Genomic DNA, 44,691 nt, shown 5'->3' with positions numbered 1-44,691 from the left:
GAGTCCCGTGCAATACAGGACTCAGCCCTTGCAAGCCTAGTCTTCTCGAACCGTCCAACTTCTGGGGTTCAGTTCAGTGATGGCGGGCTTTGGCGCGTCCCCGGCGGCTTCAGTTCACCTGCCGGTTCATCCCCTCCCAGAACGGCTCGCGCAGCTTGCGGCGCAGCAGCTTGCCCGACGGGTTGCGCGGCAGCGCGTCGACGAACTCGATGCTCTTCGGCACCTTGAATCCCGCCACGCGCTGGCGCGTCCAGGCGAGGATGGCATCGCGGTCCGGCGCCTGCCCCGGCTTGAGCACGACGATGGCCTTGACCGCCTCGCCCCACTTCTCGTCCGGCACGCCGATCACGGCCACGTCGGCCACTTGCGGATGGCCGTAGATCGCGCTTTCGACCTCGGCGGGGTAGACGTTCTCGCCGCCGCTGATGATCATGTCCTTGACGCGGTCGTGGATGTACAGGTAGCCCTCGGCATCCATGTAGCCCGCGTCGCCGGTGCGCAGCCAGCCGTCGGCGTCGATGGTGCGCGCGGTCTCTTCGGGCTGCTTCCAGTAGCCGGCCATGTTGTGCTGCGCGCGCACCACCACTTCTCCCACCTCGCCTGGTGCCAGCTGGCGCCCCTCGTAATCCACCACCTTCAGCTCGACCCCCGGCAGCGGCTTGCCGGCGGCGCGCATGCGCGGCACTTCGTCGGTGGTGTGGTCCTCGGGCGGCAGCGCGACGATGGTGCCGGTGGTCTCGGTCATGCCGTACTGCTGCACGAAGCCACAGCCGAACACTTCGATGCCTTCTCGCAGCAGCGCCGCCGGGATCGGCGCCGCGCCGTACAGCAGATACTTCAGGCGCGAATAATCGACCTGGCGCGCGCGCGGGTCACGCAGCACGATCTGCATCGCGGCCGGCACCAGGAACAGCTTGCTGACGCGCTCCTTCTCGATGAAGTCGAGCACCGCGCGCGGATCGAACTCGCGCGCAACCACGCCCTTGGCGCCGGACAGCAGGTTGCGCAGGCCCCAGCCGGAGCCGCCGATATGCGCTACCGGCATCGCTACCAGCGAAATATCGTCGGCCACCCAATGCGACCAGGCCAGGTGTTCGCGCTCGCTGACCTCGGTGCCGATGGTCAGGTTGCGGTGCGTCAGCATCGCCCCCTTGGGCCGGCCGGTGGTCCCGGACGTGTACAGCTGCAGCACCACGTCGTGCGCGGCCGGCTCATGCGCGGGCGGCGTGGCCGGGTGCGCGTCGCGCCAGTCGGTGTAGCAGGGCCAGTCACCCTGCGCGTCGCACGGTTCCATGACCACCACCTTGCGCACCAGCGGCAGCGCCGGCAGCAGGTTGCGCACCATCGCCGTCGACTCGGCGCCAACAAACAGCACCACCGCATCGCAATGCGCGAGGATGAACTCGACCTCGGGCGGGGCCAGGCGCCAGCTGGCCGGCGCCATCACCGCGCCGGTCTTGCCCGCGCCCAGCAGCAGCTCAAAATAGTGGTCGCTGTTCTTGCCGATATAGCCGATGCGATCGCCCGCGCGCACGCCTTCGGCCAGCAAGGCCTGCGCCACGCGGTCCGTGTTGCGCTCGAACCCGGCGTAAGTGGTCTGCCGGCCTTCGAACGAATACGCCACGGCCTCGGGCCGCAGGCGCGCGAAATGGCGCACCGCGTGAGGCAGCGTCGTCAGGTAGCTGAAATCCATCCGCGTCTCCAGAAAATTTCATTGCCATGGCCGCCTCCGCCTGGCGCGGGTGCGGCCGTGGCGACAGGCCGGTGGGCTCAGCGCGGCGCCATGCGGATGGCGCCGTCCAGGCGCACCGACTCGCCGTTGAAATAGCCGTTGCGGCACATCTCGACGGCCAGCGAGGCAAACTCTTCCGGCTGCCCCAGGCGCTTCGGGAACGGCACCGAGGCGGCCAGCGCGGCCTTGACGTTCTCGGCCGCGCCCTGCAGCAGCGGCGTATTGAAGATGCCGGGCAGGATGGTGTTGACGCGGATGCCTTCGCCCGCCAGGTCGCGCGCAATCGGCAGCGTCATGCCGACCACGGCGGCCTTCGACGCCGAGTACGCCGCCTGCCCCATCTGGCCGTCCTGCGCCGCCACCGAGGCGGTGTTGATGATCACGCCGCGCTCGCCGCCGGCGGTGTCGAGCGTCAGCATGCCGGCGGCCGATCGCGCGATGCAGCGGAACGTGCCGATCAGGTTGATCTGGATGATGCGCTCGAAGGCATCAGACGGGAAATGCTTGATCTGATCCGGCGCTTCCTTGGCACGCGAGGCGGTCTTGATGGCGTTGCCCGTGCCGGCGCAGTTGACCAGGATGCGCTCCTGGCCGATGGCGGCGCGGGCCTTGGCAAAGCCGGCCTCGACCTCGGCCTCGGAGGTCACGTTGACCTGGCAGAACACCCCGCCGAGCTCACGCGCGAGCGCTTCGCCCTTTTCGGCGTTCAGGTCGAACAGTGCCACGCGCACGCCCTGTGCCGCCAGCGCGCGCGCCGTCGCCGCGCCCAGCCCCGAGGCGCCACCCGTCACTACTGCCGATACCGATGCATTGAGTTCCATGCCGTCTTTCCTTTTGTCTCTTGTTGCTGTGCGGCCGGCGCTGCGCGGCCGCGCTCTGGTTGAGGCCGGCAGGCCCAAAAATCGCCTGTACCGGAGTGGGTTCGAGATTCGGGGATCGGGGCCGCCGATGCATCGTCCGAAGCGACGAATGCGCCGAATGCGCCGAATGCGTGCCAAGGCGCCCGGGCGCACGCCGGCACACCGCGCGGCCGATGCGCTACAGTGGCGCGATCGACGGCCCTTCCGGCGCCGGCCCCCCCCCGGCAGACGATCCCCCTCCATGCGCAAACCCCAACCTCACGCCCTCGCCTGCCCGCCCTGTCGGCCTGCTGTCGTGGCTACGGCACTGGCCATGCTGGCCGGCCTGCTTGCGCTGCTGTGCGCCATGCCGGCGTACGCCGCCCCGGCCGGCCCGTTCGCCGCGCTGCTGGCGCCGGCGGCTAAACAGGGGGCGCCGGCCAGTGCCGCTGCCGCCGCCAGCACGCCGCTGGCGCAGTCACTGGACCAGGTCATCACCACGCTGCAGGACGACGCCGAGCGGCGCGCGCTGGTGAACCAGTTGCAAACCCTGCGACAGGGTCTGGCGGCTTCCGCCGGCGTGGCGGCGCCAGCCCCCGCGGCAGCCTCGGCGCCCGGCCTGATCGGTGCCATGGCGCAGGTGCTGGACGAAGTCGATTCGCACCTGCGCGAAGACCACGGCCCGTGGCAATACTGGGGCTGGCGCACGCGCTTCGCGGCCGAGGAATGGCGCGCCGCGCTGACGCGGGGCGGCACCCGCTCCGGACTGGACGCGCTGCGCGAATTCGCGCTGGTGCTTGCGGCTTGGGCGGTGTGCGGCTGGGCGCTGCAGCAGCTCGGCCATCGGCTGCGGCGACGGCACCAGGCCGGCGCCCCGCACGCGCCGCGCGGCAAGCTGCCCGAGCTGCCCTCGTGGGTCGACGTTGGCGTCTACATGCTCCGCCATATCGGGCCCTGGGTGGTGGCGTTCGGGCTGACGCTGATGCTGGCCCGGCAACTGTTCGCGCAGTCGCCGGCCAGCGTGGCCGCGGTGTTGCTGGCCTACGCCATCGTCGCCGGCGCGATCGCGGCGGCGGTGTGCCAGGTCATCTTCGCGCTGTTCCGCAGCGCGCACCGGCAACTGGCGGTGCGCCAACTGCTGGCGCGCTCGCCGTGGCTGCTGTTCTGCACCGGCGCGCTGGCGGCACTGGGTAACGGCGCTGCCGATGCCCGCATGGCCGCGGTGCTGGGCAGCAACCTGTCGGCCCTGGTCTCGACCCTGGCCAATATCGCCGCGGCGCTGGGCATCGGCGGGTTCGCGCTGGCTTTCCGCCGCCAGATCGGCCAGCTCATCAGCCAGCGGCCGCTGGCCTTCCGCCAGGCCCATCCCGCCGTGACCGACCTGTTGCGCCTGGCGGGCCAGGCCTGGCACCTGCCGGTGCTGGCCGTGGTGGTGGCCTCGGTGATCGGCACCGTGCTGGCCACCGGCCATGCTGATGTATTCCTGCGTCGCACGGTGGCCTCGGTGGCGCTGTTCGTCGCCGCGCTGCTGCTGACCATGGTGCTGGGTCGCTCGCCCAAGGCCGGCGCGCGTGCGCCGCGCATCCGCGACCGCCGCCGCTCGGCCTACCTGCAGCGCTTCGGACGCTTTGCGCTGGCGCTGGTGCGGGTGCTGGTCTGGGCCGCTTTCGTCGAAATGGTCATGCGCGTGTGGGGCTCTTCGCTGGTGCGGCTGGCCGAATCGTCGGCCGTCGGGCGCCACCTGACCGAAACCGCGTTCCGCGTCACCAGCACCGTGCTGCTGGCCTGGCTGGTCTGGCTGCTGATCGACACCGCCATCACGCAGTCCTTGTCGCCGGTCCATGCGCGCGCCGCGCAGCCCAGCCTGCGCGCCAGGACCATCCTGCCACTGGTGCGCAATGCATCCTTCATCGGCCTGCTGGTGATCACCGTGATCGCGGTGCTGGCCAACCTGGGCGTCAACGTGACGCCGCTGCTGGCCGGCGCGGGCGTGGTCGGCCTGGCCATCGGCTTCGGCGCGCAAAGCCTGGTGCAGGACCTGATCACCGGCCTGTTTATCGTGGTAGAGGATTCCATCGCCATCGGCGACTCGATCGAGCTGCCCGACCATGCGGGCGTGGTCGAGGCCATGACCATCCGCACCGTCAAGCTGCGCGACGGCCGCGGCGCGTTGCACACGCTGCCGTACAGCCAGATCAAGGCGGTCAAGAACCTGTCGCGCGGCTACGGCTACGCCGTGCTCAATATCGGCATCAGCTACCAGAGTGACCTGGACCGCGCGCTGGAACTGATCCGAACCACCGGCGCGGAACTGTCGCGCGATCTGCGCTACGGCCGCAAGCTGATGTCCGGACTCGAGATCCTGGGCCTGGACCGCTTCGACCCGAGCGGGCCGGTGGTGATGGCGCAGATCAAGACCCGGCCGCTGATGCAGGCGGAGATCACGCGGGCCTTCAATGCCCGGCTCAAGCGCAATTTCGACGCCAACGGCATTCGCATGGCCTCGCCGAGCCTGACCATCCAGGTCGATGGCGGCGCGGTGGAGCTGCCGGCCGGGGAGCTCGTGCCAAAAGGCGCACCGCCGTGAACGCGCTGGCTGGGGCAGGCCGACCGTGGCCGGAAGTTACGCCGCACAATCGGGGTTTCCCCTCCCAACACGGGGTATAAAACATACAACATTGTTTGGCATGATTGCGGTACGGCAAGCGCCGGCCGACAGGCGCGCTGCCCGCAACAGCCGTATCGGCGCCACTACAGAACGCCAGAACGGAACCGATAACACGAAGGGATGTGGCCACTTGCCGTGGCGCAGAGCAAGAGGCGTTTGCCACCGGGGGGATCAGAACATGGGCGAACACCCGACCACGGACGAGGATTTCCATCGTCTGGTCGATTCAATCTATGAGTCCGCGCTGGACGTCGCGGCCATGCCCGCCGCCCTCGATCTCTTTTCGCGCTACACCTGCACGGGCAGCCCGCGCTACCTGATCTGGGACAAGCTGGCCGGCCATGCCCGCCTGGGCGTGACCCCGCACGGCTGCTTTACTAGCGGCGCCAGCCTGCCCAACTGCCTGCCCGGCCCCTTCGACCTGCCCGGCCCCGACGCCCGGCGCGTGGCCTCTGACGCGATGGCGCGGCGCTGCCACGACGCCGGCGCCGCGACCACCGCCACCACGCTGGCCTGCACCGAACTGGAACAGGGCATCCGCCTGATCGAGAACGCCGAAGTCTGCGTGCTGATGAGCGGCACCAACGCCGGCAGCATCAGCACGGGCCAGCGCGAGCGGCGTTTGGCCCATGTCATGCCGCACTGGGTGCGCGCCGCGCGTATGCAGCAGCGCAACTTTGAACTCAGCGGGCTGGCCAGCCTGGGCCTGGCCGGCCTCGATACCCTGGACTTCGGCGTGATGGTGCTGCAGGCCGACCTGCGCGTGCGCTATGCCAACAGCTGGGCCGAGGCGCTGGTGCAGGCCGACAGCCACCTGTCGCTGCAGGACGGCGTGCTGCGCGCCCACAGCGACACGCTGCAGGCGGTGCTGCGCAAGCTGCTCGACGGCGCCATGCGCGGCCGCGGCGCCGACGCCGCGTCGGGCTCGTGGATGCATATCACCTCGGGCGGGCAGCCGGTGCCGATCATCGTCACGCCACTGGTCTCGCGCCAGCCGGTGGAAGGCCCGTGGCAACTGCCGGCGGCGATGCTGCTGCTGGGCAACTCCGAATCGCGCTCGGTGCTGGATGCGGGCGTGCTGACGTCGCTGTTCGGGCTGTCGCGCAAGGAAAGCATCATCGCCATCCGGCTGGCCGCCGGCGAGACCCTCAACGAAATTGCCGAGCGCGAGTTCCTCTCGCCCCATACCGTGCGCGTGCATATCCGCGACACGCTGCGCAAGACCGGCACGCATCGCCAGTCAGAACTGGTGCGGCTGCTGCACCTGTTGCCAGGCGTCAACCTGGAGCGGGCCGGCGTGACCTCGGCGATCCGGCCGCGCGCCCCGCGCCCGCGCGCCGCCTGACACCGCACGGCTGCGCCGGCTACTGCACCGCGGCCTGCGCCGCCGCCAGGAAGCGCTGCACCTGGCGGTCGCCGTCATCGGGCCGCGCCGCCAGCGCAATACCGATGCGACCGGCCGGCCGCGGGCTCGACAACGGCAGGAAGCGCACGCGCCGGTTGGCGTAGCGCGCCGCCACGCTGGGCACCAGCGCCACCCCCAGCCCGCTTTCCACCAGGCTCACCTGGGTCTGCACCTGCACCGCCTCCTGCGTCACGCGCGGCACGAAGCCCGCCTGCTGGCACAGCATCATCGCCACCGCATGCAGGTTGGGCACCTGCGCCGCCGGATACATGATGAAGGGCTCATCGGCCAGCGCGCGCAGCGCGATCGCGTCGGCGCGCGCCAGCGGGCTGTCGGCCGGCACGGCGGCGACGAAGACATCGTTCTCCAGCGGCGTCAGCGCATAGTCGCCGCTGCTCAGGATCGGGAAGCGCACCAGCCCGGCATCGATCTGGTGCTTCTCCAGGCGGTCCAGGATCGCCGCGGTGGTGGATTCATGCAGGATCAGCTCGATGCCGGGATGCGCGGCGCGGAATGCCGGGATCAGCTTGGGCAGCAGCGCATAGGTGGCCGAGCCGATAAAGCCGATGCGCAACGCGCCGCGCTCGCCCTGCCCCGCCGCCATCGCCGCGGCGCGCGCCTGCTGCGCGTGGAACAGCGCCCGGCGCGCATCATGCAGCGCGGCCTCGCCCGCCTGCGTCAGCCGCACCCCGCGCGAGGTGCGCACGAACAGCGCCGTGCCGAGCTGTTCCTCGAGCTTGCGGATCGAGATCGACAGGGGCGGCTGCGCCATGTGCAGCCGTTCGGCGGCGCGGTGGAAGTTGCCGGTTTCGGCCAGGGCGACGAACTGCTGCAGTTGGCGGAGGTCCATGCTTGCCAATATCCAGACGATATCGATTGGTAAAAAACTAATATTAGACCACCCGTCCCCGCTGATCTACCCTGTGGCCCACAGTACAAACGATCGGAGACACTATGCTGCCGCTTGCAGGCATCCGCGTGGTCGACCTGTCCACGGTGGTGATGGGGCCGTATGCCAGCCAGTGGCTGGCCGACCTGGGCGCCGAGGTGATCAAGGTCGAGCCGCCCGAGGGCGATTCCACGCGCCGTACCGGACCCGCCGCGGAGCCCGGCATGGCGGCGATCTTCCTGGGGGTCAACCGCGGCAAGCGCAGCGTGGTGCTGGACCTGAAGCAGCCGGCCGCGCAGGCCGCGCTGGAGCGCGTGCTGGAGCGCGCCGACGTGCTGATGCACAGCATGCGGCCGCAGAAGCTGGCGGCGCTAGGGCTGGCGCCCGACGCGGTGCGGGCGCGCCATCCGAGCCTGGTTTTCGTCAGCCTGCTGGGCTTTGCCGAGGACGGTCCCTATGGCGGCCGGCCCGCCTACGACGACATCATCCAGGGCCTGTCGGGCAACGCCGCGCTGATGGCGGCGCAGACCGGCGACAGCCGCTACTTCCCCACCATTGCCGCGGACAAGACCAGCGGGCTGGTGGCGGCGCTGTCGGTGTGCGCGGCGCTGGCCGGGCGCGCGCGGCGCCGGGACGACGGCAGTGCCGGCCACGGCACGCTGGTCGAGGTGCCGATGTTCGAATCGATGGTGGCATTCAACCTGGTCGAGCACTTCTACGGCCGCCACTTCGAGCCGCCGCGCGGCCCGAGCGGCTATCCGCGCGTGCTGGCGCCGTTGCGCCGTCCCTACCGCAGCGCCGACGGCCATGTCTGCATGATGCCGTACACCGATGCGCACTGGCGTGACTTCTTCCACGCTGCGGATCGTCCGGACCTGGCTGCCGATCCGCGCTTTGCCGACATCGCGGCCCGCACCGAGCATATCGAGACCCTTTACGAACTGACCGGCGAGATCGTGCAGGCACAAAGCACCGCGCACTGGGTGGCGCTGTGCGAACGGCTGCAGATCCCAGTCGCGCGCATCAACGCACTGGATGACCTGCCGCAGGATCCGCACCTGGCCGCCACCGGGTTCTTTGAAAGCGTCGAGGATCCGGCCATGGGCACCCTGCGCTTTCCAGGCGCGCCGGTGCGTTTCGACGGCCAGCGCGCGCCGCTGGCGGTGCCGCCGCGGCTGGGCGAACACACCCGCGAGGTGCTGGCCGACGCCGGCCTTGGCCCCGAACAGATCGCACAACTGCAACAGAGCGGCGCCGCGCGCTGCGCCGCCGCCACGGAGACACCATGACGCACGCAGAACTGCCCCGCCTGGGCCAGGGCTTCTACTGGCAAGACCTGCACGAGGGCCAGGCCTTCCGCACCTTCGCCCGCACCGTGACCGAGACCGACCTGGTCAACTTCATCTCGGTCACGGGCATGGTCGAGGCCATCTTCATCGAAGCCGGCTATGACGGCGGTGCCATCCAGGGCCGGCCGGTGCCGGCGGCGCTGACCTATACGCTGATCGAGGGCTTTATCCTGCAGACCATGATCCAGGGCACCGGGCTGGCGATGCTGGAACTGACGCAGCAGATCCACGGCCCGGTGCTGGTCGGCGACACCATCCATGCCACTGTGACCGTGACCGGCATCCGCCCGACCTCGCGCAGCGGCCGCGCCGTGGTTGATTCGCGCATCGAGGTGTTCAACCAGCACGGCGAACAGGTGATGACCTATACCGCGCGCCGGCTGCTGGCAGGCCGCTGACGCCCGCGGCATCCGCCGCGCGACCGCATCCATGGAGGAGACCCCAATGAAGGCAAAGACTTTCATCACGACACTGGCCGTCGCGGCAGCCACGGTGCTGCCGGCGCTGCTGGCGCAACCGGCGGCGGCGGCCGACGCCGATGCCGCCTATCCCGCGCGGCCGATCCGCCTGGTGGTGCCGTTCCCGCCGGGCGGCCCGACCGACCTGGTCTCGCGCGTGATCGCCCGGCGCATGAGCGACGAACTGGGCCAGCCGGTGCTGGTCGACAACCGGCCCGGCGCCAACGGCAATATCGGCGCCGAAATCGTCGCCAAGGCGCCGGCCGACGGCTATACGGTGTTGTACAACACCTCGTCGATCGCGCTGAGCCCGGCGCTGTACCGCAAGCTCAGCTACGACGTGAAGCGCGATTTTGCGCCGGTGGCGCTGACGGCGATGGTGCCGCTGGTGTTGGAGGTCAACGCGCAGCTGCCGGTGCATGACGTCAAGGCCTTCATCCAGTACCTGAAGGCCAACCCGGACAAGCTCACCTACGGCTCGGCCGGCAACGGCAACGTGACGCACCTGGCCGCGTTCATGTTCTTGCAGGCGCAGGGGCTGTCGGCGGTGCATGCGCCGTACAAGGGCAGCGCGCCGGCGCTGACCGACCTGGCCAGCGGCCAGGTGCAGTTCATGGCCGACACCATCAATTCCTCGCTGCCGTTTATCCGCGACAAGCGCATGCGCGCCCTGGCGGTCACCAGCACCAGCCGCAGCGCCCAGTTGCCGGACGTGCCGACACTGGCCGAGACCGTACAGCCCGGCTTCGAGGTCGGCGCCTGGCAAGGCATGATGGTGCCGGCAAAGACGCCGCCCGAGATCGTGCGCAAGCTCAACGCCGCCGTGATGAAGGCGCTGGCGCACCCGGACACGCGCGCCAGCCTGGCCGCCCAGGGCGCCGAGCCGCGTGGTTCCACGCCCGAGGCCTACGGGACCTACCTGGGCGCGGAAATGACGCGCTGGCGCAAGGTGGTCAAGGACTCGGGCGCGACGCTGGACTGAATCAATCAAGCGACAGGACTTAAACGTGACCGCATTGCTCTCCACCTTCAGCCTCACCACACTGCCGCCGCACGCCGTCGCGTTCCGCGCCGAGGTGCGCGCCTTCCTCGCTCAACACCTGCCGGCGCTGCCGCCGGAAACGCGGGCGCGCTCCTGGATGGGTTTCGATGCCGGCTTCAGCCGGGCGCTGGCCGCACGCGGCTGGGTCGGCATCACGCTGCCGGCGCAATACGGCGGCGCGGGATTGGACCCGTTCTCGCGCTTCGTGCTGGTCGAGGAGCTGCTGGCCTGCGGCGCGCCGGTGTCGGCGCACTGGATCGCCGACCGCCAGAGCGGCCCGCTGATCCTGCGCTATGGCACCGACGCGCAGAAAGCACGCTACCTGCCCGCGATCAGCGGCGGCGAGGCTTTTTTCTGCATCGGCATGAGCGAGCCCAATTCCGGCTCGGACCTGGCCAGCGTGGCCACGCGCGCGCTGCGGCAGGCGGACGGCAGCTGGCGCCTGACCGGCCGCAAGATCTGGACGACCAACGCCGACCGCTGCCACTTCATGATCGCGCTGGTGCGTACCTCCGGCACGCCGCAGGACCGGCACGCCGGGCTGTCGCAGTTCATCGTCGACCTGCACGCACCGGGCGTCACGGTCCGGCCGATCCATGACCTGACCGGCGATGCCCACTTCTCCGAAGTCACCTTCGACGACGTGGCGCTGGCGCCGGATGCGCTGGTCGGCAACGAAGGCAGCGGCTGGGAGCAGGTCAACGCCGAACTGGCGTTCGAGCGCAGCGGCCCCGAGCGGCTGTATTCCAGCGTGGTGCTGCTCGATACCTGGCTCGACGCGCTGCGCCGGCTGCCGCCCGCGCGCCGCGACACCGTCACCGCGGGCCGCCTCGCCGGCCACCTGGCGGTGCTGCGCGCGATGTCGCTCGCGGTCACGGCGCGGCTGGCCGCGGGCGAAAGCCCGGTGGTGGAGGCGGCGCTGGTCAAGGACCTGGGCACCACCTTCGAGCAGTCGGTGCCGGCGCTGGTGGAAGCCGCGCTCGGCGACGAACCGGCACTCGCGGCCGACGGGGCGCTTTACCGCACCCTGGCCTATGTCACGCAGATCGCGCCGTCGTACTCGCTGCGCGGCGGCACCCGCGAAATCCTGCGCGGCATGATCGCCCGCGGGCTCGGCCTGCGTTAAGCGTGGCGCCAGCCCCGCCGACCGTCATCCTGAACGAGATTGCCCATGCATAACGCCTATTCCGATGCCCTCGACGCGCTGCTGCGCGACTGCTGCCCGCCCGCCACGGTGCGTGCGCTGGAACAGCAGGCCGACCCCCAGCCGCTGTGGCAAGCGCTGCGCGAAAGCGGCTTCGCCGACTGCCTGTTGCCGGAAGCCGCCGGCGGCGCCGCGCTGCCGCTGCGCGAGCTGGCGCCGGTGCTGTTCGTCACCGGCCGCCACGCCCTGCCGCTGCCGCTGGCACAGACCATTTTTGCGCGTGCGCTGCTGTATGCCGGCGGCGTCGCCCCGCCCGACGGCCCGATCGCGCTGGCCGGCTTTGACGACGGCGCCGCCGCCACGCTGGTGGCGGACGCGCGCCATGCGCAGTGGTTCGTGCTGCAGGACGGCGAGCGCTGCCTGCTCTTGCCAGCCGCGGCGGCGCGTGCCGAGGCCACCGGTGCGCACGGAGACCTGACGCTGCGCGTGCCGCGGCCCGCGGCCACGGCGCCAGCGGCATGCCTGCTGCCGGCCGGCACCGTGCGCACGCTGGGCGCCTGCCTGCATGCAGCGCAGCTGGCCGGCGCGCTGGCGCATGTGCTCGACCTGACGCTGCAATACGCCAACGACCGCCAGCAGTTCGGCCGCGCCATCGGCAAGTTCCAGGCCATCCAGCACCAGGTCAGCGAGATGGCCGAGCATGTCGCCGCGGCGCGCGTGGCGGCGCAGCTGGCCTGTGACAGCGACAGCGCCACGCCCGACCGCCTGCGCACGGCGATCGGCAAGCTGCGCGCCAGCGACGCGGTCACGCCGGTGGCCGCGATTGCCCATGCGGTGCATGGCGCCATCGGCATTACCGAGGAGTATGACCTGCAGCTCTATACGCGCCGGCTGCATGCGTGGCGCGTGGCGGACGGGTCGGAGCGCTGGTGGGGCCGCGTGCTGGGCGAAGCGGTCTGCGCCGGCGAAGGGCGCAAGGCGGTGGAGCTGGTGCGCGACTGGTGCGAGCCGGCGCCCGCCGCCTGAAGCGACGGGCGCAGGGGCCTAGCCTGCCGTTCAGGCGGCCAGGCTCAACCCGCTGCCATGCGGGCGGCGGTGGCGCCGCTCCGGCTTGCATTCGTACTTGAGCTCGGTGCGGCCGTCTTCATAGGCCACCTCAAGCCGCACGGTGAAGCCCCACAGCCGGGTCACGTGCCGCACCACCTCGTCGAAGTTGTGCGCCAGCGGCCGCCGGTCGCTCTGCAGGTGGCGCAGCGTCAGCGAGCGGTCGCCGCCGACATCGACGTTGGTGACCTGGATATTGGGCTCCATGGTAGACAGGTCATACTGCGCCGCCATCAGCTGGCGGATGGCGCGGTAGCCTTCGTCGTCATGGATGGCGGTGACGCGCAGCTTGCCCTCGCGGTCATCGTCCAGCACCGAGAACAGCTTCAGTTCGCGGATCACGCGCGGCGACAGGAATTGCAGCAGGAAACTCTCGTCCTTGAAGTTGCGCATGGCGAAGTCCAGCGTCTTGCGCCAGTCGGTGCCGGCGATCTCGGGCGCCCAGCGGTAATCCTCGTCGGTCGGGTTCTCGCACATGCGGCGCAGGTCCTGGAACATCAGGAAGCCGACCGTGTAGGGGTTCATGCCGCTGTAGTAGGGGCTGTGGTACGGCGGCTGGTAGATGACGTTGGTGTGAGCCTGCAGCAGCTCCATCATGAAGGCGTCATTGACCAGCTTTTCCTCGTACAGCTGGTTGATGATGGTGTAGTGCCAGAACGTGGCCCAGCCTTCGTTCATCACCTTGGTCTGGCGCTGCGGGTAGAAGTACTGCGCGATCTTGCGCACGATGCGCACGATCTCGCGCTGCCACGGCGCCAGCTTGGGCGCATTCTTCTCGATGAAATACAGCAGGTTCTCCTGCGGCTCGGGCGGGAACGAGACATCCGGTTCCGGCGTGTCATCGTCCGATGCCAGCGCGTGTGGCCGGTGCTTGGGCAGCGTGCGCCAGAGGTCGTTCACCTGCATCTGCAGGTAGTTCTCGCGGTCGGCCTGGCGCGCCTTTTCCTCGGTGATCGACAGCTTTTTGGGCCGCTTGTAGCGGTCCACGCCGTAGTTCTGCAGCGCGTGGCACGAATCCAGCAGCAGTTCCACTTCCTGCTCGCCGTAGCGCTGCTCGCACTCGGCCACGTAGTTCTTGGCGAACAGCAGGTAGTCGACGATGGCGTCCGCGTTGGTCCAGGTGCGGAACAGGTAGTTGCCCTTGAAGAAGGAATTGTGGCCGTAGCAGGCGTGCGCGATCGTCAGCGCCTGCATCGGCATGGTGTTCTCCTCCATCAGGTAGGCAATGCAGGGGTTGGAGTTGATCACGATCTCGTAGGCCAGCCCCATGTGGCCGCGCTGGTAGCTGCGCTCCGACGCCAGGAAGTGCTTGCCGTAGGACCAGTGGCTGTAGCCCACCGGCAAGCCCGCCGACGCGTAGGCGTCAAGCATCTGCTCCGCGGTGATGATCTCGATCTGGTTGGGATAGGTGTCCAGGCCGAATTCGCCGGCGATGCGGGAAATCTCCCGGTCATACCGGTTGATCAGTTCGAAGGTCCATTCCGAACCCGTGGACAGATAAGCCATCTTCGCCCCTTTTGTCCGCGCAGGACAGGCAGGCCGGTGCTGCGGCGCGGGTGCGCCGCCGGGTCCCCTGTCTTGCCAATCTTGCCTTCGTTCATCGCGGCGTGCCGGCAACCGGCCAGCCAGGACTGATTATGCCGCGCGTTTCTGGAACAGGTCATGCAGCACTGGGTAAATCTCGTCCGCGCCGATGATGCGCTGCATCGCAAAGTGATCGAACTGGCTCTTCACGGTCAGATACTCTTCCCAGAGGTTCTGCGGCTCTTCCGAAGCCACCTCCACATAGGCGTAGTACTGCACCAGCGGCAGGATCGACTCGCGCAACAGCCGGCCGCACAGCTCGGAATCTCCGGCCCAGTTGTCCCCGTCCGAGGCCTGCGCGCAGTAGATGTTCCACTGGCTGGGCGGATAGCGGTCGTGAATGACCTCCACCATCAGCTTCAGCGCGCTCGACACGACGGTGCCGCCGGACTCGCGCGAGTGGAAGAAGTCTTCCTCTTCGACTTCCTTGGCCACGGTGTGATGGCGGATGAATACCACGTCGATGCGCTCGTAGTTGCGCTTCAGGAACAGGTACAGCAGCATGAAGAAGCGCTTGGCCAGGTCCTTGCGGCTCTCGTCCATCGAGCCGGACACGTCCATCAGGCAGAACATCACCGCCTGGGCCTGCGGGCGCTTCTTCAGCACGCGGTTGTTGTAGCGCAGGTCGAGCTTCTCGATAAACGGCACGCGGTCGATGCAGGCGCGCAGGTGGCGCATCTTCTCCATCAGTTCGAGCGTGCCCTCGGCGTAGGGGCCGTCTTGTTCCAGCGCCTCGGCATAGGCCAGCTCCAGTTCGCGCAGGCGCTTCTGGTAAGGGCTGGACAGTGCGATGCGCCGCCCCAGCGAGCTGCGCATGGTGCGCAGGATCGACAGGTTGGACGGGGTGCCGTCGATGGAATAGCCGGCGCGCACCTTGCGCACTTCGGCAATCTTGGCGAGGTGGCGCTTGGCCAGGTCCGGCAGCGCCATGTCCTCGAAGAAGAAGTTGAGGAAATCCTCGCGCGACAGCGTGAAGACGAAATCATCCTCGCCCTCGCCGCTGTCGCTGGCGCGCGAACCGGTCCCGCCGCCGCCCTGCTGCTGGCGGTCGAAGGAATCGCCCTTGACGAACTTCTTGTTGCCAGGGTGGATCCACTCGCGCCGGCCGCCCGGGCCGTGGTGGAAGATCGGTTCGCTGATGTCCTTGACCGGAATGGACACCTGGCCGCTCTGCTCGATGTCCATGATCTTCCGGCCGGACACCGCCTTTGCCACCGCTTGCCGGATCTGCTCGCGGTAGCGCTTGATGAAGCGTTGCTGGTTGACGGCACTCTTGTTGCCGCCGTTTTCGCGCCGATCGATGACCGTAGCCATATGTTGCCCTCGTTGAGAGACCCGTTCCGCGGCGCCGTTACGATGACTTTCTTACGCGCAGATACCACTCCACCAACAGTCTCACTTGCTTGGGCGTGTACCCCTTCTCGACCATGCGGTTGACGAAGTTCTCGTGCTTGTCCTGGTCTTCGCGGGAAGACTTGGCATTGAACGAGATCACCGGCAGCAGGTCTTCCGTGGTGGAGAACATGCGCTTCTCGATCACCATCCGCAGCTTTTCATAGCTGGTCCAGACCGGGTTCTTGCCACCATTGTTGGCCCGCGCCCGCAGCACGAAGTTGACGATCTCGTTGCGGAAGTCCTTCGGGTTCGAGATACCCGCGGGCTTTTCCACTTTCTCCAGTTCGTCGTTCAGCGCGTTGCGGTCGAGGATTTCGCCGGTGTTGGGATCGCGGTACTCCTGGTCCTGGATCCACAGGTCGGCGAACACCACATAGCGGTCGAAGATGTTCTGCCCATATTCGGAATACGACTCGAGGTACGCGGTCTGGATCTCCTTGCCAATGAACTCCACGAACGGCGTGGTCAGGTACTCCTTGATATACGACAGCAGCTTGGATTCCTGCTCCGGCGGGAACTGCTCGCGCTCGATCTGCTGCTCGAGCACGTACAGCAGGTGCACCGGGTTGGCCGCCACTTCGGTGTTGTCGAAGTTGAAGACCTTAGACAGGACCTTGAATGCGAAACGCGTCGACAGCCCGTTCATGCCCTCGTCGATGCCGGCGTAGTCGCGGTACTCCTGGTACGACTTCGCTTTGGGGTCCACGTCCTTCAGGCTCTCGCCGTCATAGACGCGCATCTTCGAGAAGATGTTGGAATTCTCCGGCTCCTTGATGCGGGTAAGCACCGCGAACTGCGCCATCATCTTCAGCGTGTTGGGCGCGCACGGCGCGGCCGACAGCGAACTGCTGCGCAGCAGCTTGTCGTAGATCTTCACCTCGTCGGACACGCGCAGGCAGTACGGCACCTTGACGATATAGATTCGGTCGAGGAAAGCCTCGTTGTTCTTGTCCGCCTTGAAGGTCTGCCACTCGGCCTCGTTCGAGTGCGCGAGGATCACGCCGTCGAACGGGATCGCGCCGAAGCCTTCCGTGCCCTTGTAGTTGCCCTCCTGGGTCGCGGTCAGCAGCGGGTGCAGCACCTTGATCGGCGCCTTGAACATTTCGACGAACTCGAGCAGGCCGCGGTTGGCCAGGCACAGGCCGCCGGAATACGAGTACGCGTCCGGATCATCCTGCGGGAAGTCCTCGAGCTTGCGGATATCGACCTTGCCCACCAGCGACGAGATGTCCTGGTTGTTCTCGTCGCCCGGTTCGGTCTTCGAGATTGCGATCTGCGACAGCACCGACGGCCGCAGCTTCACCACCTTGAACTTGGTGATGTCGCCGTTGAACTCGTGCAGGCGCTTGACGGCCCATGGCGAGGCAATCGTGTTCAGGTAGCGGATCGGGATGCCGTAGTCCTCTTCCAGGATCTTGCCGTCTTCTTCCGGCGAGAACAGGCCCAGCGGCGACTCGTGGATCGGTGAACCCTTGAGCGCGTAGATGGGGATCTGCTCCATCAACGCCTTCAGCTTCTCCGCGAGCGAGGACTTGCCGCCGCCGGGAGGCCCGAGCAGATACAGGATCTGCTTGCGCTCTTCGAGGCCCTGCGCGGCGTGCTTGAAGAACGAGACGATCTGCTCGATCGTGTCCTCCATGCCGTAGAAGTCGCGGAAGGCCGGATAGATGCGGATGACCTTGTTGAAGAACAGGCGGGACAGCCTGGGATCGTGGTGGGTGTCCACCAGCTCAGGCTGACCGATCGCGGCGAGCATGCGTTCGGCAGCGGTCGCGTAGGCAGTCGGATCCTTCTTGCAGATCTCCAGGTATTCCTGGATGCTGTATTCCTCTTCCTTGCGAGCTTCGAACCGCGTAGCGTAATGGCCAAAAATGTCCATACCTCACTCCCGTCAGAGTTCACGTCCGAGGCGTAGGTAGTGCTACCCCCAAGGCTTCGCGCAACGTTCGCGGTACACCACCCCGGCCTGGCGACCTGTCATGTTGCGAAGTCTTTACTTCATCATAGTCAAATAACGGCGATGGTGGAGTTCGAGTTGACGAATCTGGCGTCGATGCAACGGATGTTTCGGTGCTGCCTTTCCGCTGCATTTCCGGCCGGATTTTGCTGTCAGCCTTTGGCTGATTTTCACTCGGCTACGCCCCCGCGCGCGACGGGCCATTGACCATGCTTGTGACAAACCTTACACCTTTCCCGCGATCCGTGCACAGCCGGTTTTGTAACCATAAGCACGAAAGCCGGCACGGGTGCCGGCTTTCGTTTTTGTGCTGGGGCTCATGCGTTTTGCGCGGCTTGCGCGCACTAGCACACAGACAGTGCTGATAGCGCAGCGCCAGTGCAGGCAGCTCAGAGCGTGCGCGCGACCAGCTCCTTCATGATCTCGTTGGAGCCGCCGAAGATCTTGCTCACGCGTGCGTTCGCGTACATGCGCGCGATCGGGTATTCCAGCATGTAGCCATAGCCCCCGTGCAACTGCAGGCACTCATCGATGACCTGGCAATTCTGTTGGGTGCACCACCATTTGGCCATCGCCGCGGTCGCCGCGTCGAGCTGGCCGTCCATCAGCCGGAGCATGCAGTCGTCGACGAAGGTCGCGGCGATGGTCGCCACGGTCTTGCACTCGGCCAGCTTGAAACGGGTGTTCTGCAGATCGCCGAGCGGCTGGCCGAACACCTTGCGCTGGCGCACGTATTCGGTGGTCAGTTCGATGGCGCGCTGCATGGTTGCCACCGCGCCCAGGGCGATGATCATGCGCTCCTGCGGCAGCTGCTGCATCAGCTGATAGAAGCCCTGCCCTTCCTGCGTGCCGAGCAGGTTCTCGCATGGCACCAGCACGTCGTCGAAGAATAGCTCGGCGGTGTCCTGGCCCTTCTGCCCGATCTTCTCGAGGATGCGGCCGCGGCGGAAGCCCGGCAGGTCCTGCGTTTCCACCATGACCAGCGACACGCCGCGCGAGCCGGCTTCCGGGTCGGTCTTGGCCACTACGCAGATCAGGTCGGCGTGGTACCCGTTGGTGATGAACGTCTTGGCGCCATTGATGCGATAGCAGTCTCCGTCCGGGGTCTGTTCCCGCAGCGCGCGGGTGCGTATCGCTTTGAGGTCGGAACCGGCGCCGGGTTCCGACATGGCAATGGCCGCCACCAGTTCGCCGCTGGCCATCTGCGGCAGCCACTTCTGCTTCTGCGCTTCGGTGCCGTACCGCAGCAGGTAATGGGCCACGATGCCGCTGTGCACGTTGTTGCCCAGGCTGGTGCAGACCGCGCGCGACATCTCCTGGGTGATGATGGCCTCGTGGGCAAAGGTGCCGCCGCCGCCGCCGTATTCCTCGGGGATGCTGGCGCACAGCAGCCCGATCTGGCCGGCGCGGCGCCACATGTCGCGGTCGATATAGCCCTGCTCAGCCCAGCGGGCCTCGTTGGGGGCGAGTTCGCGCTCGACGAAGCGGCGCACGGTGTCCTGGAACATGGCCAGGTCTTCGTTCATCCAGGAGGCCTGGCGGGCGGCGGACGCCGCGTGTTGGTCTTGGGATCCCATAAGTCGGACTGGTATCAGGGTAAACGTGAAGGTTGAACCTGCAGGCTTCGGTTGATGCCGCAGACCTGCCTATATAAATAAGGGCGAGTGCCAGGGCCGGGCCGATGCTGCGGGGCAGCAAGCACCGCCACCGGGCCTTCAGTCCGGCCAGCGGTAGCGCAGCGGCTGCTTGGCCATGAAGCGGTCGGCGGCCTCGCGGCGGTAGCCGGTGGCGAAGGCGATGCCCTGCGCGTCGGCCTCGATCGCCAGCATGGTGCTCAGGTCCTGGCCCAGGGACGCATTGAGCGCCTGCTTGGTCAGGCTGACCGCCACCGGCGAGGCCTCGGTGAAGGCTTGCGCGAGTGCCCGGGCACGCTCCTGCAGGCGGTCGGCCGGCACGATTTCCATGACGATGCCGAGGTCTTGCGCAGCCTGCGCGTTAAGCTCGCGCATCGAGAACATCAGCGCCTTGGCGCGTTGCAGGCCGATCATGCGCGGCAGCGTGTAGAACACGCCACAGTCGGGCACCAGCCCCATGCGCAGGAACGGCAGCCCGAAGCGCGCGCGCGGCGTGGCCAGGATGATGTCGGCCGTCAGCGCCAGGCTGAAGCCCGCGCCATAGGCGGCCCCGTCGACCGCGGCGATGACCGGCACGTCCAGCTGGATCAGGTCTTCGAGCCAGCCGTGCAGCTTGCGCAGGCGCTTGCGGCCCTGCTCGGCGCTGATCTCGACCTGCATCGAGCTGATGTCCCCGCCTGACGAGAAATCGGTGCCGGCAGCGGTCAGGATCAGGGCGCGCACGCTGTCGTCGTCGCGTATCTGGCGAATCACTTCGCCGATTTCCTCGCGCATCGGCAGCGACAGCGCGTTCTTGCGCGCCGGCGCATCCAGCGTCAGCGTGGCAACGCCGTCCTCGACGGCAAAACGGATGGTTTCCATGGGTGGGCTCCGGGGCGGGGTCAGTCGAGCTGGATGTTGGCGTCGCGCACGATCCTGGCCCACTTGGGCGTGTCGCCGGCCACCACCGCAGCGAGTTCCTGGGGCGTCGAGCCGACCGGCTGCAAACCCATGCCGGCCAGCTTCTGCGTCACTTCAGGCAGGCGCACGATGCGCGCGGTCTCGGCGGCCAGCTTTGCCGTCACGTCCTTGGGGGCGTTGCCCGGCAGGAACAGTGCGAACCAGCCATTGGGCTCGAACCCCGCCAGCCCCAGCTCGGAGAAGGTCGGCACATTGGGCAGCGCCTTGTAGCGCTGGGTCCCGGTAATGCCGAGAATCTTGAACTTGTTGCTGCCCAGGTAGGGGTTGATCGAGGTCACGTCGACAAAGGCGCTGTCGACCTGGCCCCCCAGCAGGTCGGTCATCAGCGGCGCCGCGCCCTTGTACGGGATATGCGCGATCTCGATACCGGCCTGCTGCCTGAGCAGTTCGCCGTGCAGGTGCGACGAGGTGCCGTTGCCGTACGAGCCGTAGCTGAGCTTGCCGGCCTTGGCCAGCGCCAGGAACTCGCGCATGGTGCTGGCGGGCATGCGGTTGGGCACCACGAACAGGTCCGACGACTTGGCGATCAGCGAGACCGGGGTGAAGTCCCTGGCCACGTCGTACGGCGTGCGCTTGTACAGCGCCGGCGACTGGATCAGCGCGGTGATCGCCAGCAGCACGGTGTAGCCGTCGGCCGGCGCCTTGGCGACGGTGTCGTTGCCGAGCATGCCGCTGGCGCCGGGCTTGTTTTCCACCACCACCGGCTGGCCCAGGCTTTCGGCCAGGCGCTGGCCGATCAGGCGGCCCACCGTGTCGGTGCCGCCGCCGGCCGGATACGGCACGATCATGCGGATCGGCTTGGCGGGGTACGGCTGCTGGGCGAAGGCCTGGCGCGTGCCGCCGAGGATGGCTGCGCCGGCCAGGGTGCCGGCCTGCGCCAGCCAGTTGCGTCTGCTTTGCTGCATGCTGTCTCTCTCTTTGCTGATGGTCGCGCCGGCGTCAGGCGCGCGGGTTGCTTGCCTGCATCTCGCGCTCCTGCAAGGCGCGCCACAGGATCTTGCCGGTGGCGGACTTGGGCAGCGCGTCGACCACGTCGACGATGCGCGGCACCTTGTACGCCGCCATGTGCTCGCGGCACCAGGCCATGATGCGCTCGGGCTCGGCCTCCGCCGTGCCGCGCGCGTCGGGCCGCAGCGCCACCACCGCCTTGACGGTTTCGCCGCGGCGCTCGTCGCGCGCCGCAATCACGCAGGCCTCGTGGATCGCCGGGTGGCCGTACAGCATGTTCTCGACTTCGGCCGGCCAGACCTTGTAGCCGGACGCATTGATCATGCGCTTGAGGCGGTCGCGCATGAAGAAGTAGCCTTCCTCGTCCATGAAACCGAGGTCGCCGGTGCGCAGGAAGCGCTTGCCGTCGAGCTCGATGAAGGTGGCGGCGTTGGCGTCGTCGTTGTGCCAGTAGCCCTGCATCACCTGGCCACCGTGGACCACGATCTCGCCGGTCTCGCCGGGGGGCAGCTCGCGCAGCGTCTCCGGGTCGACCACGCGCGCGTCCACGCCGAAGGTGGCGATGCCCAGGCATTCGCGCTTGGGCTGGTTGCGCGGGTTCGACAGGATGAAGGCGGCGGTCTCGGTCATGCCGTAGGCCTCGACGTAGGGCAGGCCGAAGCGCTCCTGCAGCATGTTGGCCACCGCTTCCGGCATGGCCGCGCCGCCGCCGCCGACGTATGCCAGGCTGGACAGGTCACGCGCCTCGATGCCCGGCTGGGAGAAGAAGTCCACCATCATCGCCGGCGGCGCGCCCCACACCGAGACGCGGTAGCGCTCGATCAGGTCCGCCGCCAGCGCTCGGTCCCAGCGCGGCATCAGCACCACCGTCGCGCCCAGGTAGAGCGGCGAGTTCATGCAGTTCTGCATGCCCAGCAGGTGGAACATGGGCGCCACCGCCAGTACCACCGATTCAGGCGTGGCGCCGCGCCAGATCTGCGAACCGGCCGCCGCGGTCATCAGCGTGCCATGGGTATGCATGCAGCCCTTGGGGTTGCCGGTGGTGCCCGAGGTATAGGCCAGCATGCACAGCGTGTCGTAGCCCGCCCGGTGCGGCAGCGGCCGGTGCCCGGCGGTGCTGGCCGCGTCCCATGCCACCGGCATCGCGCCCGCGGGCGCGGCCTGCGGCGCGGGCGGCGGCTCGCGCAGCCATGCCGGCACCGGCAGGCCGCCGTCGTCGCGCAGCATGCCGGCATAGTCGTGCAGGATCACGTGGCGCAGCGCCGGGCCGTGCAGCGGCGCCATGCGCGGGTACAGCTCGCTGCCGGCGAAGGCGGCGACCGCGCCGCTGTCCCGCACCACGTGGGCCAGTTCAGCTTCCAGCCACATCGGGTTGGCGGGCACGACCACGCCTTCGGCACGCAGGATGGCGTAATAGGCGATGATGAACTGCGGGCAGTTCTGGCTGAACAACACTACCCGGTCGCCGGGCTGGATGCCGCAGGCGTGCTGCAGGTAGCCGGCCATCCGCTCGATCTCCGCGCGCAGCTCGCCATAGGAAATCGCGGTGCCGAAATACTGGATCGCGGTCTTGTCAGGGTAGCGGTGCGCCGCCACCTCGACGTTGTAATACAGGCTGGTGCGCGGCGCATGCAGCGTGGCCGGCAGGCCGGGCGGCCAGGCGGGAGAGCGGAACGGCTGGGTGGTGCGTGTGGCAGGGCTGGTAGCAGGCTTCATTGCAGCAATCGACGGGTCAGATACAGGTCAAACGGAAAGGGCTCAGTCCAGGCGGATGTTGCGCGTGCGGATCACCTTGCCCCAGCGCACGTAGTCGGCCTGGATGGTCTGGGCGAAGGCGTCGGGCGTGCTGCCGGTCAGGATCACGCCAAGCTCGTTCATGCGCTTGCGCACGTCGGGCTGGGCCAGCACGCGGTTGACGTCGGCGGAGAATTTTTCAACGATCGGGCGCGGCGTGGCGGCCGGCAGCAGCAGGCCGAACCAGCCCATGGCGTCCATGCCTTCGATGCCAGCCTCGCGGAAAGTCGGCACATCCGGCAGTTGCGGCGCGCGCGCGGGTCCGGTCACCGCCAGCGCGCGCAGGCGGCCGGTGGCGACATGCGGCTTGGCGCCCATCACCGAGATCACCGCCGCCGGCACCTGGCCGCCGAGCAGATCATTGAGTTCCGGCGCCTCGCCCTTGTATGAGACATGGAGCATGTCGATCCTGGCGGCCTCGTTGAAGACTTCGCCATACAGGTGGCCGCTGGAGCCTGCGCCGAACGAGCCATAGGAGAATTGCTTGGGCTTGGCGCGCACCAGCGCGATGAAGTCCTTCAGGTTGGTCGCCGGCACGGCATTGGTGTTGACGGCAAACACCAGGTTGGTGGTGCCGAGCTCGGACACCGCGGCAAAGTCCTTCACCGGGTCGTATGGCGCGCGCGCATACAGGCTCGGCGCCTGCACCAGCGGCGTGATTGTCAGCAGCGCGGTATAGCCATCGGCCTCGGCCCGGGCAACCACTTCGGCGCCCAGCATGCCGCTGGCGCCCGGGCGGTTTTCCACCACCACCGGCCGCTTCCACTGCTTGCCCAGGCCCTCGGCCAGCGCGCGCGCCAGCACGTCGGTGGCGCCGCCGGCCGGGAACGGCACCACCATGCGCACCGTGCGCGCCGGAAAGTCTGCCTGCGCATGGGCCAGGCCGGCCCCGAGCAGGCCGGCGGCCAGCCCGCTGCACACCAGCAACCCCGCGCCCAGGCGGCCGAGGGCACTACGACGCGCACCACGGCGCGCACTATGCTGCGCACGACGACGATCTGCCTGCATGTGTTGTCTCCTTGGTTTTTTCCTGGGGCGGGACCGGGCATTCTTGCTGACCCGCGGGTCCCGCGCTGGCCGGTGGACCGGCCTTGTAGCGGTACTTGCCGGAGAGTGCGCGATGCTGCGGGGCTTGGACAATGACCAGACGCGCCAAAATGATTGGCCGAATCGCTCAGGCGGAAGGCAGGCTTTGGCAAATCCCGATTGTGCGGCGCCGCGCGGGCTTGCTAAGGTGGGGGCAATATGTGGCGCCAAGCCGCAACAGCCGGGACCGCCCCGCAGAGGCCGCACCGGCGCGTCATTCGTGACGAGGAGACCCATGCACACAGCCGTTCTGTCATCGCCGCGCCCGCCGCTGCCGGGCAAGCCGCACTTTTCCGGCCACGGCCTGCCCCGGGAACCGCTGCGCGGCGACGTCGCCAGTGCGGTCGGCGCCAGTCCGGCGGCGTCGGGCGCATCGGCCGCGCCGGCCCCGGCACGCCACACCATCGCCATCCAGCACGTGACGCACATCCTGCAGGGAGCCCGCCGGCTGGGCCACGACATCGATGCCTTGCTGCGCCGCGCCGATATCTCGCCGGCGCTGCTGGCCTCGCCCAGCGCGCGCGTGACGCAGGGCCAGTACGCGTCGCTGATCCGCACGCTGCGCCGGGTCTTGCGCGATGAGCTGTGGGGCCTGCTGGACCGGCCCGTGCCCCCGGGCGTGTTCGCCCAGGTGTGCCGCAGCCTGGTCCATTGCGCCACGCTCGAGGACGCCATCCGCACTGGGCTGCGCCTGTACCGGCAGCATATCGACGCCTTCGCGCCGCGCCTGCACGTGGGCGCCGACGGCCTCACCGCCGCGGTGGTGCTGCATCCGCGCGCGCCCGCCTCGGCCTGCCGCAGCTTTGCCGAATCGACCTTTGTGTTCCATGCCTATGCGCTGGTCAGCTGGCTGGTTGCCGGGCAGATCCCGCTCGCGCGCGTCGACCTGAGCGCTGCCGCATCGCAGGGCCGCACCGATACCGAGCGCGTGTTCAAGGCCGCGGTCAGCTACGGCCAGGCTGTCACTGCGCTGCATTTCGATGCCGCCTCGCTGCGCCTGCCGGTGATGCAGGACGCCGCCAGCCTGCGCGAATTCCTGCGTGAAACCCCGCGCAACCTGCTGATCCGCTACCGCGACAACAGCTGCCTCGCGGAACGCATCCGGCAGCACCTGCGCTCGCACCTGGACGGCGAACTGCCCTCGCTGGAGCAGATAGCGCAATTGCTGCGGCTCACGCCGCAGACCCTGCGCCGCCGCCTGCGCGACGAGGGCCGCGGCTACCAGAGCATCAAGGACAGCCTGCGGCGCGACGTGGCCATCGGCATGATGGAGCGACCCGGCATGACGCTGCAGGACGTGGCGCTGCGGCTCGGTTTTTCGGAGCCCAGCACCTTCCACCGCGCCTTCAAGAAATGGACCGGCGTGGCGCCGGGGGAATACCGGATGCGCGGGATGCGGGCCGAGGACGCGCCGGCGGCCTAGCCCGGGCGGCGCACCTCCGGCTTATTCGAGCCGGATCTCGCCGTCGAAGCGCGCCTGCAGCTTCACCGCCGCCAGCTCCAGCGTCACCGACACCGGCAAGTGCTCGTTGCCGGCCAGGGTGCCGTCGGCGACGGCCCGGGCGATGGCCTGCTCGATCTCGCGCTGGGAATTGACGCCAACCACCTTCAGGAACTTGCGGATGCTGAGGTTGAAGGTTTCTTCATCCATGGCTGTCTCCGGGAGCAAAGCGGCATGCGGCCGCCATCCGGACAGCCTACGCCTGTGACGGCGTCCGTGCAGCGGCGCGGGCGGCCGCCAGGATGAAGCGGCGGCCGGGAACCGGCCGCCACATCGGCATCAGCGCGGGCACGCGCTCACACCACGCCCTGCTCGCGTAGCTGCGCGATGCGCTCGGCCGACAGGCCCAGCACCGTCTCCAGCACCTGCGCGGTATGCTGGCCCAGCCGCGGCGGCGGCGCATCGTATTGCACCGGGGTCGCCGACAGCCGCAGCGGGCTCTTGACGGTCGGGCACAAGCTGCCGTCCTCGCGCACCAGGTCGACCTGCAGTTCGCGATGCCGCACCTGCGGATCTTCCAGCACCTGGCCATAGTCGTTGATCGGCCCGCACGGGATGCCCTGCGCTTCCAGCGCCTGCACCCAGTGCGCCGTCGGCCGCGTGCGCATATGGGCCTCGAGCAGCGGCACCAGCGTGTCGCGGTGGATGATGCGGCCGGGGCCGGTGGCAAAGCGCGCGTCGGCGGCCAGGTCGGGCCGTTCGACCCCGCGGCAGTACGCCTGCCACTGCCCGTCATTGCCGGCCGCGACGATCATGTAGCCGTCGGCGGTGGCGAACACATGGTAGGGCACCATGTTGGCGTGCGCGTTGCCGTAGCGCGGCATCGCCTGTCCGGTCACGCGCTGCGCGATGATGGGGGTGGCGCCGACCGCCACCACCGCGTCGAGCAGCGCCATGTCGATGTGCTGGCCCTCGCCGGTGCGTTCGGCATGGCGCAGCGCGGCCAGCACCGCCACGGTGGCGTACATGCCGGTCAGCATGTCGACCACCGCCACGCCCACCTTCTGCGGCCCGCCGCCGGGCAGGTCGTCGCGCTCGCCGGTGACGCTCATCAGGCCGCCCAGGCCCTGGAAGATGAAGTCGTAGCCGGGCTTGTGCGCGCTGGGGCCGGTCTGGCCGTAGCCCGTAATCGAGCAGTAGACGATCGAGGGGTTGATCGCCTTCAGGCTGTCGTAGTCCAGGCCGTAGCGCTTCAGGTCGCCGACCTTGTAGTTCTCCAGCACGATCTGCGACCTGGCGGCCAGCTCGCGCACGATCTCCTGCCCTGGCGGGCTGGCGATATCCAGCGTGACCGACTGCTTGCCGCGGTTGGCGCCGGCAAAGTAGGTGGCGTCGCGCGACGGCTGCCCGTCCGCGCCCGGCAGCCACGGCGGCCCCCATGAACGGGTATCGTCGCCGGCGCCGGGCCGTTCCACCTTGATCACCTCGGCACCCAGGTCCGCCAGATTCTGCGCGCACCACGGGCCGGCCAGGATACGCGACAGGTCCAGCACGCGCACGCCGGCAAGCGCGCCGCGCGCCGGGGCTTGCCCGCCCGCCATCAGATCGGGTCCCAGCTGATCACGTCGGGCGAGCGCTCCAGCTTGAAGAAGCTGTTGCGCATCGCCGGCATGGCGATCTCGCCCACCGACTCGGGCGTCCAGCCCTCGCTCATGTGCACCGAGCGCACCGGGCGCGGCTGGCTCATCAGGATGATCTCGTTGGCGCGCACCGCGAAGATCTGGCCGTTGACCTCGCTCGCCGCGGGGCTGGCCAGGTAGACCGCCACGGGGCCGATCTTGCCGGCTTCCATTTTCTGCAGCTTGGCCACGCGCGCCTTTTCCTCGGGCGTTTCGGCCGGGATCGAGCTGGTCATGCGGCTCCAGGCGAACGGCGCGATGCAGTTCGAGCGCACGTTGAAGCGCTGCATGTCGAGCGCGATCGATTTCGACAGCGCGGCGATGCCCAGCTTGGCCGCCGAATAGTTGGCCTGGCCCAGGTTGCCGATCAGGCCCGAAGTGGAGGTCATGTGCACGTAGGCGCCGCTCTCCTGGTCCTTGAAGTAGTTGGCCGCGGCGCGGCTGACGAAGAAGGTGCCGTTCAGGTGCACGTCGATCACGGCGCGCCATTCTTCCTCGTTCATCTTGAAGAACATGCGGTCGCGCAGGTTGCCGGCGTTGTTGACCACGGCGTCGATGCGGCCGAAGTTGTCGAGCGCGCATTGCACGATGGCGTTGGCACCGGCCCAGGTCGACACGCTGTCGGTGTTGGCCACCGCTTCACCGCCGGCGGCGCGGATTTCCTCGACCACGCGTTGCGCGGGGCCGGCGTCGCCGCCCTCGCCGGACATCGACACGCCCAGGTCATTGACCACCACCCGGGCGCCGGCGGCCGCCATGGCCAGCGCGATGCCGCGTCCGATCCCACCGCCAGCGCCCGTCACCAGCGCGACTTTGCCTGCCATCAAACCGCTCATTGCTTGCTCCTCTGAATACTTTTTGTGCGGTCACCGACCGCAAACCCGGCGAAACCGCCTTGCGCGGCGGGCAGCGCCCGCCCGTGCGGTCAATCCGGATGTCCATGCCACAGCGGATACGATAAATTGACGCCGGACCCTTTGGAATTCACGAATCACAAAACTGGCCTTTGGCCTGACAGAAGCCCATGCATTACGACCTGACCGACCTCCGCCTCTTTCTGAATGTCGGCGAGACGGAGAACCTAACCCGTGCCGCCGAGCGCAGCTTTCTGTCGCTGCCCGCCGCCAGCACGCGGATCAAGCAGCTGGAAGAGGCGTTCCAGACACAATTGCTGATCCGCCAGGTCAAGGGCGTGCGGCTCACGCCGGCGGGCGATGCGCTGCTGCGCCATGCGCGCGAGGTCTTCCGCGAGCTCGAATGCCTGCACGCGGACCTGCGGCCGTATGCCAAGGGCGTGAAGGGCCGCGTCCGGCTGCTGGCCAACACCACTGCCACCAACTCGTTCCTCGCCACGGGCGTATCGCGCTTCCTGAGCGAGAACCCGGACGTGGACATCGAGCTGGAAGAACACCTCTCGCAGGAAATCGTGTCGGCCATCAGCGCCGGCGCGGCGGATCTCGGCATCGTTGCCGGCGAGGTCGCCACGCAAGACCTGGATGCGATGCACCTGTGCAGCGACGCGTTGATCGTGATTGCGCCGGTCAACCATCCGCTGCCGACGTTCAAGCGGCTGCATTTCGCCGACCTGCTCGATACCTGCCGCTTTGTCGGCCTGAACCAGTTCAGCGCAATCCAGTCCTTCCTCGACCGCATTGCCGCCGGCATGGGCAAGCGCATCAGCCTGCGCATCCAGGTGGGCAGCTTCGACGCGGTGTGCCGCATGGTCGAGGCCGGCGCGGGCATCGCCATCGTCCCGAACAGCTGCGCGCGCCGCTATGCCAGCCGCAAGGTGCTGCGCTTTATCCCGCTGGAAGACGAATGGGCCAAGCGCGAACTGCGCCTGGTGCGCCGGCCGGGGCGCGAGCTGCCCCAGTTTGCCGAAACCCTGATCCATTACCTGGTCGACGCCGCGCGCGAACCCGTATAGCGCGGCGACGGCTTCAGCCTGCACCCAGCCCGCCGTCCTGCACCATCAGGCCGGCCAGCGGACGCAGCGATACCACCATCACCAGCAGCAACAACCCCATGGCGAAGACGCCGGGCCAGCTGGTGCGGCCGCGGCGCACCAGCGAGTCGTTTTCCAGTTCGGGCGAGTAATGGTACGTGCGCAGATGCCGGATGGTGGCCTCGGCATGCCAGCGGTAAAGCTCGTTGCCGTACAGCCCCAACAGCAGCGCCATGGCGTACAGCAGCGGCCGGCCCGCGATGGGCAGTTGCAGCCCGAACCAGGCGTGCAGCAACGGCTCGGCGCCGACGATCAGCGCATAGACGCCCACCTGCCAGTACATGCGCCGGTAAGCCATCCAGAACGGGCCCAGCAGGCACGCGGCCCAGTTCCACGAGACGCCCCCGTGAGTCTCGGCGAGCGACCAGCGCTTGCTGTAATACGGAAAGCGCGGGCCCACGAATGCGGCCAGCGCCGTGTCGTCACGAATCAATGCATGCATGCCAAACCTCCCCCACCGCTGCGGCGGCAGCGCCTTTGGATCGCGGCGCAGCCTGTGCCACAGCATAGGGCGGGCGGCGGTCCGGCTGTGTGCGCCGGCGCGCATTCGGCACGCATTGGGACGCTCTTCGCGGCGCAAACAGCCAGGATCTGATCGCAAGGGCACAGACCGGCGCACCGCGCCGTGGTGCGGCAACGCTACTTCCAGCGCTGCAGGATCTGCAGGATCACCAGCGTGAACACCGTGGCGATCACCGCGGTGGCATCGCGCCCCAGCCCGGCCGCCACGCCGATGGCCGCCACCATCCAGATGCTGGCCGCGGTGGTCAGGCCCTTGATATGGGCTTCGTCGTTCTGCTTGAGGATGGCGCCGGCCCCCAGGAAGCCGATGCCGGCGATCAGCCCCTGCAGCACGCGGCTCATGTCGGCCAGCGGCACGCCGGCCTGCAGCGGCACCAGCACGAACAGCGCCGAGCCCAGCGCCACCAGCATATGGGTGCGCAGCCCCGCCGCCTTGCCCGAAGACTCGCGCTCATAGCCGATCAGGCCGCCGAGCAGCACCGCCATGGACAGCCGCACCAGGATGCGGGTGGCCTCGCCGGCGTCCGGCACATCGGCAAACTCGGCGCGAAAGGCGCGGTAGATATCGGTCCAGACTGACTCCATCGCCAACTCCCGGGGGCTGGATGCAGGGCCTGAGCGTAGCACGTCACACCCGGCCCGCAGCAAGACTTCGGCGCCACATCGCCGCGCTGGCAGGCGTGTGCGGCGACGTCCTACACGGCAAGCGGAAGCTTACCGACAGTCCCGCCGAGGCGGCATTCCTATATTGAAATCACCAATCACTGACCTCCAATGGAGTCGCACCATGCCCTATATCCTCGCCTGGCTACTTGGTGTTCCGGCCTTTGTCCTGATCCTGATCTGGCTCTTTGTCCACTGATCGGCAGGCTGTGCCCAGGCACCGCCCCACTCAACCGCTGGCGCCCCGTGCGCCACCCTTTGCACGCCCGGCTTGCCGGGCGTGCCGCATGATGGTCCAGGCGAGCCCGTGCGGTCGCGCCGCCGCGCCACGCCGCTTCCGGGCCACCTAAGCCGCTCTTTCGCAAATCCGAATTTCGGCGTGCAGGGGGCTCGGGAATAATGGCCCCAGTTCCCATCGACCCGGCGACCATGCACGCAGACCAGGATCCCGACCAGCTGTACCCCGAAATCCGCGACGCGGTGCGCAGCCTGTGCGCCGGCTTCGACTCGGCGTACTGGCAACGGGTGGAAGAGCAGGACGCCTTTCCCGAGCGCTTTGTCCAGGCGCTGACGCAAGCCGGCTGGCTGTCGGCGCTGATCCCGGAGGCCTATGGCGGCTCGGGGCTGTCGCTGACCGCGGCGTCGGTCATCATGGAGGAAATCAACCGCAGCGGCGGCAACTCCGGCGCCTGCCACGGGCAGATGTACGTGATGGGCTGCCTGCTGCGCCATGGCTCCGAAGCGCAGAAGCAGCGCTGGCTGCCGGCGATCGCCTCGGGCGAGCTGCGCATGCAGTCGATGGCCGTGACCGAGCCCACCACCGGCACCGACACCACCAAGCTGAAGACCACCGCGGTGCGCCAGGGCGACAAGTACATCGTCAATGGCCAGAAGGTGTGGATTTCGCGCGTGCAGCACTCTGACCTGATGCTGCTGCTGGCGCGCACCACGCCGCTGGACCAGGTCAGGCGCAAGTCCGAAGGCCTGTCGGTGTTCGTCGTGGACCTGCGCGATGCCATCGGCAAGGGCCTGACGGTCAAGCCGATCCGCAACATGGTCAACCACGAGACCAACGAGCTGTTTTTCGACAACCTGGAGGTTCCCGCCGAGAACCTGATCGGCGAGGAAGGCCAGGGCCTGAAGTACATCCTCGACGGCCTCAACGCCGAGCGCATCCTGATCGCCGCCGAGTGCATCGGCGACGGATACTGGTTCGTCGAGCGCGCCAGCAACTACGCGCGCGACCGCATCGTGTTCGACCGCCCGATCGGCCAGAACCAGGCCGTGCAGTTCCCGATCGCGCGCGCGTACGTCAACGTCGAGGCCGCCAGTTTGATGCGCTACAAGGCGGCGCGGCTGTTCGACGCGGGCAGGCCGTGCGGCAAGGAAGCCAATATCGCCAAACTGCTTGCCGCCGATGCCTCCTGGGAAGCCGCCAACGTCTGCCTGCAGACGCACGGCGGCTTCGGCTTTGCCGCCGAGTACGACATCGAACGCAAGTTCCGCGAAACGCGCCTGTACCAGGTGGCGCCGATCTCCACCAACCTGATCCTGTCCTACGTGGCCGAGCATGTGCTCGAGCTGCCGCGTTCGTTCTGAGAAACCTAATGCTCCACTCCTCCCAAGGCATCCGCCCGCTCGACGGCGTCCGCGTGGTCTCGCTCGAGCACGCCGTGGCCGCGCCCTTCGCCACGCGCCAGCTGGCTGACCTGGGCGCGCGCGTGATCAAGGTCGAGCGCCCCGGCGTGGGCGACTTCGCGCGCGGCTATGACCAGTCCGTGCACGGCCAGGCCTCGTACTTCGTCTGGCTCAACCGGGGCAAGGAAAGCCTGACGCTGGACCTGAAGGACAACGAGGCGCAGGCCATCCTGCACCGCCTGCTGGCCGACGCCGACGTGCTGGTGCAGAACCTCGCCCCTGGCGCCGCCGGCCGCATGGGCCTGGATTTCGACACCCTGCACGGCCAGTACGAGAAGCTGATCGTCTGCGACATCTCCGGCTATGGCGACTCGGGCCCCTATCGCGACAAGAAGGCCTACGACCTGCTGATCCAGGCAGCCGCCGGCCTGGTAGGGCGGACCGGCGGCCCGAACGAGCCGTCGCGCGCCGGCGTGTCGATCGCCGATATCGCGGCCGGCATGTACGCCTACAGCGGCATCCTGTCGGCGCTGCTGCAGCGCGGCCGCACCGGCAAGGGCCTGCGCGTGCAGGTGACCATGTTCGAAGCGATGGCCGAATGGATGAACCAGGTGCTCTATTTCGGCCACTACGGCGGCACGACGCCGCCGCGCGTCGGCGCGTCGCACCCGACCATCGCCCCGTATGGCGTGCATCGCACCAGCAATGGCAGCGTGATCTTCAGCGTGCAGAATGAACGCGAGTTCGCCAATTTCTGCGAGATCGTGCTAGGCGACCGCGCCTTGGCGCAGGACGAGCGTTTTTCCAGCAATACCGCCCGCGTGCGCAACCGCCCCGAACTGACCGCACTGATCGAAGCGCGCTTTGCGGCGCTGACGGTGGCACAGGCCGAGGCGCTGCTGGACCAGGCCCAGATCGCCAATGCGCCGATGAACGACATCGAAGCCGTCTGGAACCATCCGCAGCTGCAGGCACGCCAGCGCTGGCGCGAAGTCGCCACCCCGAACGGCCCGATCGGCGCGCTGCTGCCGCCGGCCAACCTGTCGGGCGTCGAGCCGGTGATGGGCGACGTGCCGGCGCTGGGCGCGCACAGCCGCAGCATCCTGGCCGAACTGGGCTACGGCGAGGGCGACATCGACGCCCTGGCGGACAAGCGCACTATCTGAGCCAACACCGGCGCCCGGGCAAACCGGGCGCTGTTCTCTTTCCGCAAGCACTGTTCAATCCTCCGGAGCCGGCATGAACCAAGCCGCAGACACCACCTACCCGACCCGCCAGCTTTGCGATTTCCTGGCCAACCTCAAGCTGGCCGACGTGCCCGCGCCCGTGATCGAGCGCACCAAGGACCTGTTCCTGGACTGGATTGCCTCGGCCATTGCCGGCAAGGATGCCCCCGCGGTGCGCAAGCTGCAGGACTTCGCCGCGGCCATGGGCCCGTCCGACGGCGGCGCCGAAGTGCTGGTCGACCGCCGCCGTACCTCGCCCTACTTTGCCGCGCTGATCAACGGCGCGTCGTCACACGTGGTCGAGCAGGACGACGTGCACAACGGCTCGGTGCTGCATCCGGCCGCGGTGGTGTTCCCGGCGGTGGTCGCTGCCGCGCAGGCCGAGGGCAAGACCGGCGCCGAAGTGCTGCTGGCCTCGATCGCGGGCTATGAAGCCGGCATCCGCATCGGCGAATTCATGGGCCGTTCGCACTACCGCGTATTCCACACCACCGGCACCGTCGGCACACTGGCCGCCGCCGCTGCCGTGGCCAAGCTCTTCGGCCTCGATGCCGAAGGCATCAACCAGGCGCTGGGCTCGGCCGGCACGCAGGCCGCCGGCCTGTGGGAATTCCTGCGCGATGCCGCCGACTCCAAGCAGCTGCACACCGCCAAGGCCGCGGCCGACGGCCTGCAGTCGGCGTGGCTGGCGCGCGCCGGCTTCACCGGTGCGAAGCAGATCCTGGAAGGCGCGCAGGGCATGGCCGCCGGCATGTCGAGCGACGCCAACCCCGCCTGCCTGACCGATGGCCTGGGCACGCGCTGGGCCACCGCCGAGACCTCGTTCAAGTTCTTCGCCTCGTGCCGGCACACGCACCCGGCCGCCGACGCGCTCAAGGCGCTGATGCAGCGCGAAGGCGTTGCCGCCGACCAGGTCGCCAGCGTTACCACCCACGTGCACCAGGGCGCCATCGATGTGCTCGGCCCCGTGGTCAACCCGGCCACCATCCACCAGGCCAAATTCTCGATGGGCACGGTGCTGGGGCTGGTGGCCGTGCACGGCCACGCCGGCCTGGGCGAGTTCGAGCAGCACGCACTGCAGGACCCCGCGGTGGCCACCTTCCGCGGCAAGGTCGACATGGAACTGGACCCGGAGATCAACGCCGCCTACCCGCGCCAGTGGATCGGCCGCGTGACCGTCAAGACCACCGACGGCCGCACGCTGGCCGCGCGCGTCGACGTGCCCAAGGGCGATCCCGACAACACGCTGTCGCGCCCGGAGCTGGAAGCCAAGGCACTGCAGCTCGGCGCGTTCCGCCAGGGCGCGAGCGAGGCCGAGATGCGCGCCATCATCGCGCGCGTGTGGGCGCTGGAGCAGGCCCCGAACGTCAACGACTGGCTGCCCGCCGCGCGCTGAGGATCGACATGTCCACTGCAGTGACCTACCTGTTCGTGCCGGGCGACCGGCCGGAACGCTTCGACAAGGCCGCATCCGCTGGCCCGGACGTGATGATCCTCGACCTCGAGGACGCAGTCCATCCGGACGCCAAGCCGGCCGCGCGTGCAGCCATCGCCGCATGGCTGGCCGGCCAGCCCGGCGCCAACGCCTTCGTGCGCATCAACGACAGCGCCTCGCCCGCCTTTGCCGCCGACCTGGCCTGGCTGCGCGCGCTGCCCCCTGGCACCGCGCTGGCCGGGCTGCTGGTGCCCAAGGCCGAAGATGCCGCCGCGCTGGGCACCATCGCGCAGGCGCTGCAGGCGATCAATCCGCAGGGCGAGCTGGTCGCCATCATCGAGACCGCGCTCGGCCTGCACCAGGTCGATGCCGTGGCGTCAGCCCGCGGCGTGGCGCGCCTGGCGTTCGGCTCGCTCGACTATGCGGTCGACCTGGGCTGCAGCCATACCCGCGACGCACTGGCCTTCGCGCGCGCGCGCATCGTGCTGGCTTCGCGCGTGGCCGGCCTGCCGCCGCCGGTCGACGGCGTGACTACCGCGCTCAAGGACGAAGCCGTGCTCGCCAGCGACGTGGCCTATGCGCGCGAACTCGGCTTCGCCGGCAAGCTCTGCATCCACCCGGCACAGCTGGGCGCCGTGCGCGCCGGCTTCCTGCCCAGCGCCGAACAACTCGACTGGGCCCGCCGCGTGCTGGACGCTACCGCCAGCGGCAGCCACGCGGTGCAGGTCGATGGCAAGATGGTCGACCGGCCCGTGATCGAGCAGGCCCGCCGGCTGCTGGCGCTGGCGCAATAGCCCGGCACCCGCCACCCTTCACGCATCACAAGGTCCACTGCCATGACTGACGCCACTACTGAACTCGAACGCCTGCGCGGCTGGATCGGCCGCAGCGAAGCGCGCACCGAAACGCTGTCGCCAGAGCCGGTCGCCGGCCTGGCCGCCACCTTCGACCTCGACCCCGAGGCCGTCGCCGCCGGCCCGCTGCCGCCGCTGTGGCACTGGCTCTACTTCCTGCCGCGCGCGCCGCAGCATGAACTGGGACGCGACGGCCATCCCACCCTCGGCGGCTTCATGCCGCCGGTGCCGCTGCCGCGCCGCATGTGGGCCGGCAGCGAGCTGAGCTTCAGCCATCCGCTGCATATCGGCGATACCGTCACACGCACCTCCACCATCAAGGACGTGCAGTACAAGACCGGCCGTACTGGGGAGCTATGGTTCGTTGCCGTCGATCACGAACTGACCGTCAACGGCAAGACCGCCGTCAACGAGCGCCACGACATCGTCTACCGCGCCATGCCAGACCCGACCAAGCCGCAGCCGCCGCGCCCGCGGCTGGAGCAGACGGCGCAATGGCAGCGCACGCTGCAGGCCGACCCCGTCATGCTGTTCCGCTATTCGGCGCTGACCTTCAACGGCCACCGCATCCACTATGACCGCCAGTACACGCGCGAGGTCGAGGGCTACCCCGGCCTGGTGGTGCACGGGCCGATGCAGGCCATGCTGATGCTGGACCTGGTGGCGCGCGAGCAACCGCAGGCACGCGTGAAGCGCTTCGGCTTCCGCGGGCTGGCGCCGCTGTTCGACCAGGACACCATCATCGTTGGTGGCGCGGCCGATCCTGAGCAGCCGGGGCGGCTGGTGCTGTGGACGGGGGATGATGCCGGCGGGCAGGCGATGCAGGGGTGGGCGGAGGTGGAGGGGTAAGAGCTGAAGCCTTATCCGCTCCGCCGGTTAGCTCCCCTCTTCCGCGGGAGAGGGGCAGGGCGTGAGGGCAGGCGGTGGCATACTGCAGGCCATACTTCATCAGACACGCCCGCCCTCACCCAAACTCAGCGCCCAACCTCGATTGGTTATCCGACCATCGCGTCCTCAATTCCCTCTGCGCCTTGTTCTACCCTGTCGGCCAGCAATCCGAGGGAGGTGCGGCAGAGCTCTTGGTTCCGCCCTCCTGGGCGGGTCACTTTTTGTCCGAGCCCGCGTCCCACCGATAATGCTAATCATGCGACAGGCTTCAGTACTGGTAAGCCATCTGCAGCCCGCCCGTCACGCCTGCCGTATGGAATGCGGTGGGCTTGTAGATCGGAACCCCGACAAACAGGTCATAGGACAGCCGGCCCAAGCCGGAGCCGAAGCCGCCGCGCACGCCGATCACAGCCCCGGCCAGTTGCCTGCCAACTAGCACGACGGTAGATGGCCCGAATACGCGGCCGTAATCGACCCCGGCATAGACGGCCTGTCCGGTGGTCCCAATCGGCGCCTGCAGTTCATTACGCCAGTAAAAGCCGCTGTCGCCGGCCAGCAGGTTCTCGCCGTCGAAGCCACGCACGGTGTAGCGGCTGCCGATAGTCATCATGTCCAGCGCATAGAGGCGGTCGCGGGTGTACTGGCCCCGGAAGTTGGTCACGTAGCGCAGCGGCTGGCTGCCCAGCTTGAACGGCACCGAGATATTGGCATCAGCAACCACCATGCGGTAGCGCCAGGTCGGGCCGCCATCGGCCGCCAGTGTGTCGGCTTGCGAACCGAGGCCGCCAATTCCCTGGCGGTACACCATGCTGCCGTCGAGCTGCGCCGCGCCGAAGTAATGGCGGTCGGTAAAGCCTGCCTCCAGCACCGTGTTGTTGCGGTGCTGCTGCTCAATCTCCGTGTCCTCGATGAAGCTCTTGCCAAAGCGGCGCGACAGCCGGAATTGCACACCCAACACGTCGTCCTGGCTGCGGCGGATCACCCGGTGCAGCTTGAGGTCGGCGGTCTGCGACTTGCCGCTGGAGATGAACGTCTGGTTGACGCCGGCAATCTGCTGGTAGTAGTTGTTCGAGTAGGCGGAGAGCGTGGCGGTCCAGTAGCCCCACGGCACCGAGTAGAAGCCGTTCCAACCCTTGGTGCCATGCTGCTTGTCGCTGAACTCCACGTCCTGCATGTAGCCGACGTTGAACAGGTCGTTCAGGCCCAGCGGGTTGTCGATGCCGACGCTCAGGTTGCCCACCCACTTGCCGGTGGCGCGCGTGCCTGAGTTGTCGACTGACGCCACCACGGTCCACGGCTTGGCGCGCTTGACCGTGATTACCACGTCGCTCACGCCCGGCATCGTGGTGGGCACCACCTGCATCTCCGCGTCCTGGCTGACACCGCGCTTCATCTGCTCCAGCCCTTGTTCCAGGTCGCGCAGGTTCAGCAGGTCGCCGGCGCGGGCGGGGAAGGCCGATTTCCACGTGCCGCGCGTGTCCGGGTCGGCGAAGCGCAGCTCACCGATCACGCCGGGAATCAGCGACAGGCGCAGCGCGCCGGTGCTGATGTCCTGCTGCGGCAGCAGCACGCGCGTGGTCACGTAGCCCCGGCTCAGGATGGCCTGCGACGCCCCTTTGGTCAGCACATCCAGTCCCTGCTTGCCGACGCAAGCTCCCTGGTAGTGCTCCAGCCAGACACGGGCGAAGGCGAACGGATCTTGCGGCAGCGCCGATGCACCCTGTGCCTGGGACGAGACGGGCAAATCGGGCGGTATCTCCAGCAAAAAGCGGTCGATGCGGAAGCACGGCGTCTCGGCCGGGAGCGCCGGATACTCGACCAGAGCCACGTCCTGCGCGCGCACGCCTGGCGCCTGGACGGCTTGGGCCCGCTCGCGGGCTTCCTGCTGCTGGCGTGTGCGCTGCTCCTGTTCTGCGGCGGTTGTTGCGGCAGTTTGGCTAGGCAATGCTTGTGCAATGGTGACGGTGGGAGCCATAAAGGCAAGGAGCGCAAAGGAGGAAACACCGCGCGCCTTGCGGTATGCGTTTCGGATGGTCGGTTGCATTTAGTCAGCAGCAGGCTCTACAGAGTCAGTCGTGTCGGTCAGGCTCTTGTAGCGCAACGTCAGAGGCGAAAAAAGAAATCGATGCTTTCAAAAGCCCGAGATATTCACTTATCGGACTTCGATGACTGATCTTTCTCCTCATAGGTTCTTTTCGCCTTCCGCCACTCAGATTCGCCGAATGGTCGAAGCTCAAATAGAGCTGCGCGGCCAGAGTAGGCTCCTATTGCTCCAATAACTAAACCAATGACAGCACACGTATATGCGGCCCATCCGTTAAGAAATTTGATTCCGATGAATATGACTAAAAGGCCGATAATTACCAACAAGTCAAGCGTGAACGGCGCAATATTCCCATCTTTAATCGGATATTTCATGGAAGAACCTTCTTTGTGCCTTCTTGGATAGTTGGTTGCATTTAGTCAGCAGCAGGCTCTACAGAGTCAGTCGTGTCGGTAGGCTCGTGTAGCGCATCGTCCGACTGGGGGGCCTTGCACTGCTTGCAATGGTGGGGAATTAAGGTAACGCAGGGACCAGATGGATTCCAAGGAATAGCATTGCACCTCGGGCAGCGGTATCTAAATGCCATATACCACCCGGCGACAAAAAACCAAACGATAAACGTAAGAAAATAAATCTTAATATCAATTTTGGTTGCCAGCAATAAAGAAAAGCGCGACGAAGCCGGGGACGAATTCGGTTAGCAGTCGCGCACGACGCCTTTTTGAATTCAGCAACCACTTCAGCGTCAGAAATTTTTCTTTCATTTTCTTGATTTATATTGAAATTCAATTAAGTACCACCATCCTCCCAGTTCCTGGCCTCGGCATCGTACTTCGCGGCCAGTTCGAGTCGAAGCGTCGCGTTGCCTGCGCTTCCTTCAGCTTGGCGCCGGTAACGTCGTCCCTGTCTTCGCCACGGCTTCTCCAGCGGCTTGCGCGGTCGCCATCATGTCGGCCTGCTCTTCACCCCTTGAACCACGGGCCAAATTTCGAAGGATCGTCGCTCAGCATGCCTGCTTTACGCAGCGGCTTCGGCAGAAGCTTTGCAAATACCAGAAATAACGCGAAGAATGAGGGGAGACCAATCAGCAGCATTGATTCATCGTCCCCAAGCCCGAATGCTATTCTGCAAAGCCCCGCAACGACAAACGACCAAAAACCTGCACTGAACGCAGAAGCCAGACCTATCATGAAACAGATCTGGAGCATTGCGTAGAGTCTTTCCCAGTTCATTTCTTATCACCCGTATTTCGCATGTCGTTAATAACTTCTGCCCCCTTTGCACCGACCCCAAATAATAAGATGGCTTGGGTTGTGCCGTACGGAGCAGTCAATCCAGTGAATGGTATCAGCGTATTGTTGTTGATACGTGGCACTGTCACACCAAATATCGAACCCGAGCGGTTAAGGCCGTCTGCCATGCCCATCTTAAGCGGCACGGGGGCTCTCATCGCCGAAGCCGCTGCCGCAAGATTCAAGCCATCATATGCAAGATCGCCCCATATCGGACTTAGTAGATTGAACCCATATCGCAATGGATTCGTGCCGGGTGAGTTAATACCGTTGTACCGGTTATATAGTCCATCGGCACCTTCAGCCACATCACTGGCACCGAATGCCGCCATCGGGGCACCTGCTGCACATCCGATGCCCGATGTGCAGAGCGCCACGCCAGTTTTCGTCGTTACACCGCCAAGAAGAACCTTTGTCGCATCTTTTGCCACGCCTACGGGATCGCTCCGCAGAGCGTCGCTAGCCTTCTGCAATGGCGTGTAGACGAACAAATTTGCCTCCTGCTGACGATGAACCCATTCCCGCTCCTGAGTAAGCTGGCTAGCCTCGACTGCGCTCACGTAATTCTTGCTGTAGGCATCACTACCAACCGGGTATTCAGCCCAGCATTTCACCTCGTAGCAAGCGGCTTTGGTCAGACGCTCTTCGGCTGCCTTATCACCATTGGCCTGCTGACGGATCTTCGCTTTCTCATCCGGATGGAGCTGCCTGTTATAGCGATCCACGTTTGCTGCTGTCGCGGCACCCGCCCCCCCCACGATCCCGCCGATGCCGCCTGCAGCAATATTGGCCGCCAGGTTGCCAAGTGTTTCATTGACGTCGGCGTTCCCGGTATTTGCTCCCTTGGCGACCGCGCTGCTCAACTCGTTCAGCTTGCCGCCGGCGAGCGACCCCAGCCCGGCTCCCGCAGCGCCTGCCAAGGCGTTGCCGCCGCCGAGTCCTGCGATGAGCGCGCCGCCAGCCGAATGCAGTGCAGCCCGGTAGCTGCCCCCATCCTCCCATTGCTTGGCCTCAGCATCGTACTTGGCGGCCAGTTCGAGGTCGCCTGCTTCGCGTGCCTGTCTCTCGTTGGCTTGCGCTTCCTTCAGCTTGGCACCGGCAACGTCGCCCACAGTCTTAGCCACCGCTTCGCCTGCCGCTTGCGCCGCCGCCATCATGTCGGCCTGCTTGTTCAGCAGGTTGTCCAAATCCGGATTGCTGGCGACCTGCGTGTTGGTGTTCGATGTGTCACGCTGTAGCGTTGCCAGATCCTGCTGCTGGTTGGCGCCATCGGTGATCCTGATAGTCCCTTCGGCCACCGCCGCCTGCGCCATGCCATCCTCGCTGCCGCTCTTGTGCTGCGGGATCATCGGATTGATGCCACCGGTGTTCTTGCCCGAGGTCGGGCCGCTATTGCTCTGACCGCTCGGGCTACCCATCGCACCGCCTGCCGAGACACCCATTGATGTCGCGCTGTAGTCGGAACGGTTCTTGATATCGCTCCAGGTAAGCGTACCGGTGGTCAGGCTGTTCTTGTCCTTGCCAGCGTCGCTCGCGATCACCGCGCCCTTGAGATCCGTGTTGCCCTTCACGTTGATATCGAAGCCGTCCGCGCCGGCGTAGATGCGCGACTGCTCGGACACGTTCGCATAGCTGCCATCGGCCTTGCCCTTGGAGGCCGAGACACTGGCCGAGCCGCCGCCCTGGCTGATGCTGAAGCCACCGCCCATGCTTTGCTGCCTGGCGTGCGATTCCTCGGTGTCCTGCCGGCTGGCGATATTCAGGTTGCCGCCCACATCGCCGACGACCTTGCCACCGCTGAGCGTCGCGCCCAGGAGGTTGGTGTCATGGCCCGAGACGAAGGTGACCGATTCCTTGCCAGTCACGTGGCTGTTGACCTGGGTCGAGCCCTCGCTGTCGGCATTGCCCTTGGCCTTGGATGCCGAGGCGGACACTCCAAAGCCCTGCGCACCATAGGACACGCCCACGCTCGCGCTGCTGGACTTGTTGGTGCTGTGACTCTCATCAGTATCGGTGGCCGACACGATGTTGATGTCGTGCTTCGCTCCCAGCGCGACCTTGTTGGCATCGATATCCGAGCCAATGATGTTCAGGTTGCCCGCCGTCTTGTTGCCATTCGCATCCACGCCAGTGGCAATGAATGCCGCCGTACCCCCGGCCTGGACGCGCGAGCCGGTGTGGCTGGTGCTGTCCTCCGTAAGGGTCTGCTTGATCTGACTGGAGCCCCAGGAGAGCGTCACTGCGGCACCGGTGGCCGGGCTGGCGCCGCCTGCCAGCGCGCTACCGGCATCGAAGGCATCGCGCGCCGCTGCCACACCCCATAGCGCCGAGGCGCGGCCGTCCTCGCTCCTGCCAGCAGCATTGAGCTTGTTGCCCGCGTTGAGCGCCGCGCCGATGGCGCCGCCCGACACGCCGAGGGTGAAGCCGCTTTGCTTGACTTCGTGCGTCTCGTCATGGTGCCGCGTACCCTTGGCAGCTTCGATCGTCACGTCGGCACCAACACCTGTCACGTCCTTGGCTGCGATCAGGTCGCTGCCGCTCACCTTGAGGGCATTACCGGCGTTCAGATGCACGCTGCCGTCGGTGGAGCCCACCAGACTGCCGGTTTGCGTCACCGCGCTGTCGTTGATAGTGTCCTTCTGATCCCGCTTGCCATAGGAAAAGCCAGAGCCGGTCGCGCCCAATCCGGATTTGGTCGTGTGCTCGTAGCTATGCGAGGCACTGGTGTTCTTCGCGCTGCCGATGGTCAGGTCGCGACCCGCGTCCAGGTTCACATCCTTGGTCGCCACCACGGTGGAGCCGGAGACCGTGAGGTCTCGCCCGGCGCTGACGGTCACACTGTCGGCCGACAGCAGCGAGCCCACCGAGACAGTCTGCTGCTGGCTGCTTTCCTTGGTCGTCTGCTCCTTGGACAGAAAGCCGGAATGCTTGGTCTGCGACCAATCCTGCGCAGTGTGCTTCTCGTTGACGGTGCCGACGGTGACATCCCCGGTGGCGATCAGGTTGGCGGCGCCCTTGTCGGTGGTCGCCGAGGAGCCCAGCACCGCCAGGTTGCCCGTACCGTTGCTATCGGTCGAGGCGGTAATGCCATTGGCCTGCAGCACAGATTTCACGGTGGCGGCCTCGCCCGCCGCCAGATTGGCATTGTTGCCGCCGTGCACCGAGCTGCCGCTGACAGCCTCGTCATATGACGATTTCGTGTACTCCGCCCCCTTGCCGCCGAGCGAGCCTTCGCGGTGCGTATGCGTGTCGACGGCGGCGGTGACGGTGGTGTTGCGTCCCGCTACCAGCGAGGCATTGCCCCCCGCTTCGATGGCCGAGCCGGTGAGCGTGGCATCGCGTCCGGCCACCGCCACCACATTGTTGCCGGCCTGCACCGAACTGCCCACGTTGACCGTGGTCTGGTCGTGGTAGTGGCTCTGGCCGCCGCGCGAGCTGGAATCCTGCGTGGTGCCAGTCGCTACGGTGCCAAGGTGCAGGTCGCGGCCCGCGCCCAGCAGGGCATTGTTGCCCGCGCCGACCACGCCGCCGGCCATGTTGATGTCGCGACCGGCGAGCACGCCCACATTGTTGGTGGCGGTGATAGCCGCCACCGCGCCAATGCCTGTTGCACCGGCGCTGTGGTTGCCCATCGTGACCTGGTTTGAGATCGTCTGCGTCTCGTTGATCACGTCGCGGCCTGCCGATACCAGCGTATCGGTGCCGGTGATGCGCCCGCCCAGGTTGCGCACGTCCTGCTGGGCCTTGACCACAGTGGTGCCGGCGTTGCCGATTTGCCCCCGGTTCACGATGTTGTTGCCCACGACCTGCGTCGCCACATCGCCCACGATCCTGCCGCTGTTGGCGAGGTCGCCGGTGGCGTTCAGGTTCACTTGGTTGCCGGTGACCAGCGCCCCGGTGTGCTGCAGGTCGACCGAGTGGGACTGCGCCAGGTACAGCTTAGGCACCAATACGGTCTGGTGGCTGCCATCGGGCAGTGTTACGTCCTGGCTCACCAGCCACACCATGTCGGTGGTGAGCTGCGCCGTCTGCGCCTCCGACAGGCCAATGCCCGGTGCCAGGTGGAAGGTCTTGGCATACAGGACGCCAGCATCCATCAGCGCCTGGTACTCGGCCAACTGGTCGCTATAGCCCGCCAGGTAGGTGCGCCCGGTCAGCTGGGTCGCCTGGTCGCGGATCAGCTTCTGCTCGTAGAAGCCGTCGCCCAGGCGCTTCTGCGTCATGGCCGGGTCCAGGCCAAGCTGGCCGAGCATGTAATCGCTGGAGATGAACTTGGTGTACTGGGTAAAACGCGGATCGGTGGCGATCAGGTAGGTGGCGCCCGGCACAGTCTGATAGTGATACAGACCGTTGGTGGGCAGCGACAGGTTCGGGATGCCGCCACTGGCGGTCCCCAGCGTCTGCGGTGCCTTGCCCGCGCCGCCCGTCGCACCGGCCACCTGCGTGCCGGTGGCGCCGCCGCCAGACAGGTTGCCGCCGCTGCCGGTCACGGTCTGGCCTTCGCGGTTCACCGTCGCCACCGTGATGGTATGCGCGGTGGTCTGCACCGCCTGTTTAGCCGACACGACCGCCGGCAGCGCCATGACCGTGGTCGGCGCCTGCGGCGTGGTGGGATTCACCACCTGCTGCGTATCGCTGTTGCTGCCGGTCTTCTGGTGCCAGTAGAAGGTCGAGGTATCGGTGGTGCTGACGGTCTGCTGCAGTGCCGTGCCGATGTCGTGCACACCGCCATTGGGCGCCACCCGGATCAGGTCACCGCCCGCGGCCATGATCGAGGACTGGTTCAGGATCGAGCCACCGGCGCTGTTGATGCGGATCGAGCCACCCGCCTGCAGCTTGGCCGGATCGGTGGCACTGACCAGCTGGTCGGTCGTGGTGGTGGTCGTGGTCGTGCGGGAGATTTCGCTGTAGTCGTGGCTATCCGGGCCGAGGTCGTAGCGCATCCGCACCTGGTCGGGCCGGATGTGCTTGGCCGGGTCATATTCGGGCCAGAAGGTGATGCTGTAGGTGCTGCCG

General features: G+C 67.3%; 34 protein-coding genes (1 of these 34 running past the window's edge). 14 read left to right on the top strand and 20 right to left on the bottom strand.

What is annotated here, in order from left to right:
* Positions 1-109: 109 nt before the first annotated feature.
* Positions 110-1,693, bottom strand: a complete 1,584-nt coding sequence (locus E5S69_RS24000; RefSeq protein WP_171517091.1) for a fatty acid--CoA ligase — start codon at positions 1,691-1,693, stop codon at positions 110-112.
* 77 nt (positions 1,694-1,770) lie between these two features.
* Positions 1,771-2,553 carry an SDR family NAD(P)-dependent oxidoreductase gene (locus tag E5S69_RS23995; protein ID WP_171517090.1) on the bottom strand — a complete coding sequence of 261 codons (783 nt, stop codon included), beginning with the start codon at positions 2,551-2,553 and terminating at the stop codon, positions 1,771-1,773.
* Positions 2,554-2,833: 280 nt separating this feature from the next.
* Here E5S69_RS23995 and E5S69_RS23990 point away from each other — a divergent pair, with 280 nt between their 5' ends.
* Together E5S69_RS23990 and E5S69_RS23985 are read left to right on the top strand one after the other, a co-directional pair.
* Positions 2,834-5,158 carry a mechanosensitive ion channel family protein gene (locus tag E5S69_RS23990; protein ID WP_171517089.1) on the top strand — a complete coding sequence of 775 codons (2,325 nt, stop codon included), beginning with the start codon at positions 2,834-2,836 and terminating at the stop codon, positions 5,156-5,158.
* Positions 5,159-5,417: 259 nt separating this feature from the next.
* A complete protein-coding gene (locus E5S69_RS23985) occupies positions 5,418-6,584 on the top strand; it encodes a helix-turn-helix transcriptional regulator (RefSeq protein ID WP_171517088.1) in 1,167 nt (388 codons plus the stop codon).
* A 19-nt stretch (positions 6,585-6,603) separates the two neighbouring features.
* Here the strand turns inward: E5S69_RS23985 and E5S69_RS23980 are convergent, their stop codons facing one another.
* Positions 6,604-7,494, bottom strand: a complete 891-nt coding sequence (locus tag E5S69_RS23980; protein WP_171517087.1) for a LysR family transcriptional regulator — start codon at positions 7,492-7,494, stop codon at positions 6,604-6,606.
* Between the two features lie 104 nt (positions 7,495-7,598).
* Between E5S69_RS23980 and E5S69_RS23975 the strand changes: the two genes are divergently transcribed.
* Genes E5S69_RS23975 through E5S69_RS23955 form a run of 5 tightly spaced genes read left to right on the top strand, consistent with a single transcriptional unit; the run spans position 7,599 to position 12,552 of the window.
* Positions 7,599-8,822, top strand: coding sequence for a CaiB/BaiF CoA transferase family protein (locus E5S69_RS23975; RefSeq protein ID WP_171517086.1), 1,224 nt, complete (start codon positions 7,599-7,601; stop codon positions 8,820-8,822).
* Positions 8,819-9,280, top strand: a complete 462-nt coding sequence (locus E5S69_RS23970; protein ID WP_171517085.1) for a MaoC family dehydratase — start codon at positions 8,819-8,821, stop codon at positions 9,278-9,280. The genes E5S69_RS23975 and E5S69_RS23970 overlap by 4 nt, the downstream gene beginning before the upstream one ends.
* A gap of 46 nt (positions 9,281-9,326) precedes the next feature.
* On the top strand, positions 9,327-10,322 hold the full coding sequence (locus E5S69_RS23965) for a tripartite tricarboxylate transporter substrate binding protein (protein WP_171517084.1): 996 nt from the start codon (positions 9,327-9,329) through the stop codon (positions 10,320-10,322).
* 25 nt (positions 10,323-10,347) lie between these two features.
* On the top strand, positions 10,348-11,508 hold the full coding sequence (locus E5S69_RS23960) for an acyl-CoA dehydrogenase family protein (RefSeq protein WP_171517083.1): 1,161 nt from the start codon (positions 10,348-10,350) through the stop codon (positions 11,506-11,508).
* 45 nt (positions 11,509-11,553) lie between these two features.
* On the top strand, positions 11,554-12,552 hold the full coding sequence (locus E5S69_RS23955; protein ID WP_171517082.1) for an acyl-CoA dehydrogenase family protein: 999 nt from the start codon (positions 11,554-11,556) through the stop codon (positions 12,550-12,552).
* A gap of 30 nt (positions 12,553-12,582) precedes the next feature.
* Here E5S69_RS23955 and E5S69_RS23950 read toward each other — a convergent pair whose 3' ends face one another.
* The 8 genes from E5S69_RS23950 to E5S69_RS23915 all read right to left on the bottom strand — a co-directional run bounded on the left by E5S69_RS23950 (position 12,583) and on the right by E5S69_RS23915 (position 23,910).
* Positions 12,583-14,136, bottom strand: a complete 1,554-nt coding sequence (locus E5S69_RS23950; RefSeq protein WP_171517081.1) for a SpoVR family protein — start codon at positions 14,134-14,136, stop codon at positions 12,583-12,585.
* A gap of 129 nt (positions 14,137-14,265) precedes the next feature.
* Positions 14,266-15,528, bottom strand: a complete 1,263-nt coding sequence (locus E5S69_RS23945) for a YeaH/YhbH family protein (protein WP_171517080.1) — start codon at positions 15,526-15,528, stop codon at positions 14,266-14,268.
* A gap of 37 nt (positions 15,529-15,565) precedes the next feature.
* Positions 15,566-17,488 carry a PrkA family serine protein kinase gene (locus E5S69_RS23940; RefSeq protein WP_171517079.1) on the bottom strand — a complete coding sequence of 641 codons (1,923 nt, stop codon included), beginning with the start codon at positions 17,486-17,488 and terminating at the stop codon, positions 15,566-15,568.
* A 467-nt stretch (positions 17,489-17,955) separates the two neighbouring features.
* Positions 17,956-19,143: an acyl-CoA dehydrogenase family protein gene (locus E5S69_RS23935; RefSeq protein ID WP_171517078.1), complete on the bottom strand. Its 1,188-nt coding sequence runs from the start codon at positions 19,141-19,143 to the stop codon at positions 17,956-17,958.
* Between the two features lie 138 nt (positions 19,144-19,281).
* Positions 19,282-20,061, bottom strand: coding sequence for an enoyl-CoA hydratase/isomerase family protein (locus E5S69_RS23930; protein ID WP_171517077.1), 780 nt, complete (start codon positions 20,059-20,061; stop codon positions 19,282-19,284).
* Between the two features lie 20 nt (positions 20,062-20,081).
* Complete coding sequence (locus E5S69_RS23925) at positions 20,082-21,065, bottom strand: Bug family tripartite tricarboxylate transporter substrate binding protein (RefSeq protein ID WP_171517076.1); 984 nt, start codon at positions 21,063-21,065, stop codon at positions 20,082-20,084.
* Between the two features lie 34 nt (positions 21,066-21,099).
* Positions 21,100-22,824: a long-chain fatty acid--CoA ligase gene (locus tag E5S69_RS23920; protein ID WP_171517075.1), complete on the bottom strand. Its 1,725-nt coding sequence runs from the start codon at positions 22,822-22,824 to the stop codon at positions 21,100-21,102.
* A gap of 42 nt (positions 22,825-22,866) precedes the next feature.
* Positions 22,867-23,910, bottom strand: coding sequence for a tripartite tricarboxylate transporter substrate binding protein (locus tag E5S69_RS23915; protein WP_236901421.1), 1,044 nt, complete (start codon positions 23,908-23,910; stop codon positions 22,867-22,869).
* A 313-nt stretch (positions 23,911-24,223) separates the two neighbouring features.
* On the opposite strand from E5S69_RS23915, the gene E5S69_RS23910 reads away from it, so the two are divergent.
* Entirely contained in the window at positions 24,224-25,411 is a 1,188-nt protein-coding gene (locus tag E5S69_RS23910) for an AraC family transcriptional regulator (protein WP_171517074.1), read from the top strand.
* Between the two features lie 21 nt (positions 25,412-25,432).
* On the opposite strand, the gene E5S69_RS23905 is transcribed toward E5S69_RS23910, so the two are convergent.
* The 3 genes from E5S69_RS23905 to E5S69_RS23895 all read right to left on the bottom strand — a co-directional run bounded on the left by E5S69_RS23905 (position 25,433) and on the right by E5S69_RS23895 (position 27,944).
* Positions 25,433-25,639: a DUF6494 family protein gene (locus E5S69_RS23905; RefSeq protein ID WP_062802625.1), complete on the bottom strand. Its 207-nt coding sequence runs from the start codon at positions 25,637-25,639 to the stop codon at positions 25,433-25,435.
* 146 nt (positions 25,640-25,785) lie between these two features.
* Complete coding sequence (locus E5S69_RS23900; RefSeq protein ID WP_171517073.1) at positions 25,786-27,030, bottom strand: CaiB/BaiF CoA transferase family protein; 1,245 nt, start codon at positions 27,028-27,030, stop codon at positions 25,786-25,788.
* Positions 27,030-27,944: an SDR family NAD(P)-dependent oxidoreductase gene (locus tag E5S69_RS23895; protein ID WP_171517072.1), complete on the bottom strand. Its 915-nt coding sequence runs from the start codon at positions 27,942-27,944 to the stop codon at positions 27,030-27,032. The genes E5S69_RS23900 and E5S69_RS23895 overlap by 1 nt, the downstream gene beginning before the upstream one ends.
* 188 nt (positions 27,945-28,132) lie before the next feature.
* Here E5S69_RS23895 and E5S69_RS23890 point away from each other — a divergent pair, with 188 nt between their 5' ends.
* Positions 28,133-29,035 carry a LysR substrate-binding domain-containing protein gene (locus tag E5S69_RS23890; RefSeq protein WP_171517071.1) on the top strand — a complete coding sequence of 301 codons (903 nt, stop codon included), beginning with the start codon at positions 28,133-28,135 and terminating at the stop codon, positions 29,033-29,035.
* 13 nt (positions 29,036-29,048) lie between these two features.
* On the opposite strand, the gene E5S69_RS23885 is transcribed toward E5S69_RS23890, so the two are convergent.
* Positions 29,049-29,555 carry a DUF2628 domain-containing protein gene (locus tag E5S69_RS23885; protein WP_171517070.1) on the bottom strand — a complete coding sequence of 169 codons (507 nt, stop codon included), beginning with the start codon at positions 29,553-29,555 and terminating at the stop codon, positions 29,049-29,051.
* Between the two features lie 197 nt (positions 29,556-29,752).
* Positions 29,753-30,220: an MgtC/SapB family protein gene (locus E5S69_RS23880; protein ID WP_171517069.1), complete on the bottom strand. Its 468-nt coding sequence runs from the start codon at positions 30,218-30,220 to the stop codon at positions 29,753-29,755.
* A gap of 507 nt (positions 30,221-30,727) precedes the next feature.
* Here E5S69_RS23880 and E5S69_RS23875 point away from each other — a divergent pair.
* The 5 genes from E5S69_RS23875 (at position 30,728) to E5S69_RS23855 (ending at position 36,300) form a co-directional block, all read left to right on the top strand.
* The gene (locus E5S69_RS23875) at positions 30,728-31,897 is read left to right on the top strand and encodes an acyl-CoA dehydrogenase family protein (RefSeq protein WP_171517068.1); all 1,170 of its coding nucleotides are present in this window, start codon (positions 30,728-30,730) and stop codon (positions 31,895-31,897) included.
* Between the two features lie 8 nt (positions 31,898-31,905).
* The gene (locus tag E5S69_RS23870) at positions 31,906-33,102 is read left to right on the top strand and encodes a CaiB/BaiF CoA transferase family protein (RefSeq protein WP_171517067.1); all 1,197 of its coding nucleotides are present in this window, start codon (positions 31,906-31,908) and stop codon (positions 33,100-33,102) included.
* Between the two features lie 73 nt (positions 33,103-33,175).
* Entirely contained in the window at positions 33,176-34,558 is a 1,383-nt protein-coding gene (locus E5S69_RS23865; RefSeq protein WP_171517066.1) for an MmgE/PrpD family protein, read from the top strand.
* 8 nt (positions 34,559-34,566) lie between these two features.
* On the top strand, positions 34,567-35,391 hold the full coding sequence (locus tag E5S69_RS23860; RefSeq protein WP_171517065.1) for an HpcH/HpaI aldolase/citrate lyase family protein: 825 nt from the start codon (positions 34,567-34,569) through the stop codon (positions 35,389-35,391).
* 42 nt (positions 35,392-35,433) lie between these two features.
* On the top strand, positions 35,434-36,300 hold the full coding sequence (locus E5S69_RS23855; RefSeq protein WP_171517064.1) for an FAS1-like dehydratase domain-containing protein: 867 nt from the start codon (positions 35,434-35,436) through the stop codon (positions 36,298-36,300).
* Positions 36,301-36,607: 307 nt separating this feature from the next.
* Here the strand turns inward: E5S69_RS23855 and E5S69_RS23850 are convergent, their stop codons facing one another.
* From E5S69_RS23850 to E5S69_RS23835, 4 genes are all read right to left on the bottom strand, one after another.
* Complete coding sequence (locus E5S69_RS23850) at positions 36,608-38,314, bottom strand: ShlB/FhaC/HecB family hemolysin secretion/activation protein (RefSeq protein WP_171517063.1); 1,707 nt, start codon at positions 38,312-38,314, stop codon at positions 36,608-36,610.
* Positions 38,315-38,487: 173 nt separating this feature from the next.
* Positions 38,488-38,757, bottom strand: a complete 270-nt coding sequence (locus tag E5S69_RS23845) for a hypothetical protein (protein ID WP_171517062.1) — start codon at positions 38,755-38,757, stop codon at positions 38,488-38,490.
* 588 nt (positions 38,758-39,345) lie between these two features.
* Positions 39,346-39,615, bottom strand: a complete 270-nt coding sequence (locus tag E5S69_RS23840) for a hypothetical protein (RefSeq protein ID WP_171517061.1) — start codon at positions 39,613-39,615, stop codon at positions 39,346-39,348.
* Positions 39,612-44,691 carry the 3' portion of a hemagglutinin repeat-containing protein gene (locus E5S69_RS23835; RefSeq protein WP_171517060.1) on the bottom strand. It continues 3,917 nt past the right edge of the window, so 5,080 of the gene's 8,997 nt are visible here — the last part of the coding sequence; its start codon lies off the right edge, out of view — the gene reads right to left on this strand; the stop codon is at positions 39,612-39,614. Before E5S69_RS23835 ends, E5S69_RS23840 begins: the two co-directional genes overlap by 4 nt.

The organism is Cupriavidus necator (assembly GCF_013141915.1).
Lineage (GTDB): Bacteria > Pseudomonadota > Gammaproteobacteria > Burkholderiales > Burkholderiaceae > Cupriavidus > Cupriavidus necator_B.
This window is presented reverse-complemented; position numbering and strand designations above follow the sequence as displayed.

What these genes read in the sequence shown, in the direction of transcription:
- E5S69_RS24000 (WP_171517091.1), bottom strand. Translation starts at nt 1,693, where the DNA reads ATGGATTTCAGCTACCTGACGACGCTGCCTCACGCGGTGCGCCATTTC.
- E5S69_RS23995 (WP_171517090.1), bottom strand. Translation starts at nt 2,553, where the DNA reads ATGGAACTCAATGCATCGGTATCGGCAGTAGTGACGGGTGGCGCCTCG.
- E5S69_RS23990 (WP_171517089.1), top strand. Translation starts at nt 2,834, where the DNA reads ATGCGCAAACCCCAACCTCACGCCCTCGCCTGCCCGCCCTGTCGGCCT.
- E5S69_RS23985 (WP_171517088.1), top strand. Translation starts at nt 5,418, where the DNA reads ATGGGCGAACACCCGACCACGGACGAGGATTTCCATCGTCTGGTCGAT.
- E5S69_RS23980 (WP_171517087.1), bottom strand. Translation starts at nt 7,494, where the DNA reads ATGGACCTCCGCCAACTGCAGCAGTTCGTCGCCCTGGCCGAAACCGGC.
- E5S69_RS23975 (WP_171517086.1), top strand. Translation starts at nt 7,599, where the DNA reads ATGCTGCCGCTTGCAGGCATCCGCGTGGTCGACCTGTCCACGGTGGTG.
- E5S69_RS23970 (WP_171517085.1), top strand. Translation starts at nt 8,819, where the DNA reads ATGACGCACGCAGAACTGCCCCGCCTGGGCCAGGGCTTCTACTGGCAA.
- E5S69_RS23965 (WP_171517084.1), top strand. Translation starts at nt 9,327, where the DNA reads ATGAAGGCAAAGACTTTCATCACGACACTGGCCGTCGCGGCAGCCACG.
- E5S69_RS23955 (WP_171517082.1), top strand. Translation starts at nt 11,554, where the DNA reads ATGCATAACGCCTATTCCGATGCCCTCGACGCGCTGCTGCGCGACTGC.
- E5S69_RS23950 (WP_171517081.1), bottom strand. Translation starts at nt 14,136, where the DNA reads ATGGCTTATCTGTCCACGGGTTCGGAATGGACCTTCGAACTGATCAAC.
- E5S69_RS23945 (WP_171517080.1), bottom strand. Translation starts at nt 15,528, where the DNA reads ATGGCTACGGTCATCGATCGGCGCGAAAACGGCGGCAACAAGAGTGCC.
- E5S69_RS23940 (WP_171517079.1), bottom strand. Translation starts at nt 17,488, where the DNA reads ATGGACATTTTTGGCCATTACGCTACGCGGTTCGAAGCTCGCAAGGAA.
- E5S69_RS23935 (WP_171517078.1), bottom strand. Translation starts at nt 19,143, where the DNA reads ATGGGATCCCAAGACCAACACGCGGCGTCCGCCGCCCGCCAGGCCTCC.
- E5S69_RS23930 (WP_171517077.1), bottom strand. Translation starts at nt 20,061, where the DNA reads ATGGAAACCATCCGTTTTGCCGTCGAGGACGGCGTTGCCACGCTGACG.
- E5S69_RS23925 (WP_171517076.1), bottom strand. Translation starts at nt 21,065, where the DNA reads ATGCAGCAAAGCAGACGCAACTGGCTGGCGCAGGCCGGCACCCTGGCC.
- E5S69_RS23920 (WP_171517075.1), bottom strand. Translation starts at nt 22,824, where the DNA reads ATGAAGCCTGCTACCAGCCCTGCCACACGCACCACCCAGCCGTTCCGC.
- E5S69_RS23915 (WP_236901421.1), bottom strand. Translation starts at nt 23,910, where the DNA reads ATGCAGGCAGATCGTCGTCGTGCGCAGCATAGTGCGCGCCGTGGTGCG.
- E5S69_RS23910 (WP_171517074.1), top strand. Translation starts at nt 24,224, where the DNA reads ATGCACACAGCCGTTCTGTCATCGCCGCGCCCGCCGCTGCCGGGCAAG.
- E5S69_RS23905 (WP_062802625.1), bottom strand. Translation starts at nt 25,639, where the DNA reads ATGGATGAAGAAACCTTCAACCTCAGCATCCGCAAGTTCCTGAAGGTG.
- E5S69_RS23900 (WP_171517073.1), bottom strand. Translation starts at nt 27,030, where the DNA reads ATGGCGGGCGGGCAAGCCCCGGCGCGCGGCGCGCTTGCCGGCGTGCGC.
- E5S69_RS23895 (WP_171517072.1), bottom strand. Translation starts at nt 27,944, where the DNA reads ATGAGCGGTTTGATGGCAGGCAAAGTCGCGCTGGTGACGGGCGCTGGC.
- E5S69_RS23890 (WP_171517071.1), top strand. Translation starts at nt 28,133, where the DNA reads ATGCATTACGACCTGACCGACCTCCGCCTCTTTCTGAATGTCGGCGAG.
- E5S69_RS23885 (WP_171517070.1), bottom strand. Translation starts at nt 29,555, where the DNA reads ATGCATGCATTGATTCGTGACGACACGGCGCTGGCCGCATTCGTGGGC.
- E5S69_RS23880 (WP_171517069.1), bottom strand. Translation starts at nt 30,220, where the DNA reads ATGGAGTCAGTCTGGACCGATATCTACCGCGCCTTTCGCGCCGAGTTT.
- E5S69_RS23875 (WP_171517068.1), top strand. Translation starts at nt 30,728, where the DNA reads ATGCACGCAGACCAGGATCCCGACCAGCTGTACCCCGAAATCCGCGAC.
- E5S69_RS23870 (WP_171517067.1), top strand. Translation starts at nt 31,906, where the DNA reads ATGCTCCACTCCTCCCAAGGCATCCGCCCGCTCGACGGCGTCCGCGTG.
- E5S69_RS23865 (WP_171517066.1), top strand. Translation starts at nt 33,176, where the DNA reads ATGAACCAAGCCGCAGACACCACCTACCCGACCCGCCAGCTTTGCGAT.
- E5S69_RS23860 (WP_171517065.1), top strand. Translation starts at nt 34,567, where the DNA reads ATGTCCACTGCAGTGACCTACCTGTTCGTGCCGGGCGACCGGCCGGAA.
- E5S69_RS23855 (WP_171517064.1), top strand. Translation starts at nt 35,434, where the DNA reads ATGACTGACGCCACTACTGAACTCGAACGCCTGCGCGGCTGGATCGGC.
- E5S69_RS23850 (WP_171517063.1), bottom strand. Translation starts at nt 38,314, where the DNA reads ATGGCTCCCACCGTCACCATTGCACAAGCATTGCCTAGCCAAACTGCC.
- E5S69_RS23845 (WP_171517062.1), bottom strand. Translation starts at nt 38,757, where the DNA reads ATGAAATATCCGATTAAAGATGGGAATATTGCGCCGTTCACGCTTGAC.
- E5S69_RS23840 (WP_171517061.1), bottom strand. Translation starts at nt 39,615, where the DNA reads ATGAACTGGGAAAGACTCTACGCAATGCTCCAGATCTGTTTCATGATA.